Source organism: Agromyces sp. C10, from assembly GCF_023217995.1.
GTDB lineage: Bacteria > Actinomycetota > Actinomycetes > Actinomycetales > Microbacteriaceae > Agromyces > Agromyces indicus.
Map to the genome: position 1 here is coordinate 55529 of NZ_JALPSX010000007.1, position 56266 is coordinate 111794.

The window sequence follows — 56266 nt, forward strand, 5'->3', positions numbered from 1 at the left end:
AGTACACCGGGCACGACGCGATGCTCGCGGTGTCCCTGGCCGACGGCATGCGGCTGCGAGCGCGGGTGACCGCGTCGGGCCTCGTGCCGCGCGGCACCGAGGTGCGCCTCACGGTCGCCGGCGCGGTGCTCGCGTACCGGCCCGAGACCGCCTGACGCGAGGCGCCGATCCGTCAGGCGACGCCGGCCGCCCGTGCGAGGTCGGCGGCGCGGGCGATGCCGTCCGTCCACGGTTCGCCGTGGCCCGGCAGCACCGTCCCGGCCCCGCGGTCGTCTCGAGGCGGGCCAGCGACTCGAGCGCCTGCGTGCTGTCGGCCGTGGCGGCGCGGGCCACGGCGCGCGGACCGATCTCGCCGGTGTAGGGGTCGAGCGTCACGAGCGCGTCGCCGGAGAGCAGTACGCCGCGGTCCGGCAGGTGGAATCCGCAGTGCCCGTCGGTGTGCCCCGGCGACCAGACCGGCACCGGCCGGCCCGGCAGGTCGACGGGCGTGCCGTCCTGCAGCTCGCCCGAGGCATCCACCCCTCGAACGGTGAGGGCGCCGGCCAGCGCCATGCGGCCGAGGACGGGCACCGCGCGCGGGTGCGTCAGCGGGTAGCGGATTCGGGCCGCCTCGTGCGCGTAGCGGTACGGATGCCGCACCAGCCGCAGGTCGCCCGGGTGCGCCCAGATCGGGATGCCGCGTTCGGCGAACCGGCGGGCGACGCCGACGTGGTCGAAGTGGCCGTGCGTCAGCACGAGGCCGGCGATCTGCCCGGGCCGTCGCCCGAGCGCGCGCAGCGTGGCGAGCAGCGGACCCCAGGAGCCGGGCAGGCCGGCGTCGACGAGGGTCAGGCCGTCGTCGTCGACGATCAGGTAGCAGTTGACGTGCGCCCGTTCGATCAGGAAGACGCCGTCGGCGACCTCTCGGAGTCGGGCGTCGGGTCGTGCGGCGGTGGCGGACATGCGGCGAGTGTACGGACCGCCCTCCAGCGCGCCGACGGGCTTGACAGGCTCAGGCGTCCCTGCGCTGCCCGCGTCGGTTCTTCAGCCACCAGAGGCCGAGCAGCCAGGTGCCGAGCGCGGTGACGATCCAGACGATGAGCGTCGCGAGCACCCACGTGACCGCGCCGTCGACGCGGATGCCGCCCGGGAACAGCGAGGCGATGAGCAGCGCGACGAACGTGGAGACGAGCCCGATGCCGCCGAGGATCGCGGAGGCGTACTGGCGCGCCACGTTGAAGATGAACGGGGAGAGGATCGCCTGCGCGACCGTGAAGACGACCACGGCGACGATGAATCCGCCGGCCTCGACCCGGAAGTCCTCGAGGAGCCATGCGGCGAGCAGGATGCCGAGCGCGGCTGTGATCAGCGAGATCGCGAGCCCGATGAGGAAGCGCACCATGCTCGCAGGCTAGCGCCGCCGACCGCCGCGGGTCGTGAGCGCACGCGCAAGTCGGGCCGTGCTCCACGTGGAGCACGGCCCGACTCGGTCTTGGTGCGGCCGGCGGATCCCGCCAAGGTCGTTGTCCCGACCGCACCGGCTCGGGTTCGCGGCGGCGGGTGACGAGCCCCGCCGCCGCGAAGGACTAGGCGATGTCGGCGATCACCGCCTCGACCGCGCGGATGACCAGGGCGGCTGCGTCGGCGTCACCGCGGATCCGCTTGGGAGCCTGGGTGACGATGAACTGCAGCTTCTGGGTCGCCGTCGCCGTGTCGTCGGCGGCGAGGGCCGCGTCGACCTCGTCGAGGACGTTGCCGAACGAGTTCATCGCGCCCTTGGTGATGCGCTTGTCGCCGGCGAGCGACGCGAGCAGCGAGCGGATGTCGCCCGTCGAGGTCGTGAACACGAACTGGTCGAGGTCGATCCCGCCCGACGAGGTGACGACCACGCGGCCGGTGCCCTCGGGGATCGTCACGAGCGGCACGGACACGTCGGTCCAGCCGGTCGAGTCAACCGCGAAGGTGGCGAACGGCTCGGCGTCGGCGTCGGCCCAGCGCAGCTGCACCGTGCCGGCACCCTTGGCGCGGAGCTCCGCGCCGGTGATGCCGCCGAACTCGACCGGGTCGTAGGCGATCCACTCACCCGAGTCGAGGCCCGAGAGGTAGCGGAAGCCCTCCGCCGACTCGTCGTCGACGACAGTGACCTCGCCCTGGCGGGCGTCGCTGTGCTCCGCCTGCAGGGCGCGCGGGTTGAGCAGCACCACGTCGTCACCGGTCAGCGCCGGCGCCGTGTCGGTGCCCGCGTCGGTGTACGAGGCGCCGATCTGGCCGTAGATGTTCTCGGTCTCGCCGTGGCCGGCCTCGAGCGAGGTCTCGATCGTGGCGGTGCAGCCGGAGCCCGTGAACAGCGGGTGGGTGTGCGTGTTGTCGTGGCCGAGGCCGTAGCTCCACAGCACGCGGCTGCAGTCGATGTCCTCATCCGGGTCGGTGACCTTCACCTCGAAGGCGACCTCGTCGCCCCAGTCCACGAACGAGCCGTTGACGGGCGAGACGATCTCCACGATCGGGGCGGTGTTGCCCACCGTGATGGTGACCGAGGCGAGGCTCACGCGGCCTCCGGCGTCGGTGACGCGGACGCGCGCCTGGTACTGGCCGTCCTCCTCGTAGGTGTACGAGGCGGTCGCCTCACCCGCGGTGAACGTGCCCGAGTTCTCGAAGTCCCAGGCGTAGCTCAGCGCGAGCTCGTCGGGGTGCGAGGAGCCGGTGGCGTCGAACTCGACGGACAGCGGACCGTCGCCCGAGGTCACGGATGCCTCGATGACCGCGCGGGGGCCCTTGGTGCCCTCGACATAGTCGATCCGGTAGAGCCCGGCGTCCGGGTTCGCGCGGAAGAAGCCGTCGCCGTAGTTCAGGACGTAGAGCGCGCCGTCGGGGCCGAACTCGAGGTCCATGACGTTGTCCCACGCGCCGAGCGCGGCGCCGCCGAGGGCGCTGTTCGGCAGGAAGTCCTCGATCTTCGTGACCTCGCCGTCCGGGTCGTCCTGCGAGAAGACGAAGACGCGGTCGCGCGAGAACTCGCCCATGAAGGTCTTGCCGTCCCAGTAGGCCGGGAACTTCGTGTCGGACTCGTTCTCGGCGTCGTAGCGGTAGGTCGGGCCGCCCATGGGCGCCTGGCCTCCCGAGCCGAACTCGGGCCACGGCTGGTGCTCCGGGCGGTCGCCGTACCAGATCTGCGGCGCGGTCGCGGCGGGCAGCTGGTCGAGGCCGGTGTTGTAGCTGCTCGTGTTGATGAGCGTGCCCTCGCAGTCGAACCACTCGCCGGGGGTCGCGGTCTCGAAGTCCCAGTCGTTGTAGTTCGCGTTGGGACCGTGGCAGAACGGCCAGCCGCCGTTGATGGGCTTGGTCGTCGACTGCCACTCCACGTAGCCCATGGGGCCGCGCAGGTCGTTCGCGGTTCCCGCGTCGGGGCCGTAGTCGCCCCACATGACCGCGCCGGTCACCGGGTCGAAGTCCATGCGGAACGGGTTGCGCAGGCCCATGGCGAAGATCTCGGGGCGGGCGTCGGCCGTGCCCGGCGCGAACAGGTTGCCCTCGGGGATCGTGTAGCTGCCGTCCTCCTGGACCGAGATCCGGAGGATCTTGCCGCGGAGGTCGTTCGTGTTGCCGGCGCCGCGTCGGGCGTCGAACCCGGGGTTGTAGCCGGGACGGTCGTTGTTCGGCGCGTAGCCGTTGGCACCCGGGGTGCCCGCCGGGGTGTTGTCACCCGTGGCGAGGAGCAGGTTGCCGTCGTTGTCGAAGGCGACGTCGCCGGCGACGTGGCAGCACTGCCCGCGCTGGACCTCGACCTTGATGATGTCCTGCTGGGTCGACATGTCGAGGGCGTTCGCCTCGGCGTCCCACTTGAAGCGGCTGAGCTGGTTGTACCCGAGCCACTGGTCCCAGTACGAGGCGTCGGCGCCGGCGGGAAGCGTGTTGGGGGCGGATCCGGCCGGCGTGGTCGTCGGGTACGGCGCCTCCATCACGCGGGGCGCGTAGTAGAGGTAGACCCAGCCGTTCTCTTCGAAGTCGGGGTCGAGGGTGACCGTCTGCAGGCCGTCCTCGGAGTTGGCGTAGACGTCGATGGTGTTGACCGTCGTCGTCGTTCCCTGCGCCGGGTCGGTCAGCCGCAGCTGTCCGTTCCTGGTGGTGTGCAGGACCCGCGAGTCGGGCATCACGGCGAGGTCGATCGGCTCGCCCACGCCGTTCGTGGTGGCGAGCGTCACGCGCTCGTAGTTTGCCCACGTGGTGGCCGTGACCTCGTCTCCGTGGTCATGGCCGGGGTGAGCGGCGGCGGGCCCCGCGAAGGCGACGGATGCCGCGACCGCGGACCCGATCACCAGCGCCGCGAGGCGCGAACGTGCGATGTGCATGGATGTGCTCCAGTCGGATGGAAGGAGGTTCGGCGGGATCCATGTGGTACCGGGCCGCGCGGGGGGTTGGTCACCCGCGCGGCCCGGGGTCTCGCTCAGCCGCGCAGGGCGGCCAGGTTCTCGTACGACAGTGCAGCCAGCTGCAGCGACTGTCCGGGGTTGGCGCCGCCGCCGGGGGCGGTGTCCTGCTCCCACATCGGGTTGTGCGATCCCTTGGCGCCGACGCGACGGAAGAAGGTCGAGTAGTCGATGTCGCCCTCGCCGAACGGGGTCATGACGTAGCCGTTGGCCTGGGTCGTGTCCTTGCGGCCGTCCTTCGCGTGGAACAGCGGGAACCGCTTGGTCTGGGCCGCGACGACGGCGGCGGGATCGAAGATGCGCTGCACCGACGACCCGTCGGGTGCCGTGAACGTGTGGTGCTTGTACTGCGCCACGTGCGCCCAGTAGATGTCCATCTCGAGGAACACGTGCTTGGGATCGGTGTTCGCGAGGAACCACTCGAGGCGACGGATGCCGCTCGAACGCGTCGGGCGCCCCAGGGCGTCGAGCGGTCCGCTGTCGAGCAGGAAGCTGTACGCGATGTCGTGGTTGTGCGTGTACAGCTTCAGCCCGTGCGTCGCGGCGCGCTCACCGAGGAAGTTCCAGCGGTCGGCCGCGGCCTGCCAGTCGGCGAGGTAGGCGCTGCCCGTGGGGTCGCCGCCGGTGCCGATGTGGCCGAGGCCAAGGATGTTCGCGATCTCGCACGCCGCGTCGAAGGAGGCGAGCGTGGCGTCGGTGAGCGTCGACGGGATCGAGCCGTGGTTGCCCTCGGCCTCGAGCCCGTTGTCGTCGAGCCACTTCCGCAGCAGCTTCGCACCCTCCGGGTTGTTGACGTTGCCGCCCTCGGCGTTCGCATGCTGGTTGTACCCGGCGAACTCGATCTGCCGGTATCCGATGCGGGACAACTCTTCGAACACCTCGCGGAATCCCGAGGGCAGATCCGTCGTGCCGGGGTCGCGCGAGATGGCGTCGCGGACCGTGTAGAGAATGATGCCGCGCTTGCTCGCCGGCACGAGGACGCCGTTGGCGTTCCCGACCGGGTTCGCCGCAGCCGGCGACGCGTGGACGTGGCCGCCTGCGAGTCCCACGGCGGCTGCCGCGGCCATGCCCGTGGTCGCCGCCAGCAGCTGCCGGCGGGTCAGGCCGAGGCTGCGCCCGAGGACCCGGGCGTCGTGCTCGGCCTGTTCCGTCAGTTCATCCATGATGCTCCCTTGCACTGAACCGTTGTGGAAGACGGGCGGCGATGCCCTTCGAGTCACTCCCCGCACCGTTGCTCGTGAGTTGGCGTCCACGAACTTTCTCGGACGCTACGGCATTAATCCGTCGCAGGTCAAGCAAAAGAGTCGGTCAGATGCGCGGCTTTCAACTTTCTACGACAAAAGCCCCGGCGCCATGTGGACTCCGCCGAAGGGGCGCAGCGCGCTCCGCTCTTCCGTCGCGGCCCTCCGAAGAGCAGGATGAGCCCATGCGACATCACGCCCGGCGGCACGGCGCATGACCGCCGACGCGCCCGACGCGGACGGCCGGGAGGGCGGCCGCCCGAGTGCCGACGGCCGCGCCGCGCGCCGTGTCCAGGGCACCTACTACACGCTCACGCTCGGCAACACGCTCGCCGCCTCGTTCATCTGGGGCATCAACACACTGTTCCTCCTCGACGCGGGGCTCACCAACCTCGAGGCCTTCGCCGCGAACGCGTTCTTCAGCCTCGGGATGTTCGTGTTCGAGATCCCGACGGGCGTCGTCGCCGACACCCTCGGCCGGCGGGCGTCGTACCTGCTCGGCACGCTCACGCTCGCGGCCACCACCGCGCTGTACTGGATGCTCTGGGTGTGGCAGTCGCCGTTCTGGGCGTGGGCGGTCGTGTCGGTCCTGCTCGGCCTCGGCTTCACGTTCTTCTCCGGCGCCGTCGACGCCTGGCTCGTCGACGCCCTGACCGCGACCGGGTACTCGGGCAGTCTCGAGGCCGTCTTCGGCCGGGCCGTGATCGTCGGCAGCGTGGCGATGCTCGGCGGCTCGGTGCTCGGCGGCGTGATCGCGCAGCTGACCAACCTCGGCGTGCCGTTCCTCATCAGGGCCGGCATCCTCGTGGTGATGCTCGTCGTGGCCGCGGTGCTCATGCGCGACCTCGGCTTCACCCCCGAGCGCGGCGCCGGTCCGCTGAAGGCCACGCGCACCGTGCTGCGGGCGTCGATCACGCACGGACTCGGCAACCGTCCGGTCCGCTGGCTCATGCTCACCACCCCGTTCACGACGGGCGTGGGGTTCTACGCGTTCTACGCCCTCCAGCCGTACCTGCTCGAGCTGTGGGGCGACGAGGGCGCCTACTCGATCGCCGGTCTCGCGGCCGCCCTGCTCTCGGGTGCGGGCATCGTGGGCGGCCTGCTCGCGCCCGTCGTCCGGCGCCGCTTCCGCAAGCGGACCTCCGTGATCCTGCTGTCGACGATCACGAGCGCGGCGGTGCTCGTCGCGCTCGCCGTCTCGGCGAACTTCTGGGTCGCCGTGGTGCTCATCGCCGTCTGGGGCGTGTCGTCGTCCATCGACGACCCGGTGCACCGCGCGTACCTGAACGACATGATCCCGTCGAAGCAGCGGGCGACGGTCCTGTCGTTCGATTCGCTGCTCGGCAGCGCGGGAGGCGCGGCGATCCAGCCGGTCCTCGGTCGCACGGCCGACCTCGGCGGCTACGGCTTCTCCATGCTGTGGAGCGGCGTCATCCAGGCGCTCGCGGTGCCGTTCGTGCTGCTGAGCCGGGCGCAGCACGACCCGGCCGACACCGCCCGCGAGGTGACGTCGGCGCCGCAGCCCGGCGACGAGCCGACGACGGATGCCGCGCTGCCGCCCACCGTCGACTGACGCGCGGGGCCGCTGGCTCAGGCCGTGAGCGTGGTGACGCGTCCGTTGAGGTCGGATGCCGCGGCATCCGTCGACCACAGTGCGACGACCTCGTCGGCGAGGCGCCCTTCGAGGCCGGCGAGCGACTTCACGCGGAAGGTCACCGAGGCGGCGGGCGAGTCCGCCTTGCGGAACCCGTCGGCGAGCGAGCGCATCCACGACTCGCTCGCGGCCTTGATCGCGGTGTAGTTCGCGCCGCCCGCGGTGGGCTTCTCGACCGTGGTCGACGACACGATCGCGATGCGCCCGGCGTCGGAGTCGACCAGGTCGTCGAAGAACACGCGGCTGACGTGGCGCAGCGCCGTGAAGGAGCGCTCGAGGAACCGGTAGTCCTCCTCGGTCTGGCCGGCGATGCCGCCGCCGCCGCGCCATCCGCCCACGAGGTGCACGATGCCGTCGACGTCGCCCACCTTGGCGTGCACGCGCATGGCCGCCTCGAGGACGTCGTCGCCGTCGGTGAGGTCGGCGCGCTCGCCGACGACGCCCGGGATCTCGACCTCGAGCTCGTCGAGCCGGCCCTGGTGGCTGCCGATGGCCACCACGCGCGCCCCCGCGTCGGCGAGGGCGCGGGCCACCGCGCGTCCGGCGGCGCTCGTCGCGCCCGCGATCACCACGACCTTGTCCTGCAGCTCAGTCACGGTAGGGCATCCTCTCATGCGTCTCGGGGCGCGCGCTCCACGCGCCGATGGTCGAGTAGGCCGCTCGCGGCCGTATCGAGACCCGTCGTCTCGGTACGCGCGCTTCGCGTGCTACTCGACCACCGGCGTTGCAGCGATGTCGATACCGGTCAGGCGTCGTCGGCGGTGATGCCCACCGTCGACTCGATGACCGGCTTCATCTTCTTGTCGAGCGCCTCGTAGAACATCGAGAGCGGGAACTCGTCGTCCATCACGAGGTCGGTGTACCCCTTGGGCGGGCCCGCGAGCACCTCGCGGGGCAGGCCCTCGGCCCAGACCGACGCCGGGTTGGGCGTGAGCACCGAGCGGACCAGCTCGTACGCGGCGAGCCAGTGCGCCGTCTTCGGCCGGTCGATCGACTTCCAGTAGAGCTCGTCGATCGCGTCGCCGAGTTCGACGACGGCATCGGGCACCGCGTCCCAGTCGAAGCTCAGCGAGACGTCGGTCCACTCGAGCACGTGCTTCTGGTGCAGCCACGCGAACAGCAGCTGTCCGCCGAGTCCGTCGTAGTTGCGCACCCGCGAGCCGGTGATCGCGAACCGGAAGATCCGGTCGAAGATCACCGCGTACTGCACGAGCTTGGCGTGCTCGAGCATCTGGGCGTCGACCGCGTCGAGCTCGTCGCCGGCCTCGACCCGCTTGCGCAGGCTGCGCTCGATCTTCACCGACTCGCGGAACGCGGTCAGGTCGCAGCGCAGCTCCTCCAGCGAGTAGAGGAAGTACGGCATCCGCTGCTTGATCATGAACGGGTCGAACGGCAGGTCGCCGCGCATGTGGGTGCGGTCGTGGATGATGTCCCACATCACGAAGGTGCGCTCGGCGAGCTCCTGGTCGTCGAGCAGCGAGGCCGCGTCATCCGGCAGTTCGAGCTTCGTGATCTCGGAGGCCGCGCGCACGACCCGGCGGTAGCGGGCCGCCTCGCGGTCCTGGAAGATCGCGCCCCACGTGAACGGCGGGATCTCGCGCATCGCGACCGTCTCGGGGAAGAGCACGGCCGAGTTGGTGTCGTAGCCGGGGGTGAAGTCGACCAGCCGCAGGCTCACGAAGAGCTTGTTGCCGTAGTCGCCGGCCTCGAGGTGCGCGATGAACTCGGGCCAGATCGTCTCGACGACGAGCGCCTCGACGTGCCGGTCGGACGAACCGTTCTGGGTGTACATGGGGAACACGACGAGGTGGCGGATGCCGTCGACGCGGTGCAGCTGCGGCTGGAACTCGACGAGCGAGTCGAGGAAGTCCGGCACGCCGAGGCCCTCGGCCTGCCACTTCCGGAAATCGGCCTGCAGCGCCTCGAAGTAGGCGGCCTCGTGCGGGAATCGCGGCGCGAGCGCGGCGACCGACTCGACGATCGCGTCGACGAGGGCGGATGCCTCGGGCCGGTCGGACTCCTCGGGGACCGAGCCGTCCTTGACCTGCAGCGACTGGAGGCGCGTGGCGGACTCCTTGAGGCGCAGCCAGGCCGGGTCGGTCTCGACCCCGTCGGCGAGGGCGATGAGCTCGGGGGTGATCGCGATGCCGGTCTCGTCCTCGAGAACCTCGGGCTCGCCAACGATTGCAGACAGGGTGTTCTGTGACATCGGAACCTCCGTTCTCAGGGGATCGGGCCTCGCGGCGCAGGTGGTGGGGGCGTGATTCGCCCCGCTCGTCCAAGGCTACGTGCAGCCTCTCCGCGATTGATTGCGGGTGCGCGCGGGAATCTTGCGTCCGCGCAAGATTTCGCGCTCGCAAGCTGCGGCGCAGCGCAGTCGCCGGGACACGAGGCTCGCCGCGGACTGGGAAACCGGCTCGGGAGGTTAGCGTGGAGGCATGGGGGAGGCGGCCGTCTCGCGCACGCGCCGGCCCGCGCGTCGCGTCGGGACGGCCCTGTCGGCCGCCCTGCTGGCGACGGCACTCGCCTCGTGCACCGCGCTCGTGCCCGGGTCGCCGGTCGCGAGCGGCACGCCCGGGCCCCCGCCGACGGCCTCCGCTCCGCCGACGCCCACCGGTCCGCCGCCCGAGTCGCCGCGGCTCGTGCCCGGCCCGCCGCGCCTGTCGGCCGCCGACGCGCCGGGCCTCGTCGGCCGACTCGCGGCGACCACCGGTCCGGACCTCGCCGTCGCCGTCCGCTGGGCCGTGCCGCCGGGCGCCAGTGCCCTGGGCGACCGCCTCGACGAGCGCGTCGAGCAGCTGGCGCGCGACTTCGCCGCCGCCCACGGCGCCGGGTGGGTGCCCGCGGTCGACGTCCTGCCGGGCGGCGACACCGGCCCGTGCCGCGGCGCCAGCCTCGGCACCGCGGTCGGAGCGGTGCTCACGATCGACTGCGGCATCGTCACGGCGGCCGGCGCGCTGCTCGGTGAGCGGCTGACCGTGATCCGCCGCGAGCCCGGCGCTGCGGCATCCGTCGCCCGCGAGGTCTGGTACACAAATGCCGCCACCGGGGCCGTCCACGACGGGCCCGCGCTCTACGAGCCCGGGCGCGAACCCCGTGTGCTCGGACTCGTCGCCGAGGCGCTGCGCGCGGCCGGCCGCATCGGCATCGAGGATCCGTGGGCCGGTGTCGACCCGGCCGCGGCCCGGGGGCTGCTCGTCGACTCGGCGGTGACGCCGACCGGCATCGTGGTGACGCTCCCGCTCGCCGGGTCGGTCGTGCCGGTGTCGGTCCTCCTGCCCACCCGACTGCTGCAGCCGTTCCTCAGCGAGGCGGGCCGCAGCGCCACCGCGACGGCCGCCGCCGACGAGCCCTTCGCCGCGCCGGCGGCGCCGGCGGGCGGCGACCCGGTCGACTGCTCGTTCGTCGCGTGCGTCTCGATCACGTTCGACGACGGACCCACGGGCCTCACGCCCGGGCTGCTGGACGTGCTCGACCGGACCCGCGCGCCGGCCACGTTCTTCGTCCAGGGGTCGTCGGTGCAGCGCAACCCGGACACGGCCGCCCGCATCGTCGACAGCGGTCACGAGATCGCCAACCACACGTGGGGGCACCCCGACCTCACCAAGCTGAAGGACGACGCCGCCGTCCGCCGCGAGGTCGACCGCACGCAGGCGGCGATCCGCGAGGCCACGGGCGTGACCTCGCGCAGCATCCGCCCGCCCTACGGCGCTTCGGACCGCCGGGTGCGCGCCCTGGTGGCGCTGCCGTTCATCGTGTGGGACGTCGACACGAACGACTGGCGCGACCCGGGCGCCGACGTGATCGTGCAGCGGGCCGTCGGCGAGAGCCGGCGGGGCAGCCTCGTGCTCATGCACGACACGCACGAGCAGACGATCGAGGCGGTGCCGGGCGTCATCGCCGGGCTCCGGGCGCGCGGGTTCACGCTGGCGACGGTGTCGGCGCAGTTCGGCGGCGCGCTGCCCGCGTCGGGTCTCGTGAGCCACGGTCCTCGCTGAGTCGACCGCCCGCAGCAGTGGCCGCTCAGGCCGGCCCGGCTCGGTGCAGGCACGGATGCCGCGGGCCGCCATCCCTCAGCGGCATCCGTGCGGGCACCCGGGCAGTTCGCGGGCGAATCGGCGGGAGGGCACTGATCCCGCGATACCTGAGGATTCCTAACCTCTGTTTCATCCCCGCTCCAGAGAGTCGGGTCCCGTGAAGGAGAAGGAACCATGAACACCAACCGAACCGCCATCGTCGGCGGAACCGCCGCGCTGCTGCTGGTGCTGACCGGCTGCGCCGGGGTCGAAGGACAGTTCGACGACGGCGCCCGCGCCGAGTCCGCGCAGCAGCGGGTGTCGGCCTCGCAGTCGAAGCTCAGCCCCGACCAGGTCGCCCAGGCGATCGAGGCGTACGAGCGCCTCCGCGAGGTCAAGGAGGCGGAGTTCCGGTCGCAGGCCGCCGAGCGCGCCGCAGCCGACATGACCCGCAACGAGCGCATCCGCGAGGTCCGGCAGTCGGAGTCGACGCCGGTGCTCAGCGTGCAGGAGCGCATCCGCCAGGCGAAGCAGGCCGAGTCGCGGCCGCTCACGTCCTACGCCCAGACCGAGGTGCAGGAGCTGGTGCGCCAGTCGAAGCAGTCCGAGTCGGAGCCGGCGCCGCAAGGCCCGACGCCGATGACGCCGGAGCAGGTGCGCGAGTTCAAGGCATCGCAGGTGCAGTGAGCAGCGGGCACGACGACCTGGACATCCACCACGGGGCGCGGAGCCGGTGAGCGATCACCGGTCACGCGCCCCGAGTACGTGCGCACGGAACCGACGCGCCGCAGCGGCATGACGTTGGTCCGTCGATCCATGGCCCGGACACGACATGATGCAGGCATGGACGCCTCCGGTGCCGCACCCGAACCCGCACCCGAACCCGAACCCGATCCCGCACCCGCGACGGAGCCCGCAGCCGAGGCCGCGCCCGCCCGGCGACCCGATCGCACGCTGCTCGTGATCCTCGCCGTGATCGCCGCGCTGGTGATCGTGGCGCTCGTCGTCGTCTTCTCCCGCGGCGAGCCGGCGCGGCTCGACGAGTCCACCCCGGAGGGCGTGGTCCAGGCCTACGCTGCCGCGGTCATCGACGGCGACGAGGACGAGGCGATCCGGCACCTCGTCCCGGAGGTCGCCGACGACTGCGTGCCCATCGACGGCGCGCCGACGGACCGGATGCGCGTGACGCTGGTCTCGACCACCGAGCGCGACGAGTCGGCCGATGTCGAGGTGCTCATCTCGTGGTCGTACGACGAAGGGCCGTTCGGCGGGTCCGGCGTCGACGAGCGCGGCGACTTCGACCTGGTGCGCGTCGACGACGGATGGCGCATCGAGACGGCGCCGTGGCCGCTCACGATCTGCGACCCGGGGATGTGGCGAGGATGACCGCGCCCGCGCCCGGCGGTGCGCAGCGGACGGTGCGTCGACTCATCGTCTACGGGCTCCTGTTCGTCCTCGTCGTCATCACCGCCATCGGACTCGCAGGGCTGCTCGAGCGACTCATCGACGCCGGCACCCCGATCGCGGGCGGCGGCGCCTCCGACCTCGCCCTCTGGCTCGCCTTCACGCTCATCGGCGGACCGCTCGCCGCCGTGCTCTGGTGGGTGGTGTGGCGTCGTCTCGGCGACGAAGCCGAACGCGGCTCGCTCGCGTGGGGGCTCTACCTGACGGCGATGTACACCGTGTCGCTCGTGGTGGCGACCTCCGCACTGCTCGCGGCGGCGACCGCGGCGCTCGAGGGTCGCGCGCTGCCCACCGAGCTCGCGACCGGCCTCGTCTGGGCGGCGGTGTGGGGCTGGCATCGGTGGATGTCGCGGCATCCGGTCAAGCACCCGACGCGCCTGCGCACCGTGCCGTTCGTGATCGCGGCGGTCTACGGCCTGGTGCTGCTCGTCTCGGGAGCGATCGGCGCGCTGGGCACGCTCCTCGACGAGGCGATCCTCGGCGCCACCGCTCCGGCGCTCGCGGGCGCTCCCTGGTGGCGGAGCGTGGTGGACGCCCTCGTCACGGCCGCGGTCGGCGGCCTGATCTGGTGGTGGCACTGGGCACGCGACGGGGTTCGCGGGTTCCGCACGGGATTCGCGGCGGTCGCGCTGGTGGTCGTCGGCGTCCTCGGCGGCGCCGCGGTGACCCTCGCCGGCGTCGGGACGGCCCTGTGGGTGGCGCTCCGCCTCGCCCTCGACCACACCGAGACGGCGACGCGGATCCTGGAACCGCTGGGCGGTGCCCTCGCGGCGGCCGCGGTCGGCGCGCTGGTGTGGCGTTCGCACCAGCGGATCGCGGCGGTCCGCTCGGACGGCACGCGCCGCGCCGCGGGCCTCGTGCTGTCGGGCCTGGGACTGGCGGCGGCCGCGTCGGGCATCGGCGTCATCGTGAACGCCACGCTGGGCGCGTTCGTGAGTTCGCTCGTCGCCGCCGACACGCGAACCCTCCTGCTCGCGGGCATCGCCGCGCTGGTCGTCGGCGCGCCCGTGTGGTGGCTGGCCTGGCGACCGACGCGGCGTCCGGACGCCGAGGAGCTCGGTTCCCCGGGTCGACGCGTCTACCTCGTCGCCGTGTTCGGCATCAGCGCGGTCGTCGCACTCATCGCGCTGCTCGTCGTCGGCTTCCGGGTGTTCGAGTTCGTGCTCGATGCGACGACCGGCGCGAGCCTCCTCGACCGCGTCCGCGCACCGCTCGGCCTGCTCGTCGCGACCGCCCTCGTCTTCGCCTACCACTTCGCGGTCTGGCGTCGCGACCGGTCGGCGATCGCCGAGCAGGGGCTCGCGCCCGTGCGGCGCATCGCGCGCGTGGTGCTCGTGGCGACGGATGACGCGGCCGCGCTCGCCCCCGCGATCGAGGCGGCGACGGGCGCATCGGTCACGGTGTGGCGGCGCGAGCCGGTCGCAGGCGCGCCGTCCGCCGAGCTCCAGGTGCCAGATGCCGCAGCCATCGCCGCCGCGTTCGACGGCATCGCCGCCCGCCGCGTGCTCGTGCTCGCCGGTCCCGGCGGTCGGTTCGAGGTGGTGCCGTTGGTCGAGTGACGCGTCTGGCGTCAGGAGTAGTCGGCGGTCACGGTCCGTGCGCCGCCGTCGAGGCGCATCGTTCCGCCGTGCGGCACGATCCACTGCGGACGGGTGTGCCCGAAGGGCACGCCGACGCAGACGACCGCGTCGGGCGCGTAGCGGGCCACCTGTTCCACGATGGCGTCGCGTTGGGCCGCCCGATGGCGTGCGCGTTCCTCCGCGCTCGGAACGGGTGAGCCGATCGCGCTGGCCGGCGTGCGCGCGACGAGGACCCCGGCGACCGCCGCGAGGAGGCCGCGCTCGCCGAGTCCGCGCACCCATCGCCTGACCTGCTCCGTCGAGGGCAGTTCCTCGCTCGTCTCGAGCAGCAGGATGCCGCCCTCGAGGTCCTCCGTCTGCGGCATCCGCTCGGCGAGGGCGAGCTGGTCGATGACCTCGAGGCAGCCGCCCCACGTCGGGCCCTCGACGGCGCGGGCGGGACCGGCCCACGCCCACGGCTCGGTCGGTTCGTGGTCGCCGAACTCGGTGAGCGCACGCGGGTCGGCCCAGTCGATGCCGAAGTCCTGCGACGTGCCCGGTTCGGTCAACTCGATCACGCCGCCCTCGAGCAGCGCCGCGCGAAGCGAGATCCGGTGCACGTCGTCGACGCGCGGTCCCGGGCCGAGGTGCACCTGCGTCGACCCGCCGTAATAGCTCGGCACGCCGACGCTCCAGAGGAGGTTGTGCAGGCTGGTGTTGTCGCTGTACCCGAGGAACGGCTTCGGATTCGCCGCGACCACGTCGGCGTCGACGTGCGGGACCACGGTGACCTGGTCGTCCCCGCCGATCGTCGCGGTGATCGCCCGGATCGAGGCATCCGCGAAGGCCGCGGTGACGTCGGCGGCCCGCGCCTCCGCGCTCGCGCCCAGCTGCCGCGTCGTCGGGAACTCCACGGGGACGAGGCCCGTCGTCTCCGCGAGCCGCTCCATGGCCTGCTCGTGGACGCGCGCGGCCACCGCGGGCGCGGCGAACGCGGGGGAGAGCACGGCGATGCGGTCTCCGGGTCGGGCCTTCGGCACGTGCGGGAATCGGCGGGCGCTCATGCCTCGATCCAACCAGCCGGCGGCGGGTGGTTCACGCGGTGCGGCCGGTGTCGTTCTCGCCGAAGCGGTCGCCTGCGGCATCCGCTTCTCGAGCCTCGCTAGGCGGAGTCCCTCAGGGGCTCGAGCGCGGCGAGGATGAGGTCGAGGCCGAACGCGAACTCCTCCGTCGGGTCGTAGCCGGCGGCGACGAGGGCTGCGGCGGACTCGTTGAGGTGGGGGAACTGCTCCGGAGGGAGTTGGGGCAGGTAGACCCCCTCGGTCATCTCGGCGAGTTCGTGGGCGGTGTCGAACGGCAGCCCGGCTTCCTGCAGGGCGAAGCCGTACACGTAGCTGTCGAGCAACCAGTTGGCGTGGGTCGCCATCACGACCGAGAAGCCGGCCCGTCTCAGGCAGGCGGTGACCGCTTCGCGGTGGCGGAGGTTCGCGGGGCCGGGTGAGGTCCGCGACTCCATCAGGCCGATGGCCCACGGGTGTCGCGCGAGCACCTGACGGGCGGATGTCGCGCGGCGCCGGATCGCCGACTGCCAGTCGGTGCCGTCGGGCGGGAGTTCGATCTCCTGGAAGACGACGTCGATCATCGCGTCGAGCAGCTCGTCCTTGTTCGCCACGTAGTGGTACAGCGACATCGCGCCCGCGCCGAGCTCGCCGGCCAGCCGGCGCATGCTGAGCCCGCCGACGCCCTCGCGATCGGCGAGCCGGATCGCGCGCTCCACGACCCGCTGCGTGCTGAGCCCTGCGTCGGGCGGGACCGGGCGTTGTCTCTCCACGGGATCGGGTCTCCTCATTCAGGGGCGGACGCTTGACAATCGTACACTGTACGGCTCAGAGTACAGCGTACGACGTACGGTGTACGAAACGCCGTACCTGAAGTGAAAGGCAACCGATGACCATGCGCACGACCACCGCGAACCTGCTCGACAGCCCGCCCGTCCCCGTCCAGGCCAAACTGGCCGCCGCGTGGACCAGCTTCATGTTCCTGTACGTCTACGTGGACTACTACCACCTGTACAAGCCCGGTGCCGTCGACGACATCCTCGCCGGTGTCGTGTTCGAGTTCGACATCAGCCCGGCGTTGCTGACGGGCTTCCTCGCACTGATCGCGATTCCGGCCCTGATGGTGATGCTCTCGATGACGCTCCCGGCCCGGGTGAACCGCGGCGTGAACCTCGTCGTGGCCTCGCTGTACATCCCGGTCACGGTGTTCAACGCCGTCGGGGAATCGTGGGCGTGGGCCTCGTTCTACGGACTCTCCATCGGCCTCGAGTTGTTGCTGCTCGCGGCCATCCTCCGCTTCGCCTGGGCGTGGCCCCGGACCGTCGCCCCGGCCGAGCCGGCGACCAACGATCTGCGGCAGGGCGCCCGGAGCTAGATATCCGTCAGGGCGACGTTCGCCGGCGGCGGTGAAGGAGTGTCGAGATCAGTGGCCTTCTGGACCCATAGTCTGCGTGGATGACGACCCGACCCGAATGGAGCTCGGCCAGGGCCACGATCGTGCTCGCCGTGGGCGTTGCGCTCCTCGTGGTCGGCATCTGGGTTGCCACTCTCCTCACCCCGAGCCCTCGGCCGATGACGGTCGAGGCTGCAGCCGCGGAGGTGGCGGCTCGGCTCGACCGGATCGAAGGCACCCTCCCCGAAGCATCCGTGCTCGATCGTTCGGAGACGATTGCACGAGAAGCGTGCCCTCTCGAAGGGCGAGGGGAGCAGGCACGGGTTGTGCGGGTGATCGATGTGGACCCGGAGTTCGATCGGGTGACCTGGGCCAGGGCCCTGGCCCAGGAGTTCGCCGAGTCAGACGGGTGGGTGGTTCGCACGAAAGCGCTCGAAACTCGCGAGAACCTCGAGATCCGTGTCGTCGGGCGCGACCTGCTCGTGGTCGACATCATCGCGCGCGGCGACCCGGCCCAGGCACGCATCACCCTGCGCTCCCGGAGCGAATGCAGCAGCGCCAGCTGATCGGTGGTGATGGGTGTGGACCGATCCGTGGATGCGAAACGCGAACGCTGACCGGCCGAATTGGCCGGACGGGAACAGCTGCGGCTCAGTGTGGTCCGAGTTGTACGCCCGCGGTGTGAGCCGCTGCGATCGCCTCGCTGTGCGATCGCTCATTGGCGAACGAGTGATCGGCGTCGCCTCGCCAGAGCGCGAAGGGCGGGAACCGTTAGCCGGTCCGCTGGCGGGCGGTCCGGAGCGCGAGAAGCGCGTGGCGCATGAGAATCCGGGCGGTGCGACACCGGAGCGGGGCATCTGGCGGATTCTCATGCATGACGTCAAGGGCAGGGGCAGGGGTCGCCGTCGGAGATCCGCCGTCACCCCGGACCACCCGCCCGCGAACCTGGCCCGGCCAGGGTGCCCCATGCGAGACGCCGTGGAGCGGCGTGCGGGGCTCGCGCGCGGGCTCACGCTCAGCGGCGGAGGCTCACGCCCAGCGGCGGATCGCCCACCGTTCGAACAGTCCGACGATCGAGTCGGTGAGCTTGCCGAGCACGGCGAGCAAGATGATCGCAAGGAAGATCCGGTCGATGCGACCGTTCTGCCCCGAGTCGAGGAGCAGGAAGCCGAGGCCCATCGACGACGCGATGAGCTCCGCGGCGACGAGGAACAGCCACGCCTGCGCGAGCGCGAGGCGCAGGGCCGAGATGACGGATGGCACGACCGCCGGCAGCTGCACGGTCGCGAAGAGCGGCACTCCGCGCAGGCCGAACGCACGGCCGGCTTCGAGCAGGCGACGGTCGACATGCCGCAGGGCCGCGGAGACGATCGTGTACACGGGGAAGAACGCGCCGATCGCGATGAGGATGATCTTCGACTCCTCGCCGATCTTGAACCACAGGATCAGCAGCGGCACCCACGCGAGCGACGGAACGGCGCGCAGCGCGCCGAGGGTGGGGGCGAGGAGGATGTCGCCGAGCCGCGACAGCCCGACGATCGCGCCGACGAGAAGCCCCAGGGCCGCGCCGAACGCGAAGCCGAGGAACACGCGCTGCGTCGAGATCGCGACGTACTGGCCGAGGAGCCCACGCTCGGCGAGGTCGACGGCCGCTTGCCACACCATCGCGGGCGACGGCAGCATCGACACCGGCACGAGGCCCGTCGTCGAGACCACCTGCCACGTGGCGAGCAGGGCGATCGGCAGCAGCGCGCCGCCGACGACCACGAACCAGCGTCGGCCCGTCAGGGGGCGCCGTTCGCGAGGTGCGCCGGCGGGCACGGCGACGGATGCCGCGGGGCGCGGCGTGGATCGAGCGATGGTGCGGCTCGCGGCATCCGTCGTCATGGTGTGCTCCCGGAGGGGTTACTTCGCGAAGCGCGCCGGGTCGGCGTTCGTCGCGAACTCGTCGTGGATGAGGGTCTCGAGGGCCTCGTCGACCTGCTGCTGCGACGCGACGTCGCCGAGCTCGACGAACACCGGGCCGATCTTCTCGAGCACCGACACCTGGGCGTCGCCCGGCACGTTGTCGATGTCGAGGTTCGCGCGCTCCTCGATGACCTTGGTGGCCACCGCGAGGTCGAGGCCGGCGACCTCGGCAAGGATCTCCGCGGTCTCCTCCGGGTTCTCCTCGGCCCACTCGCGGGCCCGCTCGTACGCGTCGACGACGAGCTGGGCGACCTCGGGCTTCTCCTCGATGAACGACTCGGTCGCGTTGAGGAAGCCGTAGCTGTTGAAGTCGACGTTGCGGTAGATCAGGCTCGCGCCCGCCTCCTCGGCGCCGGCCATGATGGGGTCGAGACCCGCCCACGCGTCGACCGACCCGTTCTGCAGGGCGGCCCAGCCGTCGGCGTGCTGGAGGTTCTCGACGGTGACGTCGTCGGCCGAGAGCCCGGCCTCCTCGAGCGACTGCAGCAGGAAGAAGTAGGGGTCGGTGCCCTTCGTCGCCGCGACGGTCTTGCCCTCGAGCTCCTCGACCGACTCCAGCTCGCTGCCGGGGCCGGCGACGATCGCCGCCCACTCGGGCTGCGAGTAGATGTCGATGACCTTGATGGGGGAGCCGTTCGAGCGTGCGAGCAGCGCCGCCGAGCCGGCCGTCGAGCCGACGTCGATCGCGCCGGCACGGAGCGCCTCGTTGGCCTTGTTCGACCCGGCCGACTGCACCCAGGTGACCTCGAGGCCCTCGTCCTCGAGCCAGCCCTGCTCCTTGATGATGAGGCTCAGCGGGTTGTAGGTGGCGAAGTCGATGTTGAGGGTCTGACCCTCGACCGATGCCGCGTCGGCGGCGGCGGCGGGCTCGGCGGCCTGGTTCTCGCCGGCCACGCAGCCCGACAGCAGCAGGGCGGAGGCGGCGGCGCCCGCGACGAGCGCGGTGCGGAGGACGGTGGTGCGGGACATGGGACTCCTTCGGTGCGGGTTCGGTTCGCTGCGGCGCCCCGGGTGCTGTGTCGGGTGCCGCAGCTGGTCAGTACGGGTAGTGGGGGATGGTCGTGGTGGCCTGGATGCCGCGGGCGGTGCCGTGCCGGTCGATGCCGAGGCCGTCGAGCAGTCGGCCCCGAAGCTCGGCAAGTTCGGCCGATCCGCGGTCGCGCGGGCGGTGGCCGGGAACGACGACGGTCTGGCGGATGCCGGCACCCGGCGTCTCCCCGTCGGTGCCGAGCAGCACGATGCGGTCGGCGAGCTGCAGGGCCTCGTCGACGTCGTGCGTGACGAGGAGCACGGTGGTCGGTTCGGCGCGGTGCACGTCGAGCAGGAGGTCCTGCATCTTCAGGCGCGTGAGCGCGTCGAGCGCGCCGAACGGCTCGTCGAGCAGGAGCACCTCGGGGTTGCGGGCGAGGGCGCGGGCGAGCGAGGCGCGCTGCGCCATCCCGCCGGAGACCTCGTGCGGCCGGTGCCCGGCGAAGTCCGCGAGCCCCACGAGCTCGAGCAGGCGCGCCACGTGCTCGCGCCCCTCGCGACGGTCGCCGCCGCGCGGCAGGCCCAACGCGACGTTCCGCTCGATGCTCCGCCACGGCAGCAGCCGCGGCTCCTGGAAGCCGACCGCGCACCGCACGTCGTACGGTGCGACCGGCGCCTCGCCGATGGCCACCTCACCCGACGTGGGGCGATCGAGGCCACCGGCGATCCGCAGCAGGGTGGACTTGCCGCATCCGCTCGGCCCCAGGATCGCGACGATCTCACCCGCCGCCACCTCGAGGTCGATGCCGCGGAGCACCTCGCGCTCGCCGCCGTCGGGCGCCGCGAACGCGCGCCCCAGCCCGCGGAACGCGACCGGCGCGGCCGTCTCGCGCGCGGCGACGGCGGCCGGCGCGGCGGGGGCGATGGTCGACATGCGGACTCCGATGGGTGCGGGACGGGTACGGTCCGCTCGACGCTACCCAGCCGCTCCGCCCGCGTCAGGCGCGCCCGAAGCACGGCGTAACCTCAGCCGCAACACGGCGTCACACACGCGCCGCCGGTGGTCGAGTGGCACCGGCGAGGCCGGAGCGTACCGAGACCGACGGCCGGGCGCCGGCCCGCGGCATCCGCTCGTCAGAGGCGCTTCGCCATGTGGATCGACGCCGGCAGGAACCCGAGCGTGCGGTACAGCGCGAGCGCACCCTCGTTGTAGGCGAAGACGTTGAGCATGAGCGACGTCGCACCGTGCGCACGGGCGACCTCCTCGCCGGCGATCATCGCGCGCCGGGCGACGCCCCGCCGCCGGAACGGCTCGTGCACCATGAGGTCCCACACCCACCACACGGTGCCCTCGTCACCCCACGGACCGATCCACAGCCACCCGGCCTCCTCGTCGCCGAGCCGCACCGTGTGCAGCAGCTGGCCCTCGACGCGTCGACCACCGGGGAAGAACCGCTCCTCCGACGCCCGCCGCGCGGCGGCCGCCTGCCCGGGGGTGTCGCCCGCCTCGATCCGCGCCTGCTCGTAATGCGCCATCGCGACCGGCAGCCACGCCGCCACCTGCGCATCGGACATCGGCACCAGGCTCACCCGCGGTTCGCTCATGCATCCGATCCTGCCCGCCATGGGCGCGACGCGAAAGGTCCGCGCGGCGCACGCGGCTAGCATGCGGGCATGACCACGCCGACGGATGCCACGGCGCCCACCGCCGACGACGTGCGCGCCGCGCTCGCCGAGGCCGCCGACCCGGCCCGCGCCGCGTCATCCGCCCGCTTCTTCAAGACCGGACCGGGGGAGTACGGCGAGGGCGACCGCTTCATCGGCGTCACCGTGCCGGCCACGCGCGCCGTGGCCAAGCGGTTCGCGACGCTGCCGCTCGACGGCGTCGCCGAGCTGCTCGCCGACCCCGAGCACGAGCACCGGCTGTGCGCCCTCGTGATCGTCGTCGCCCGGTTCGATCGGGCGAGCGCCGCCCGCACGCGGGACGACGGCGAACGCGCCCGCCTCGCCCGGTTCTACCTCGCCGCGGTGCGCGCGGGCCGGGTCGGCAACTGGGACCTCGTCGACGTGTCGGCCGACCGCATCCTCGGCGAGTTCGTGCGCGACCCCGGGGCGACGGATGCCGCGGCTCGCGCCGGGCTCGACCTCGGCCTGCTCGACGAACTCGCCGCGAGCGGCGACCTGTGGGAGCGGCGCGTCGCGATCATGTCGACGTTCGCGTTCCTGAAGCACGGCGACGCGGCGCCCACCCTGCGGCTGGCGGAGCTGCTGCTCGACGATCCGCACGACCTCATCCACAAGGCCACCGGATGGATGCTGCGCGAGTCCGGCCGCCGGGTGGGCCGCGAGGCGCTCACCGGCTTCCTCGACGGGCACGCCCCGCGGATGCCGCGCACCATGCTGTCGTACGCGACCGAGCACCTGGACCCGGTCGAGCGGGCGCGCTACCGCGCGATGCGCTGATCGCGGCTGCCGACGGCCGTCCGGCCGGGTGCCGCCTTGCGAGAATGGTTTGCATGGCGAGAACCGCGCGGGGCGCGCACATCCTGATCACCGGAGCCGCGGGCGGGATGGGCCGCATGTACGCACAGCGAGCGGTCGCCGAGGGGGCGGCATCCGTCGTGCTCTGGGATCGCGATGCGCCGGGGCTTGCGCGCACCGCCGACGAGCTCGGCGCGGCGGCTCGGGGTCGCACGCAGGTGCGCTCGTACGCGGTCGACGTGTCGGAGCTCGGGGCGATCGCGAAGGCCGCCCACAAGGTGCGCCGCGAGGTGGGCGACCCGGACGTGCTCGTCAACAACGCCGGCATCGTCCGCGGCAACCGCTACTTCTGGGAGAGCCACGCGGGCGACGACGTGCGCCCCACGATGCTCGTCAACGCACTCGCGCCCATGTACGTGACGCACGAGTTCCTGCCCGGCATGATCCGCTCGGACCGGCCCGCGCGCATCGTCAACATCGGCAGCGCCGCGGGCACGCTCGCGAACCCCCGCATGGCCGTGTACGCCGCCTCCAAGGCCGCCCTCAACGGGTGGAGCGACTCGCTGCGCCTCGAACTGCAGCAGGCGGGGCACCGGCACATCACCGTGACGACCGTCACGCCGTCGTACATCTCGACCGGCATGTTCCACGGCGCCCGCGGGCCGCTGCTCGCGCCGATCCTCGAACCGGAGTACGTGGTCGACCGGGTGTGGCGGGCCATGCTCGACGGGCGACCGCTCGTGGAGCTGCCGCGGAGCGTGCGGCTCTCGCGGGCGCTGCGCGGGCTGCTGCCCACCCGCGTGTTCGACCGTGTGGTCGGCGACGGCTTCGGCGTCTACCGGTCGATGGAGGAGTTCCGCGGCCGCGGCTGACCCGCCCGGTCAGTCCTTGTTCTTGCCCTTGTTCTTGCCCTTGCCCTTGTTCTTGCCCTCATCGCTCTTGCCGGGGCCGGAACCCCCGTCGTCGTCATCGTCGTCGTCGTCATCGTCGCCCCCGCCGGGCGCCGGGTCGGCCGGTGCGGGTTCGGGCGCCGGCTCCGGGGGGATCGCCGCGATCGCGGCCTCGAGATCGGCGCGCACGAGCGCGATCGCGTCGCGGATGCGCTGCTCGCGGTCCGCGTCCAGCTCGCCGGCGGCTGCGGCCTGCTCGAGTTCGGCCTCGAGCGACTCGAGCGCGGCCAGCGCGTTCGCGTACTCCCCGCGCGACGAGGTGTCGGCGATGGTGACGACCTGGTTGCGGAACGCCGCGGCCTGCCCGGCGCTCAGGTCGGGGCCCTCGGCGGCGCAACCGGCGAGTCCGACGACGACGGCGACGGATGCCGCGGCCAGCGCCGAACGGATCTTCATGCTCATGGCGTGACCGCCTCCTCGAGTTGCCTCAGGTGCTCGCCCAACTCGCCGGGCACACTCGGCAGCGGCGTGGCGGGCGGGGTGGGCTCGGCGTCGGACGCCAGGCCGCCCAGCAGGGTGGGGATCAGCACGGCGAGCAGGAGGAGGACGGCCGCGACGGCCGCGACCGGGACGAACCAGGCCGGTCGCCGCTCCCACCGTTCGCGCACGGCCGACCCGCGTTCCCGTTCGCGGCTCGCCTCGGCGATCGGTTCCGCGGGGCGCGTGAGCACGCGCGTCGCGGCGGTCGCGTCGTCGCGGTCGTCCGAGCCGGCCGGGGTGGCCGCCGTCTCACCCGGGGCGGCCGCCGCTCCGGCGCCCGCCGCGACCGGCGCCGTCGGTGCGCCGCCGACCCGGGTCGCGGGCAGCACGCGCGTGTCGCCGAGCGACCCGGGCGGGTGCGTGAGCGCCGTCGCCGCGGTCGCCGCCGACGCGTCGCCGCCAGGCGAGCCGTCGGAACGCACGCTGATGTCGAGGGTCTGCGCCGCGAGCGCGACGTCGAGCGCCGTGGGCCGGTCGGCGGCGGCGCGGGCCGTCATCGCGGTGAGCAGGTCGACCCAGTCGGGGCCGAGCGTCGAGGGGACCTCGGGGTTGCGCACGAGACGTGCGCTCGCCGACTCGAGGGCGGGCCCCGGGAACGCCTGCACCCCGGTCAGCGCCTCGAGCATCACCAGACCGAGCGAGTAGATGTCGGCCGCGCTGCCGAGCGCCTCGCCGCGGACCTGTTCCGGACTGAGGTAGCCGGGCGTGCCGATGATGCGGCCGGTCGCGGTGAGGCGCGACTCGTCGAGCAGCCGCGCGATGCCGAAATCGGCGAGCTTGGCGTTCCAGCGCCGCGTCGGCAGGTGCGCGGGGGCGAGGAGCACGTTGGCCGGCTTCACGTCGCGGTGCACGATGCCGCGCGAGTGGATGACGTGGAGGCCCTCCGCGAGATCGGCGAGCATCCGTGCCGTCTCCTCCCGGGCGATCGGGCCGGAGCGCAGGATCTCGCGCAGGTCCCGGCCCTCGACGAGCTCCATCACCAGGAACTCCCGATGGGTCACGGGATCCTTCGCGGCGTCGTAGAGGGTCACCAGCGACGGATGCGTCAGGCTCGCCAGCAGCGCCGTCTCCGACTTGCGCCGATCGGCGTCGTCGATGCCCTCCGTCGACGGCGAGAACACCTTGACCGCCACGCGCCGGCCGAGCGCGAGGTCGTCGGCGCGGTAGACCGCGGCCATGCCGCCGCGGCCGATGAGCCCGTCGATGCGGTATCGGTCATCGAGGACGGCGTCGAGCAGCGGATCCGCCGTGCCGGCGGCCGACGGCACCGGCTCGGGGAGGTGTTCGGTGGGGGAATCCATCAACAGGAAGGGTAGCCCCGATGGCTGGGAGCGCTACGGGGTTGCGTTCACCCGAAGATCATCGGAACGTCCTCGTCCTCCTCGGCGAGGTCGAGGTCGACGAGCACGGGCACGTGGTCGCTGGGGCCGTCGCCCTTGCGTTCGTTGCGGTGGATCGAGGCATCCGTCACCGCATCGGCGAACGCGCGGGAACCGAGGATGAAGTCGATGCGCATGCCCTCGTTGCGCGGGAACTTGAGCTGCTTGTAGTCCCAGTACGTGTAGCCCGTCGGCACGATGGGGCGGACGACGTCGACCACCCCGGCCTGCTCGAGCGCCGCGAACGCGGCCCGCTCGGCCGGCGACACGTGGGTGGTCAGGCCCTCGACGACGACCGGATCGCCGTTGTCGTCGTCGGTCGGCGCGATGTTGAAGTCGCCCATGAGCGCGAACGGGCGCTCGGGGTGCGCCGCGGTCTCGGCCCGGGTGTGCTCGGCGAGTGCCGCGAGCCAGTCGAGCTTGTAGACGTAGTGCGGGTCGCCGAGCGACCGGCCGTTCGGCACGTACAGGCTCCAGAGGCGGACCCCGTCGACCGAGGCGCCGATCGCTCGCGCCTCCTTCGGCAGGTCGGGACCCTCCTGGCCCTTCAGGAAGCCCGGCATGCCGGGGAACTCGATCGCGACGTCGTCGATGGGTCGGCGGCTCGCGATCGCGACGCCGTTCCACTGGTTCAGGCCGTGGATCGCGAGCTCGTACCCCGCCGCCTCGAACGCCTCGTGCGGGAACTGCTCGCGCGTGCACTTGATCTCCTGCATCGCGAGCACGTCCACGTCCTCCCGCACCATCCAGTCGACGACGCGGCCGTAGCGGGTGCGGATCGAGTTGACGTTCCAGGTGGCGATGCGCATGGGTTCCAGCCTAGGGTCGCGCGCCGACGGCCCGTGCCGGCGGGAACGACGACGGGCGCGCCTCTCCGTGGAGGCGCGCCCGTCGCGATCAGGTGCGGACCGGCTCGATCAGCAGGCCCGGAACGGCTGCCAGTTGCCGTAGTACAGCGGCTGGTAGTAGCCCATGACGAACGCCTCGGAGACGCCCAGGTAGTCGATCAGGCCCCGGGTCTCCGCGGTCGTGCACGTGTCGGGCGTGATGAACAGCGGCGCGCCGACCCAGCCGGCCAGCGGCGCGGCCGCGAGCGCGTCGGGGAAGTTCGATCCGCTCGCGAGGAACGCGTAGATCGCCCAGCTCCCGTCCCAGACCGCGGTCGCGATGGCGTCCGCCGTCGCGTAGCGGGTCGCTCCGCCGAAGCGCTCGAGCCACTCCACGGAGGCGATCGACCAGATGCCCGACTCGATCCCCTTCGACACGGCACCGGTACCGCCCGCGATGCCGACGGACGCCGCGCCGAGGTTCGTGATGGCCGTCCGCGACGCGGCGTCCAGCGAGGTCGCGGTGCCGGGCAGGATCAGCACGGGGATGTCGGCGGCCGCAGCGGCGCCGCTCGCCGAGAGCGCGTCGGGGAAGTTCAGGCCCGAGGCCACCCAGACGGCGTCGGAGGTTCCGAAGGCGCCCGCGACGATCTTGCGGGAGGTGTCGTAGCGGTCGGTGCCCGCATAGCGCTGGAAGCTCGGGGCGAGCGTGCGCAGCGTCTTCTCCACGTTCGCCGACACCGCGCCGGTGCCGCCGGCGACGTAGATCTTCGCCGGCTTCAGCCGCTCCAGCTCGTCGAGTACGACCGTCGGGATCCCGGTGCCGGGCACGAGCAGGAGCGGCCCACCGCAGTGTGCGGCGGCCGGACCGGCGCTCAGGGCGTCGGGGAACGCGAGGCCGTTCGCGATCCACACGCACGCCACGCCCTCGTCGAACGCGGACTGCGAGGCGGCGACCGAGGTGGCGTAGCGGTCGGCTCCCGCGATGCGGTCCTTGAGGAGCGGCTCGAGCTCCTCGTTGATGCCGGTGCGCGCCTGGCCGTCGGCGACGATGACGTGCTCGGCCCATGCGACCACCTGGGCGTCGCGGTAGAACTCGGGCAGGCCCTTCGGCGTCGCGCCGGTGTCGTAGGCGAGGAGCAGGTACTCCCCGGCGGGAAGGCCGCTCAGGGTGTACGCGCCGTTCGCAGCGGTCGTGGCGGTCGCGACGAACTCGTAGTCGTCGATCCCGGCGTCGTACCGGTGCGCGTCGATCGCGCCCGTGCTGAGCGGATACCCGCCGACCCCGGCCGACCAGTACGTCAGGACGCCGCTGATGCTCGCGGTGCCGTTCGCCTCGGTGGTCGTGGCCTGGGCCGCCCGGAGACCGGCCGCGCCGGCGGTCGGGGAGGACTCGAGGAACGCGAGCGGCGAATCCGCGGCCACCTTGGCGCGGAGGCCCTCGGGAATCGCCGACGAGTCATCGGCGGTCGAGTCGGCGGACGCCGCATCGACGAGGGGAGGAGCGGTCAGGTCGGCGGTCTCATCGGCGTGGGCCGGCGCGATGCCGGTTCCGAGGAGGGCCAGGGCGGCGACGAGCACGGCGGCGCGACGCATCCCGGCCATGGGCGCAGGGGCCATGGAGGGTCCGTTCGGGTCAGGGTTGGAGGGCGATCCGGACGGACCGCCAGCCAATGTTAGGGGTCGCGAGCCGCAGCACCGGAGTCCCCGAACGGGGGACGCGCGCGATCGGCGCGAGCGTGAGCGGAAGGCGCGTCAGCGCTGCTTCGGCTCACGCTTGCCGATGCGCGGCACCACGATCCAGAAGACGAGGAGCAGCACGAGCGAGACGCCGCCCGCGATCCAGCCGGCCTCCTGGTTCACGGCCACGTCGAAGATGAGCATCGCGACGCCCGCGGCCACGAGCGAGACCACGACGAGCAGCGCGAGCAGCAGCACGTTGGCGATGCGCACGACCCTTTCCTTCTGCTTCTGGCCGCTGAGTTCCCGGTGCAGGATCACGGGCGCGAGCCCGAGCATGGTCGCCGTCGTCGCGAGGACCACGAGCACCAGGTAGAGCGTGACCTCGTGCCGCTGCAGGTCGGCGAACTTGGGCTGGAAGGCGACCGCGAGCAGGAAGCCCGTGATCAGCTGGGTGCCCGTCATCACGACGCGCAGCTCCTGCAGGATGTCGTTCCACTTCCGGTCGAGGCGCTGCCCGGGCGTCTCGTTGCGCAGCTCCCGCGGATCGCCCTGCTGCGTCAGCCCATCGGCCCCGAAATCAGTCGTCATGAAGCGGATGCTACTGCCGCGGCATCCGCTCGGCACAGGCCCTTGTGCTCGGTACGTCAGCCCGAGATCGGGCGCACGCCCGACGAGCTGATCGACGCGCCGATCCAGAACGCCGCGATCATGAGCACGAGGCCGACGAGCGGCACCCAGAACGCGATGCGGCGCAGCACGAGCAGCACGATCGATCCGACGAGCGCGAGGAACCCGACGAGGACGACGCCGCCGACCGCGGTGAACGCGCCCGTGGTCATCACGTCGTAGTCGCACGTCGACGACGCGCCGCAGGAATCGCCGCCGAACGCGAGCAGCAGGAACGCGAAGAACCCGAGGAGCAGGCCGCCGCCGGTCAGCAGCACCAGCAGGACGATCGTCAGCACGAGGTCCCACACGATCACCGGGCGCCGCCCGGACGCGGTCGTCGCGACCACTGGTCCACCTCCCGCGGCGCTCGCCGGCGGAGCGCCTCGTGCGCAGTCTGACAGCGCCCGCCGCCTGCTGCCAAGATGTGGGGAGGGCCGACGGGAGGGATGCACGTGCGGTACAGCATCGAAGGCGTCGAGGGGTTGCCCGAGATCACGGAGGGCGACGACCTCGCGGCGCTCATCGTCGGCGCGCTGCCCGAGCCGCTCGCCGACGGCGACATCCTCGTGGTGACCTCGAAGATCGTCTCGAAGGCCGAGGGTCGCGTGGTGCACGCGGACGACCGCGAGCAGGCGATCACCGACGAGACCGTGCGCGTCGTGGCGACCCGACGCACGGGCGACTCGGTCACCCGCATCGTCGAGAACCGCCTCGGCGTCGTGGGTGCGGCGGCCGGGGTCGACGCGTCGAACGCCCCCGAGGGCACGGTGCTGCTGCTGCCGGTCGACCCCGACGCGTCCGCTCGCGCGCTCGCCACCGGCATCCGCGCCCTGACCGGCGCCCGCGTCGGCGTGCTGCTGTCCGACACGCTCGGCCGGGCGTGGCGCGAGGGCCAGACCGACATCGCGATCGGCGCGGCCGGCGTGCACGTCTTCGACGACCTCAGGGGGCAGACGGATGCCACGGGCAAGCCGCTCGCCGTCACGATGCCGTGCGTCGCCGACGAGCTCGCGGGCGCGGCCGAGCTCGTCAAGGGCAAGGCCGCCGGCGTGCCGGTCGCCGTCGTCCGCGGACTGGGACGCCTCGTCGGCGACCTCGACCTGCCGGGCGCCCGGACGATCGTGCGGCCCGCCGACCGCGACCTGTTCCGGCAGGGTGCCGACGAGGCGTACGACGAGGGCTACCGGGCCGGGTTCGACGAGGCCCAGGCCGAGGGGCCGCTGCGCGGCGGCTGAGCGGATCCCGCCGATCGGGTGTCCGCGCCTCGCAGTCGGGGCAGGATGGAGGGGTGCCAGTCCGAATCGGCTACGCCGCGATGCTCGAGCAGTTCGCTCCGTCCGAGGCGATCGCGTACGCCGAGCTCGCGGAGCGGCACGGCTTCAGCGGAGTCATGGCGACCGACCACTTCCAGCCGTGGCTGCCGCAGCAGGGGCAGTCGGGACACGTGTGGAGCGTGCTCGGTGCGGTGGGCGCGCGCACGACCGGCGACTTCGGCCCCGGCGTGACGACGCCGACCTTCCGCACGCACCCGGCGGTCGTCGCCCAGGCGAGCGCGACCCTCGCGTCGATGTACCCCGGCCGGCACTGGCTCGGCATCGGGTCTGGCGAGGCGCTCAACGAGCACGTCGTCGGCGAGTACTGGCCCGAGGCGCACGAGCGCATCGCGCGCATGTTCGAGGCGGTCGAGGTGATCCGCAAGCTCTTCACCGCATCGATCGCGGGCCGCGAGGTCCGGCACCACGGGCCGCACTTCCGGCTCGAGACGACGCGGCTCTGGACGATGCCCGAGGTCGCCCCGCCCATCCTCGTCGCGACGGCCGGGCCGGTCACCGCCCGCCGTGCGGGCAAGGTCGCCGACGGGCTCATCACGACGGGTGCGCCGTACGACCGGCTCGCGGCCCTCGTCGCGCGCTTCGCCGAGGGGGCCCGCGAGTCCGGACGCGACGCGAGCACGCTGCCCCGCGTGCTGCAGCTGCACGTGTCGTGGGCGCCGACCGACGAGGAGGCGATGCGCAACGCGCTGACCGAGTGGCCGATCGGCGGCATGCGCTTCTCGCGCAGCGACATCCGCTCGCCCTTCGAGTTCGAGCAGCTCGCCCGCACGGTGCGACCCGAGGACTTCGAGGGGCGCATGCTCGTGTCGGCCGACCCCGACCTGCACCGGGCCCACATCCAGCGTCACCTCGACCTCGGCTTCGACCGCATCTACCTGCACAACGTCGGCCGCAACCAGGCCGAGTTCCTCGAGGTGTTCGGTCGCGACGTGCTCCCGGGGCTGCGCGCGTGAGCGGCATCGGGCGAGCGGATGCCGCGGGCTGGACCGTCGTCGTGCCCGTGAAGTCGCTGAGCGGGGCGAAGACCCGGCTCGCGCCCGAGCTCTCGCCGGCGGAGCGCGCGGCGCTCGCCCGCGCGTTCGCGCTCGACACAGTCGACGCGGCCGCCGCCGCCGAGCGCGTGGCCCGTGTCGTCGTCGTGTCCGACGAGCCCGCGATCGAGCTCGCCCTGCGCGAGACCGCCGGCGTCGACGTGGTCCCGGAGGTGGGGCCGCGCGGCCTGTCCGCCACGATCGCGCACGGCGTCGCCGTCGCCCGCGCCGGCCTGCCGGGATCTCGTGCGGAGGACGGGGCATCCGTCGGCGTCGAAGACCCCGTCTCTGCGCGAGACGCGCGCGGTGTGGCGGTGCTGCTGGGCGACCTGCCGGCGATGCGCAGCCGCGACCTGGATGCGGCGCTGGAGGTCGCGGAGCGGCATCCGCTCGCCTTCGTGCCCGACGCCGAGGGCACCGGCACGACCCTCGCGACCGCCCGCGCCGGCCAGCCGCTCGTCGCCCACTTCGGCGCCGAGTCCGCCGCCCGGCACGCCGCCGCCGGATTCGTCGACCTCGTCGCCGTTCATCCCGGCGCCGTCGCACCAGGGCTCCGCCGCGACGTCGACACGGCCGCCGAGCTCGCCGAGGCCGTCGCGCTCGGCACCGGCCCGCGCACCGCGTCGGTCGTGCGCACCCTCTCCGACCTCGCCGGGGCGTCCGCGCCGCGGCATCCGTTCGACCCGCAGGCCACGCCGGCCCGCGCAGACAGGAAGGCAGCATCGTGACCCTGACCCTCGGATACAAGGCCAGCGCCGAGCAGTTCGACCCGCGCGAGCTCGTCGAGATCGCCGTCGCCGCCGAGGCGCACGGCATGGAGTCGGTGTGGACGAGCGACCACTTCCAGCCGTGGCGGCACACGGGCGGGCACGCGCCGTTCTCGCTCACCTGGATGGCCGCGGTCGGCGAGCGGACCTCGACCGTGAAGATCGGCACGAGCGTGATGACGCCGACGTTCCGGTACAACCCCGCCGTGCTCGCGCAGGCGTTCGCGTCGCTCGGCGTCATGTACCCGGACCGCGTCATCGCCGGCTTCGGCACGGGCGAGGCGCTCAACGAGATCGCGACCGGGTTCCGCGGCGCGGGCGAACAGGACTGGCCGGAGTTCCGTGAGCGGTTCGCGCGCCTGCGCGAGTCGGTGCGGCTCATGCGCGCGCTGTGGAACGGCGAGCGCGTGAACTTCGAGGGCGAGTACTACTCGACGCACGACGCCTCCATCTACGACAAGCCCGAGGGCGGGGTGCCCGTCTACATCGCGGCGGGCGGGCCGACCGTGGCCAAGTACGCCGGGCGCGCGGGCGACGGCTTCATCTGCACGTCGGGCAAGGGCGCCGAGCTCTACGTCGACCAGCTCATCCCCGCCGTCAAGGAGGGCGCCGAGGCCGGCAAGCGCGACTACGACGCGATCGACCGGATGATCGAGATCAAGCTCTCGTACGAGGAGGACGAGGACGACGCGCTCGAGAACTGCCGGTTCTGGTCGCCGCTGTCGCTGTCGAAGGAGCAGAAGCACGACATCACCGACCCCGTCGAGATGGAGCAGGCGGCCGACGCGCTCCCGATCGAGGAGATCGCGGGCCGCTGGATCGTCGGCACCGACCCCGATCGGGTCGTCGAGGAGATCGGGCAGTACCTCGACTGGGGCTTCAACCACCTCGTCTTCCACGCGCCCGGACACGACCAGCGACGGTTCCTCGAGCTGTTCGAGCGCGACCTCGCGCCGCGCCTGCGCGCCCGCGCGGGCGCGTGAGCCCGGCGGGCGCCTGACCCCGGCGACCGCCTGACCCCGGCGGGCGCCTGACCGCGGCGCCCGCCGGGGCGCGCGGTCAGGGCGCCGGCTTCAGCACCAGCCCGGTCCCGCCGCCGCGACGCTCGGGCTCGGCGGCCGCGGTCATGAGCCCGTCGGCGTCGACCTCGATCGCCGCCGCAGCGCCGATCTCGGCGGCCGACGTGCCCGCCGCCCCGACGAGCGTGAGCTGCTTCCCGTACGGCGCGAGCGCCGCCTGGCACGCCGCGATGAAGTCGGCCTCCGCGAGCGTCGCCGCCGTGTTGCGCTGCGTCGCGCGCGGTGCCGCGACGGCCTCGGGCATGGTCATGCCGAGGTCGATGCGGTTCACGAGGATCTGCGCGACGGTCGTGATGATCGTCGACCCGCCGGGCGTGCCCACGACGTAGCGCACCTCGCCGTCCTCGAGCACGATCGTCGGCGACATCGACGAACGCGGGCGCTTGCCCGGCTCGGCGATGTTCGGGTCGGTCGGGTTCGGCACGAAGCTGAAGTCGGTCAGCTCGTTGTTGAGCAGGAACCCGCGCCCGGGCACGGTCATGCCCGAACCGCCGGTCTGCTCGATGGTGAGCGTGTACGCGACCGCGTTGCCCCAGCGGTCGACGACCGAGAGGTGGGTCGTCGAGACGCCCTGGTCGACGGATGCCGCAGCCGCGGCGGTCTCGCAGCCGGTCGCCCCGAGGTCGCCGGGCGCGACGGGCTTGGGTGCGGCCTGCTCGGGGTCGATGGCGCACGCGCGCGAGTCCGCGAACTCCTGGCTGAGCAGCGTCTCGGTCGGCACGTCGACGAACGCCGGGTCGCCGACGTATGCGTTGCGGTCGGCGAAGGCGTGCGCCGTGGCCTCGAGGAACAGGTGCAGCGCCTGCCCCGTGTCATCCGCCGACAGGTCGAAGTTCTCGAGGATGTTGAGCGTCTCGCCGACGGTGGTGCCGCCCGACGACGAGGGCGCCATGCCGTAGACGTCGAGGCCGCGGTAGTCGACGTGCGTCGGGTCCTGGAACAGCACCTCGTACTCGGCGAGGTCGTCGGCGGTCATGAACCCGGGGTACGCCGGGAGGGTCGCGCCGTCGGTGGTCACGGGATCCTGCACGACGGCGGCGATCTCGTCGGCGATGGGTCCGTCGTAGAAGACCTCGGTGCCCCGGAGCGAGATCTGCCGCAGCGTCGTCGCGAGGTCGGGGTTGCGGAACGTCGAGCCGACCTTCGGCGCGTCGCCGCCGGGCAGGAACAGCTCGGCCGTGTCGGGGAACTGCGCGAACCGGGCCGCGTTGTCGAGCGCCTGCCGGCGGAACGTCTCGTCGACCTCGAAGCCGCGCGTGGCCAGCAGGATCGCGGGCTTCAGCACGTCGCGCAGGGACCGGGTGCCGTACTCGTCGAGCGCCGCCTCCCACGTCGCGAGCGTGCCGGGTACGCCGACCGACAGGCCCGACGACACGGCCGAGGCGAACGGGTAGGGCGACCCGGTCGCCGGGTCGATGAACGCGTCGCTCGCCATCGCCGCGGGCGCCGTCTCCCGTCCGTCGATCGTGGTCACCTCGCCGGTCTCGGCGTCGAAGTGCACGAAGTACCCGCCGCCTCCGATGCCCGCGCTGTACGGCTCGGTCACGCCGAGCGCCGCAGCGGTGGCGACGGCCGCGTCGGCTGCGTTTCCGCCCTTGCGCAGCACCTCGAGCCCGACGCGGCTGGCCTCGGCGTCGACGGATGACACGGCCCCGCCGGTTCCCGTCGAGGTCGCCGGCGACGGCGGTGCCGGGCGCCCCGCGGCGACGGCTGTGGATGTGGGTGCCGCGGTGGCCGGCGTGGCGGCGATCGCGCCGCCCAGCGAGACGGCCGCCGCGACGGCGAGGGCGGAACCGCGGATCGCGGTCCTGCGGTGGACGAGCTCGACCATGAGACATACCCCCCGAACTGGTGACAACAGTGGTCCGCACCCTAGACCTGTCCGAGGTCGGCGGCAACCGATGTCGGACCGGATCCTGTGGGTTCACCGCGCTCCGGCCGCGGCGGCCTCGGGCGGGCGTAGCCTGATGGCATGAGCCCACGCGCCACCGGGCCGAACCGCGCCCGCGTCCTCGTTCCGGCCATCGGCGTGCCGATCGCGATCGCCGCGGCCGTCCTCGTGCCCATGCAGGCGACCGCCGCCGTCGACCTGCCCGACAAGACCGTCGAGGAACTGCTCGAGTTCGCCGAGGCGAGCGACGTCGAGTCGCTCTCGGGCACGATCGAGCAGCGCTCCGAGCTCGGCCTGCCCGACCTCGGCGCGCTGACCGGCGGGGCCAGCGGGGGCAGCGAGGGTGACGAGACGGATGCCGCGGCATCCGCTGCGCTCGAGGAGCTCATCACGCTCGCCACCGGCAGCTTCGACGCGAAGGTGTACCTCGACGACGACCGGGCGCGGCTGCAGGTGCTCGACCGGATGGCCGAGCGGAACGTCTACCTCGGGCCGGACGAGGCGTGGTTCGTCGACTCCGAGACGCAGACCGCCACGCGGCTGACCGTGCCCGCCGACGCCGACCTCGAGGGGATCGAGGCCGACCTGCGGGCGAACGCCGACGAGGCGAAGGCGAAGGCCGAGGCGGAGCTTCCGGAGGGTGCGGAGCTGCCGACCCCGCAGCAGATGCTCGACCGGGCGCTCGAACGGCTCGACGAGACGACCGAGGTGTCGGTCGGCACCGACGGCCGGGTCGCCGGGCGCGACGCGTACGAGCTCGTGCTCGAGCCGCGCACCGACGGGACGCTCGTCGGCGAGATCCGCGTGGCCATCGACGGCGAGAACGGTGCGGCGCTCGCGGCATCCGTCACCGCCCGCGGGGCGAGCGAACCGGCGTTCTCGACCGGGTTCACCGACGTCTCGTTCGCCGCGCCCGACGCTGCGGTGTTCGCCTTCGAACCCGCCGACGGGTTCACCGTCACCGAGCAGGAACTGCCCATCCCCTCTGCGGAGGAGTGGGCGCAGTGGCAGGCCGACGCCGAGGCGCGCGCCGAGGGCGACGACGGGGTCGCCCCCGACCGGCACGGCGACCGGCCCGTCGTGCACGGCGAGGGCTGGGCGACCGTGGTCGAGATGGACGCCGAGGGCGGGCTCGCCGAGGCATCCGCGGCACTGGAGGCCCTGACCACCCCGGTCGACGGCGGTCGCGCGCTGCAGACGTCGCTGCTGTCGGTGCTCCTCACCGACGACGGCCGCGTGCTCGCCGGGTCGGTGCCCGTCGACGCGCTCGTCGAGTACGCCGCGTCGGGCCGCTGACGGGGCGCCGGTGACCGAGCTCGCGATCGAGACGCACGGGCTCACCAAGCGCTTCCGCGCGCAGACCGCCGTCGACGGCATCGACCTCGCGGTGCCGCGCGGGTCGGTGTTCGGCTTCCTGGGCCCGAACGGATCGGGCAAGACCACGACGATCCGGATGCTGCTCGGTCTCGTCGGTGCCACCGCGGGGCAGGCGCGCGTCCTCGGCGGCGACATGCCGCGCGCGCTGCACGACGTGCTGCCGCGCGTGGGCGCGCTCGTCGAGGGGCCCGCGTTCGCGCCCTTCCTTTCGGGCGCGGCGAACCTCCGCCGCTTCGACGCCGCCGACCGGCACGCCCCGCCCGCGACCCGGGCGGACCGCGTGGCCGCGGCGCTCGACCGCGTCGGCCTCGCGCACGCTGCGCGCAAGAAGGCCGGCGCCTACTCCCTCGGCATGAAGCAGCGACTGGGGCTCGCGAACGCGCTGCTCATGCCGCGCGACCTGCTCGTGCTCGACGAACCCACCAACGGCCTCGACCCGCAGGGCACGCGCGAGGTGCGCTCCCTGATCCGCTCGTTCGCGGCCGACGGCACGACGGTGTTCGTCTCGAGCCACCTGCTCGCCGAGGTCGAGCAGCTCTGCACGCACGTCGGCGTCATGAGCGCCGGTCGGCTCGTGGCGCAGGGCACGCTCGAGGAGTTCCGGCGGTCCGGCGAGTCGCGCGTCGAGGTCGTCACGCCCGACCGCGGGCCGGCTCGCGCGACGCTCGAGCGGCTGGGCCTGGCGACGGATGCCACGGGGCCGGCGCACGACTCCGACGCCGCGGCATCCGACGCGCTCGTCACGGCCCGGTTCACCGCTGACGACGGGATCGATGCCGGCGCCCCGCCGGCCGACGCGATCGTCGCCGCGCTCGTCGCCGACGGCGTGCGCGTGCGCGGGTTCGCCGTGCGGCGCACCAGCCTCGAGCAGCGCTTCGTCGAACTCACGGGGGAGGGCTTCGATGTCGTCGCCTGAGCCGGATCTCGATACGGGCGCTGCGCGCCCTGCTCTGTCACCGACCGTGGAGCGAGCAGGCCGCGAAACGCCCGTATCGGGACCGCGACCCGCTCCGGGATCGAGACCCGCGCTCGGCCTCGCACTGCTCGGCTCCGAACTGGTGACCCTCTTCCGGCGCTGGCGCACCTGGGCCATGCTCGCCGCGCTCGCGCTCATCCCGATCCTCATCGGCATGGCCATCCGACTCGCCGGGCCCGCCGGCCCCGGGCGCGGACCGGCGTTCCTCGACCAGATCGCCGGGAACGGCCTGTTCGTCGGCGTGACCGCGCTCGTCGTCGCGACGCCGCTGTTCCTGCCGCTCACCGTCTCCGTCGTCGCGGGCGACACCATCGCCGGCGAGGCGAGCCTCGGCACCCTCCGCTACCTCGTGATCGCCCCGGCCGGCCGCATCCGCCTGCTCGTCGTCAAGTACCTCGTCGCCGCAGCCTTCTGCGTCGCCGCGGCGCTGACCGTGGTGGTGGTCGGCACGCTCGTCGGCTGGGCGCTGTTCCCGATCGGGCCGGTCACGCTGCTCTCTGGCGGGCAGATCTCGGTCGGCGAGGGGCTGCTGCGCTTCCTCGCGATCGGCGGGTTCGTCGCCGTGTCGATGCTGGGCCTGTCGGCGATCGGGCTGTTCGCCTCGACGCTGACCGTCGTGCCGGTCGGTGCGATGGCGGCGACGGCGATCCTCGCGGTGACCGCGCAGATCGTCGGCGCCATCCCGCAGCTCGAGTGGCTGCACCCGTTCCTGTTCACCGACCGCTGGTTCGACTTCGCCGACCTGTTGCGCTCGCCGCCGTCGTGGGAGTCGTTCGCCGACAACGCCCTCCTGCAGGGCGCCTACGCGGTGGTGTTCGGCGGCCTCGCCGCGTGGCGCTTCGCGACGCGCGACATCCTCTCGTAGCCGGCGCGATCACTCGTCGACGGGGGCCGCGGTGCGCTCGGCGAGGATCCCCGAACCGTGCGGGGCCGCGAGGCGGTCGGTCACCGAGAACCACGGCGTCGCCCGGATCGCCGCCTCCACACCATCGAGGTGCCCCGCATCGGCGAGCGGCACCGGGCCGATGCCGTAGGCGATGAGCAGGCGACCGCCCGGCCGGACGGCGGCGGCCAGCGCCCGCAGCTCGGCGACCGCGGCCGAGGTCCAGAACACGTTGACGTTGACGCCGAACGCGGCGTCGAACGGGCCGAGCGATGCGTCCAGCGCGGCCAGGGGGGCCAGTACCACCTCGACGGACGCCGCGGCGTCGGCGACGCGCTCGCGGATGCGCGCCACGGCGGTCGCCGACCGGTCGATCGCCACGACGGGTGGCCGCCCCGTGGCATCCGTCGCCGCCAGGCGCTCGAGCAGCAGCCCGACCGACGCGCCCGTGCCCGAACCGATGTCGAGCACGCGTTCGCCGGGCTGCGGCGCGAGCACGTCGACGGCCCAGCGCACGCGCTCGGGGACGGATGCCGCGTCGGTGCCCACGCGCGCCTACCCGTAGATCCGCTCGGCGTACGAGGGGCCGTAGTACTCGTCGAGCTCCTCGAGCGCGGCCGCGGGCTGCTCGATCGCCTTCGCGATGAGCGCGCGGCGGCGCACGGCCTCCGGATGCCACGTCTCGGGCTCCCACGTGCGCGAGCGCAGGAACGCCTTCGAGCAGTGGAAGAACACCTCCTCGACGTCGACGACGAGCGCCAGCTCCGGCCGGTGGCGCCGCACGACCAGGTCGTCGAGGAAGGGCGCATCGCGCACGATCGTCGCGCGCCCGTTGATGCGCAGCGTGTCGCCGCGGCCCGGCACGACGAACAGCAGCCCCACGTGCGGATTGCGCAGGATGTTGCGGAACCCGTCGACGCGCCGATTGCCGGGCCGCTCGGGCAGCACGATCGTGGTGTCGTCGAGCACGAGCGCGAATCCGGCCGGGTCGCCCTTCGGCGACACGTCGAGGCGGCCGGCATCGTCGCTCGTCGCGACGAACGCGAGCGGTGCCGCGGCGAGGAACTCCCGGTCCACCTCGTGCAGGCGATCGCGCGTCTTCTCCGCGACGCGCGGCAGCGGCGTGCCGACGATCGCCTCCAGCTCGTCGACGGTGGTCACCGGGATGCCGCGCTCGCTCATGGCCCCATCCTGCACCCGGGCTCGGCTCGAGCACAGACCGGCGGTGAGCGGATACCGCGACGCGAGCGGATGCCGCGGCTAGGACGCCGCGGGGCGGCGCTCGCCGAAGCTCGGCGGCAGCTTGCAGAGGTCGTAGAAGTACCGCTTCGGGGAATCCTCGTCGGTCACGTCGACGTCGACGTTCACGCCCGAGTGCGGCAGTTCGTCGCCCGAGAGCGTCCACACGGTGAAGTGCCAGATGCCGCGGACGGCGTCGTTCAGGAGCCGCCGTCCGTCGACGACCAGCACCGCGTCGTCGTCCGCACCGGGCAGCGTGCCCGCGCGGAACGGTTCGACCGTGTCGCTGCGGAGCGTCGCCTCGTCGACGTCGCCGAGCGAGACCCGCACCGCGTGCTGGCCGCGCTCGCCGAGGATCACCGCGAGGTCGTCCGCGAACCGGACGGCGGGCCCGTCCGAACCGCCCTCGACCGCGACCAGGCGCCGCCCGCGCCACGAGTTGTGGAGGAACTCCTCCGCCACCGATTCGATGAGGACACGTCGGTTGTCGCTCAGCCCGCTCATCGCCTCAGGCTACGCCCGCACGAGCCGACACTCACCCCCGCGCGCGACCTAGCCGGTGGTCGAGTCGAACACCGCCCGAAGCTGCGTGATCACGGTCGGCGTGACGGCGGAGGTGCTGCCGACTGCCACCACCCTCGAGACGCGGTTGCGCACGACCTCCTCGGTGACGCCGGCGGTGAGGGCGGAGTCGACCAGGACGAGCACCCCGCCGGTCGCCGCGACCGCGGGCGCCGCGGCCAGCGCATCGGGGAAGTCGAGGCCCGTGGCGAGGTAGGCCGTCGTCGCCTCCGAGACCCCGCGCAGGTCGCGGGTGACGGCCCGCGAGGTCTCGTACCGGTCGGGCCCGCCGAGTCGGACCGCCTCGGGGGCGAGCGTGCGCAGCTCGGCGAAGACCTTGTCGCTGACCACCGAGGCGCTGCCGACGACGACGATCCGCGCAGGCTTGAGGCGCTGCAGCTCGGCGCGCGTGGCGGGCTGCAGCGCGTCGCCCTTGTTGAGCAGCACCGGCCCGCCGAGCGCCGCGCCGGCGGAGCCGGCGGCGAGCGCGTCGGGGTAGTTCAGGCCCGTCGCCACATAGGCGACCGGAACGCCGGGTTCGAACGCGCCCGCGGACAGCAGCGCGGCGGTCTCGTACCGATCGGCGCCGCCGCGGCGCTCGATCGCGGCGCCGGTCAGGGCGGCGATCTCGTCGGCGACGCGATCGGTCACCACGGCCGCCGAGCCGGCGATGACGACCTTCGAAGGCGCCAGCCGCGCGAGCTCGTCCTTCACCTGCTGCGGGATGCGATCGGTCTCGACGAGCAGGATCGGCCCCTCGCCGCGGGTGACCGGCGTCGCGCTGAGCGCATCCGGGAAGTCGCGTCCCGTGGCGATCACCACTTCGCCGCCGGTCGCGTCGAAGTGGCGCCGCGACACCAGGACCGCGGTCTCGTAGCGGTCGCGACCGGCATCGCGTGCGAACTCGGCGGAGAGCTCGAAGTCGCTGGCCCGGGCGAGGATGTTGCCCATCACCGCCCGGATGTGCGGATTGTCGTATCCGGGGACGCCGCCGAGCGCCTGGTTGATGCGCCAGGTCCCCGCGGCGAACACGTGGGCACCCGACGGTGCCCGGTAGATCCACGACTCGGCGTAGCCGGAATGCCCGTGGACGTCGACGAAGGGCGACCGGGCGAGCATCGTCCTCGAGGCGGCGTTCGGTCCCGGCCAGTTCGACATGTACCGGTCGACCTCCCCGCCGACGAGGTTCGCGAGCTTGGCGCCCTGGGTGAGGCCGGTGCCGCGGTAGGCCCAGTGCGTCGGATTCTGCACCACCCAGGCGGCATCCGATCGGACCTCGCCGTGGGGATTGTCGTACTGGACCCCGAGAAGCCGTTGCTCGGCCCGTCCCGTGTCCCGGAAGAGGATGGTCTCGTCCGCGAGGGTGGTGACGGGGTCGAGCGACGCGCTCTTGTAGCAGACGAGGACGCGTCGGTCCGCCCCCGAGGCGGAGGGCTCGTAACGGACCTGCCAGAAGACGTCGTTGCCGCCGAGGAAGGCGAGGTCGACCCCGGCATCCCGCGCCTGCTCGGCCGCCGTGTACATCCGACCGCTCCAGTACTCGTCGTGGCCGACGGCGATCATGGCGGTCTGGCCGGTCGGGATGGTCGGGTCGCGGTCGAGGTCGACGTTGGTGATGTACTTGACCGGCCAGCCTCTCGCCTCGAGGTACCCGGCGGTCCAGACGGCTTCGAGCACCTTGGGGCTCGCCCCCGCGCGCTCGTACGGCCGGTCGAAGCTCACCTTGACGGCGCGCGTGCTTCCGGCGAGCGTGTTCGCGCCCGCCGAGTTGAACTCGTAGAGGCTCTTCCCCGCACCGTTCGGGTAGTTGTTGTAGGCCTGCAGGGTGTTGACGGGCAGCATCGCGACGATCGCGCCCTGCTGTGCGTCGTCGCGGATGACGAAGTGCGCCCAGTTCTGGTAGACGCCCTTCGTGAGGACGACCAGGTAGATCCCGGTCCGCCACTCCGGTGTCGTCTGGAAGGTCACCGTGGTCGACCACGGGCAGGTGAGCATGCCGGTGCGCGAATCGGTCTGGCACGCGGGCTGCTTGATGCCGGGCGCGGTCCCGCTCGTGATCAGCCGTCCGTTGAGACCCTGGTACCAGCCCATGCGGTAGACGGCGTAGTCGAAGTCGCCCGCGCTCGAGACGCTGACCTTGAGGTCGATCGGCTCACCCACGTTCACGCTCGTCGCCGACATGTACCCCTTGATGTGGCTGGAGGTGTCCGGTCCGACCTGCTTGCCGCTCGCGGGGATCCGCCAGGCCGAGCTGCCGGGCTTGCGGTTCTCGAGGACGACCGGGTTCGTGGTGTCCGGCACCGCGGTGGCGGCGAGCGCTGCCGGCGAGGCCGCGGCCGCGGGTGCGGGAGGGGACACCGCGGGAGCGGCCTGGACGGTGCCCATGGCGACGAGCACGGTCGCTGCCGCGGCCGTGAGCACGCGTGCGATGCGGAACGGCATGATCCCTCGCCCCCTCCCGGGTCGAGCGACACCACGACGACGATCGCTGGCCACGGTTTCTCGCAGGCTAGGAGCCGTCGGCGCGAGGCGGTAGCCCGCATAGTGGTGGCAAGCGCCGTCCCGCCCGGAACCGCGCCCCGCCTACGGTGCGAACCCCTCCGCCCCGTGCGCGCCCGCGATGACGGATGACGCGGACGCGCTCGCGGTGCCCGTTGCGGCGCCGGCGGCCTCGGCCTCCGCCCGCTCGGCGAAGGCGATGAGCGGCCGACCGGTCGACGGATGCCGCAGCACGTGCGCCTCGACGCCCCAGACCGCGCGGATCAGTTCGGGCGTGAGCACCATTGCAGGCGGCCCAGCCGCGGCGACGACGCCGTTCGCGAGGACCACCACGTGGTCGGCGTACGACGCCGCGAGCGACAGGTCGTGCAGCGCGGCGAGCACGCTGAGCCCGTCGTCGGCGAGGCGACGCAGCAGGCCGAGGGTTGCGAGCTGGGCGCGGATGTCGAGGTGGTTCGTCGGTTCGTCGAGCAGCAGGAGCTCGGGCTCCTGCGCGAGCGCCCGGGCGAGGTTCACGCGCTGGCGCTCGCCGCCCGAGAGCTCGTCGTAGCGGCGCTCGGCGAACTCGGCGGCGCCCGCGGCGAGCATCGAGCGCGCGACGATCTCGCGGTCGCGCGACGTGTCGCCGCCCCACGCCGACTGGTGCGGGATCCGTCCGAGCCCGACGACGTGGTCCGCCCGCAGGCCCGTGGGTGCCTGGACGTCCTGCTCGACGAGCGCGATCCGGCGGGCGCGCTCACGGCGGCGCAGCGAGACGAGGTCGTCGCCGTCGAGGGTGAGCGCCGCGACATCCGCTGCCTCGACGCCCGCGACCAGGTGGAGCAGCGTCGACTTGCCGGCGCCGTTCGGGCCGAGGAGCGCCCCGACCGCGCCGCGGGGAACGGTGATGTCCACGCCGTCGACGACGAGCCGCGAGCCGCGCGCGAACGAGACCCGGGACGCCTCGAGGCCCGCTCCGGGCCGCAGCGCGCTCACGGGGTCCTCCGGGCGCGCAGCATGAGCGCCGCGAAGACGGGCCCGCCGACGAGGGCCGTGAGGATGCCGACCGGCAGTTCGCGCGGGTCGAAGAGCGTGCGGGCGCCCGTGTCGACCCAGATCAGGAACACCGCGCCGGCCAGCGCCGACAGCGGCAGCAGCGCGCGGTGACGCGAGCCGACCACGAGTCGCACCGCGTGCGGCAGGATCAGCCCGACGAAGCCGATCGCGCCGCTCACCGCGACGAGCGCACCCGTGAGCAGCGCCGTCGCGACGAGCAGCAGCGCCCGCGTGCGGGGCACGTGCACGCCCAGGGCGGATGCCGCGGTGTCGCCGAACGCGAAGGCGTCGAGCGTGCGCCCCGTCGTCAGCAGCGGCACGCCCACGAGGAGCAGCGCGCCGCCGGCCAGGGCGACGGCGGGCCAGTCGGCGCCGGACAGCGACCCGAGCAGCCAGTTGAGGATCTCGCGGTAGCTGTCGTTCGTGGCGCTCCAGAAGATGACGAGGCTCGTGATCGCGCCGAACACCGCCGAGACCGCGAGACCGGCGAGCACGGTGGTCGTCGGGCTGAGCCCTCCCGCGGCCCGGGCGAGACCGAGCGTCGCCGCGAGGGCCGCGAGCGCCCCGGCGAACGCCGCGACCGGCAGCGCCACGGCCAGACCGAGCACGAGCACCACCACCGCGCCGACCGACGCGCCCGACGAGAGTCCGAGCAGGTACGGGTCGGCGAGCGGGTTGCGGGTCAGCGCCTGCATGACGACGCCGCAGATCGCGAGGCCCGCGCCGACCGCGGCGGCGGTGAGCACGCGCGGCATCCGGAGCTCCCAGACGATGCCGTCGCGCAGCGGCGACAGCGTCGCCTCGCCGAGTCCGAGGTGCGCGGCGATCGAGGCGAGCACGTCGGCCGGTGCGAGCCCGGCGGGGCCGATGGTCACGGCGAGCACGACGGATGCCGCGAGCAACCCGATGAGCGCGAGGCCCGCGCCGATCGCACGCGCGGGCCCGCCGCGCCGCGCGGCGCCCGCGGGTCGACGGGACGCCGCGCCCGCGGCATCCGTCGACCTGCTCGCCTGCACCGTCATCAGAGCGCCCCGAGCTGCTCCACGATCGCGGCGACGGCGTCGACGTTCCGCACGCCGGCCTCGGTGGCGGGGAAGTCGACGATCACGTACCGGCCCTGCTGCACGGCCGGCATCGCGGCGGTCGCCGGGTTGCCCTCGAGCTTGGCGATCTTCGACTCGGCGGTGTTCCAGGCCGCGTCGACGAGCACGATCACGTCGGGGTCCGCGTCGACGACGGCCTCCCACGACAGCGAGGTCCACGAGTCGCGCACGTCGGCGACCACGTTCTCGAGCCCGGCGGCCTCCATGATCATCTGCGGGGCACCGGTGCCCGCGCCCACGAACGGCTGGTCGTCGCCCGACGAGTACCAGAGCGCGGTGAGCCCGGCGTCGCTCGGTTCGATGGCGTCGAGTGCGGCGCGCTGCTCCGCGACGAGGTCGGCCGCGGCATCCGTCACGCCGAAGATCTCGCCGGCCTGCTCGAACCCGGCGAAGACGCCGTCGAAGGTGAGCGGATCGGGCCGGTAGCCCTCGCCCCGGCACGCGGCGGGCGCGACGTAGGTGCGCACGCCGAGCTGCTCGAGCGTGGCCCGGTCGCCCGCGCCTTCGGCGGTGAGGTTCGACTCCCATCCGGCGAACACGAGGTCGGGCTCGGCGGCGAGCGTCGCCTCCTGCGACGGCACCCGGTCGGAGAGCGTCTCGATGCCCTCCGCGGCGTCGACGTACTCCTCCGGCACGGGTCCGTCGGTGAACGCGGCGCCGACGATGCGGTCCTCCAGGCCGAGCGCGAGCAGCAGCTCGAGCGTCGACGACTTGATGGTCACGACCCGCTCGGGGGCCTGCTCGAACGTCACCTCGGTGCCGCAGTTGTCGATGGTGAGCGGGTAGCCGGATGCGGCGGCATCCGTGGTGCCCTGCGAGTCGGTGCCGGCGTCGGCGGTGGCGGCGCACCCGGCGAGCAGGGCGACGGATGCCGCGGCGGCGACGATCGCGCCGGAACGACGGACGGCGCGGCGGGCGGGGCGGGGCGATGCGGGCATGGAACCTCCGGGATGGCGTGCGTGTTCGGGATCCCGACAGACGTCGGCGAATCGCGGCCCAATCCCGGGCCGACCCCACCGGTCAAGCCCGACCGGCGGTCCGGACCAGTCTATGCCGATGGCGGCGACGACGGGGAGAGCGGCGGCGAGGCCGGCACGTGGGCGCCCTCCCCGATGCCGTCGAGCACCTCCCGCAGCGCCTCGGTCGATCGGTGCCGGGGTTCCCACCCGAGTTCGGTCCGCGCCCGCTCGGTCGACATGACCGGCACGGTGACCGCGAGGTCCAGCCAGCCGGGGTCGGTCGCGTGGATGCCGAGGGCCCAGCTCGCCCACACCGCGCTCCGGGCGACCTCGAACGGCACCGGCACGACGGCACGGGCGCCCAGCACGCGCCGGAGCGCCTCGGGGTCGAGCACGGGCTCGGCGGCGATGTTGAACGCCCCGCCGGCGCGCTGCTCGACGATGCGCGTGATCGCGTCGCCGAGGTCGTCGGCGTGCACCGCCTGGCCGACGGCGCGACGGGGGATCGGCAGGACGGGCAGGCGGATGCGGCCGAGCCACCGACTCGGGCGGTGCCGGCCGATGAAGAGGCGCGCGAGCTCGGCCGCGGCATCCCGCTGGAACACGAACCCGGGTCGCACACGGGTGAGGCGCACCTGCGGGTGGTTCCGCTCGAGGGCGTCGAGCATCCGCTCGGTCGCCGCCTTGTGCCGGCTGTAGTGCGACGTGTGCACGCCGCCGGTCGGCCAGCGCTCGTCGACCCGGGTCGCCTTCGGGCCGGGACTGTACGAGGCGACCGAGGTCACGACGACGAGGTGCGGCACGCCCGAGTCGACCGCCGCGGCGATCGCGTGCCGATGCCCGTCGACGTTGGTCGCCCGCATGACGCGCTCGCGCCGGTTCGGCTGCAGCAGCCAGGCGAGGTGCACGACCGCGTCGGCGCCGGCGAAGAGCCGGGCGAGCCGCCCGCGCGAGCGCGGGTCCGAGACATCCGCCTCCTGCCACTGGACGCCCGCGTACGGCGCCGTGCCGGCGTTCGGTCGCCGGCGCGCGATGCCGACGAGCTCGTGCTCCTGCTCCGACTCCTGCAGCCGCCGCAGCAGGCCCGTTCCCACGTTGCCGGTCGCCCCGACGATGACGATGCGCATGCGTCCGCCTCCGATCTCCGGGCGACGCTACGGGTCGCGGCGCTCGCCCGCGCGGGGTTGACGCGGATCAGCGGCCGGTGCGCACGCGTTCGGCGAGGTCGAGCGCGTCGCCGGCGAGTGCGGCCGACGTGTCGAGGTCGCGCATCCAGAGGGGCACGGATGCCGCGGCGATGCCCTCGCCCTCGAGCGCGGGCACCGCGGCCGCATCGGTCTCGTCGACGAGCCACCCGTCGAGCAGGCCCGTCGCCGCGGGGTCGACGTCGGCGGCGCGACGTGCGCCGTAGTGCCGGGCGACGGCCGCGGCATCCGTCTCGACGCCAATGGCCGACAGGCACGCGTCGGCCATGCCGCGCACCACGCGCCCGCCGATGACGGGGGAGACGCCGACGACGGGCGCCGCGGTCGCGGCGACCGCCTCGCGGATGCCCGGGACGGCGAGGATCGTGCCGATCGACACCACCGGGTTCGACGGGGCGAGCAGCACGACGTCGGCGTCGGCGATGGCCGCCTCGACGCCCGGTGCGGGTCGTGCGGCGGCGATGCCGTGCTGCGTGAAGCCGAGGGCGGGGATCGCGGCGCGGTGCCGGGTCCACCACTCCTGGAAGTGGAGCTCGTCGCGCCCGTCGGCGTCGGGCGACGCGGGGTCGATGCGCACGTGCGTGTCGACCTCGGCGTCGGTCGCCGGCAGGAGCCGGACGCCGAGCGCCCACCGCCGCTGCAGCCGGTCGGCCACCTCGGAGGGCGTGAGCCCGTCGCGCAGCCAGGACGTGCGGGCCAGGTGCGTGCCGAGGTCGAGGTCGCCGAGCGTGAACCACGGCCAGCCGACGCCCCACTCGCGCAACTCGGCCGCGACGCGCTCGGTCTCGCCCGCGCGACCCCAGCCGCGCTCGACGTCGTTCACGCCCGCGAGGGCGTACAGGAGGGAGTCGAAGTCGGGCATGAGTCGAACGCCCGCGAGCCAGAGGTCGTCGCCGGTGTTCGCGACGACGGTGAGCTCGGCGGCGGTCGCCGGCGTGCCGTCGGCGGCGGGTGTCGCGCCGGTCCCGGCCGGCCACCGTCGCGCGCACTCCTCGCGCAGCCCGCGCACGAACCGGGCACCTCCGACCCCGCCCGCGAGCACCGTGATCCGCATCGCTCCACGCTATCGCCCGCGCCCCGGCCGTCTCCCGGATCAGGCGTCGCGCACGAGCACGAGCGAACCCCACGCCCGCCCCGAGCGCACGTCGTCGACCGCCTCGGGCGCCCGGTCGAACGCGTACGGCGTCGCCGTCGCCCGCAGTCCGAGCGTGCCCGCGAGCCGCAGGAACTCGTCGCCGTCGGCCCGGGTGTTCGCGGTGACGCTGCGCAGGTCGCGCTCCAGGAACAGGTGCTCCGCGTAGGTCATGGCCGGGACGTCGCTCAGGTGGATGCCGGCGACGACGACCGTGCCGCCGCGCGTCGTCGCTCGCAGCGCGAGGGGCACGAGGTCGCCCGCGGGCGCGAACACGATCGCCGCGTCGAGCGGCTCGGGCGGGTCCGCTCGCTCGTCGCCCACGAACGCCGCGCCGAGGTCGCGTGCGAGCTCGCGGTTCGCCTCGCCACGGGTCATCGCCGCGACCCTCGCCCCCGCCGCCATCGCGAGCCGGGCGGTCAGGTGGGCGCTCGAGCCGAAGCCGTAGATGCCGAGCAGCCCGCCCGGCGGGAGGTTCGCGCGCCGCAGCGCCCGGTAGCCGATGATGCCCGCGCAGAGCAACGGGGCGATCGCCACCGGGTCGGCGTCGGCCGGCAGCGGGTAGGCGAACGCCTCGGAGACCGTGGCGTACTCGGCGTATCCGCCGTCGGCGTCCCAGCCGGTGAACGTCGCCGCCGGGCACAGGTTCTCGCGGCCCGAGCGGCACCACCGGCACGAGCCGCACGTCGAGCGGAGCCAGGCGATGCCGACGAGGTCGCCCTGCCGCACCCGCTGCACGCGCGGCCCGACGCCCACGACGCGGCCCACCACCTGGTGGCCGGGGACCACGGGGGAGCGGTGGGGCGCCAGCTCGCCGTCGATCACGTGCAGGTCGGTGCGGCACACCCCGCACGCGACCACCTCGACGACGAGCTCGTCGCCCGCCGGTTCGGGATCCGGCAGGGGCGACGCGGTCAGCGTGCCGTCGCCCGCCGTGATCCAGCCGTCCACCGCGATCCTCCCGCCGTGCCGTCGTCTTCCCAGTCTGACGAGGCTGCGCCCGGCACCGAGGGACCTCCGACCCCTGCCCGCGACATCCGTCGACGCCACCATGGAAGGGTGTTCCGCGATCGGACCGATGCGGGGGCGCGACTGCTCGCCCGACTGGACCGGTTCCGCGGCGAGGACGCCGTGGTGCTGGGCCTCCCGCGCGGCGGCGTGCCGGTCGCGGCCGAGGTCGCCCGCGGCCTGGGCCTGCCGCTCGACGTGATCGTGGTGCGCAAGCTCGGCCTGCCGCACGAGCCGGAGGTCGCCATGGGCGCGATCGGCGAGGGCGGCGCGCGCCTCGTCGATGCCGAGCTGCTCGGACAGGCCGGCGTGTCGATCGCCCAGCTGTCCGCGGTGGAGCGCCGCGAGCGCGCCACGCTCGAACGACGCGTGCGCCTGCTCCGCCGCGGCGCCGACCCGATCCCGCTCGAGGGTCGCACGGCGATCGTGGTCGACGACGGCCTCGCGACCGGGTCCACCGCCGAGGTGGCGTGCCGGGTGGCGCGAACCCTGGGTGCCCGGCGCGTGGTGCTCGCCGTCCCGGTGGGGCCGACGGATGCCGCGGCGCGGGTGCCGTCGGCCGACGAGGTCGTGTGCGTCGAGACCCCCGCGTCGTTCCACGCCGTCGGGGAGCGCTACGAGGACTTCTCGCCGACGAGCGACGAGGAGGTCGCGGCGCTGCTCGACGCCGCCCGCCGAAGGACGGGTCGGACGGCGTAGCGTTGCGGCATGCCCGACTACGGCCAGCCCCTCGAGTTCGGCACCTTCATCACGCCCTCGGCACTCGACCCGCAGCGCACCGTCGCGCTCACCGTCGCCGCCGAGGAGGCCGGATACGAGTTCGCCACGTTCCAGGACCATCCGTACCAGCGGAGGTTCCTCGACACCTGGACCCTGATGAGCTGGGTCGGGGCGCGCACGAGCCGCATCCGCATCTCGGCGAACGTGCACAACCTGCTGCTGCGTCCGCCGGCCGTGCTCGCGCGCGCCGCGGCATCCCTCGACCTGCTCACCGGCGGCCGCGTGGTGCTCGCGCTCGGCGCGGGCGGCTTCGCGCAGGCCGCCGAGGCGATGGGCGCACCGGCCCGCACGCCGGCCGAGTCGGGTGACGCGCTCGCCGAGGCGATCGCGGTCATCCGCGAACTGCACGACACGGATGCCGCGGGCGGGGTCTTCCTCGACCACCGCTTCCATCCCATCCGCGGGGCGAAGCGCGGCCCGGCGCCAGTGCAGCGACCGATGCCGATCTGGCTGGGCGTGCTGAAGCCCAAGGGCCTCCGGCTCGTGGGACGCGCGGCCGACGGGTGGTTGCCCTCGCTCGGCCGACTCGAGGACGGCACCGCGTCGCTCGACGCCGGGCACGAGATCATCGACCGGGCGGCCACGGCCGCGGGGCGGGACCCCCGCGGCATCCGTCGACTGCTGAACATCGGGCCGCGCGAGGCGCGACCCGACGTCATCGCCGACCTCGCCACCCGCCACGGCGTCTCGACGTTCATCGTGACCGGCGACGACGAGGCGTTCGTCGCCGACGTCGCCGCCCGGGTCGCGCCCGAGGCCCGGGCGCTCGTCGCCGACCGCCGCGCCGCCGCACCGGGGGTCGAGTAGCCGCCGAAGGCCGCGTATCGAGACTCCGGGACCTCCGACCTCTGGCGCTCGCGGCGCGACCGCGCGACGATGGATCCACGGATCCGCAGCGGCGCGGGAGGCCCCATGAACGACGCATCGACTCCGACCCACCGGACCATCGCCCTCGTGGGCGCGGCCGGATCGGGCAAGACCACCCTCGCCGAGGCGCTGCTGCATCGCGCCGGCGCCATCCCGAGGGCGGGCAGCGTCGAGAACGGCACGACCGTCTGCGACCACGAGCCCGAGGAGATCGCCCGCCACACGAGCCTCGGGCTCTCGCTCGCCTGCTTCGACTGGACCGGCCCCGACGGCACGGCGTACGCGGTGACGCTCGCCGACACCCCCGGGCATCCCGACTTCGTGGGCGGCGTCGACGCGGCGCTCTCGATCGCGGATGTCGCGGTCGTCGTCGTGAGCGCGGTCGACGGGGTCACCGGCGGCACGCGGTCCGTGTGGGCCGCCGCCGAGGCCGCGCGCGTGCCGCGCGTGGTGGTCGTGACGCAGGAGGACAAGGCTCGCGCCGACTTCCGCCGCGTGCTCGCGGAACTCCGCGACGCGTTCGGCGACCACCTGTGGGCACTCGAGCTGCCGCTCGGCGAGGAGGCCGGGTTCCGCGCGATCGCCGACGTGCTCAGCGAACAGGTGCATGTCTACGACGACTCGGGCCACCACCACGACGAGCCGCTGCCGCCCGAGGCGGCGGACGAGGAGCACCGGATGCACGTCGAGGTGACCGAGGACATCGTGTCGCACGACGACGCGCAGCTCGAGGCGTACCTCGAGGGTCAGGAGCCCTCGGTCGCCGAACTCGAGCGCACCTTCGCCCGCGAGGTCGCGGCCGGCGAGGCCGTGCCCGTCCTCGTGTGCTCGGGCGTCACCGAAGCGGGGGTGGACCGCGTCGCGGATCTCGTCTGCGAACTCACGCCCGCCGCCACCGATCGCGACGGGCGCATCCGTGTCGGGGAGGGCACGGGCGGCGCCGAGGTGAAGGTGGCGCCGAACCCGGCGGGCGAGACCGTCGTCCACGTGTTCCGCACGGTCGCCGACCCGTTCGTCGGCCAGGTGTCGATGCTCAAGGTGCTCTCGGGCACGCTCCGCACGGGCGACAAGCTGCGCAACGCCACGACCGGCGCCGACGAGCGCATCCACGGGCTGTTCCGGCTGCGCGGCAACGAGCACCTCACCGCGGGCACGCTCGCCGCGGGCGAGGTCGGCGCGGTCGCGAAGCTCACCGGGTCGCCGTCGGGTTCGCTGCTGTGGTCGCGGCCCACCGGCACGGCGCGCCCGGCGATGCTGCCCGACCGGCCGCCGGTCTACGCGGTGAGCCTCGACCCGGCCTCCCAGTCCGACGACGAGAAGATGTCGGGCGCGCTCTCACGGCTCGTCGCGGAGGATCCGACCCTCGTGGTCGACCGTGCCGGCGACCAGACCGTGCTGCGCGGCCTCGGCGACACCCACCTCGCCGTCGCCGTCGAGCGGCTCGCCCGCGTCTTCGGGGTGCACGTGAACACCGGGCCCGCGCCCGTCGCGTACCGGGAGACGATCGCCGGCTCGGCGCAGGTCGAGGGCAAGCTCAAGAAGCAGTCGGGCGGGCACGGGCAGTTCGCCGTCGTGCAACTGCGCGTCTCGCCCCTGCCGCCCGGAAGCGGGTTCGAGTTCGTCGACTCGGTCACGGGCGGCGCGGTGCCGCGCCAGTACATCGGCGCCGTCGAGAAGGGCGCCCGTGACGCGCTCGCCGCGGGCGGACCGCAGGGGCACCCGGTGGTCGACGTGCGCGTCGAACTGTACGACGGCAAGTCGCACTCGGTCGACTCGTCCGAGATGGCGTTCCGCACCGCGGCATCCATCGGCGTCAAGGCGGCGCTCGCCGAGGCGGGCACCGTGCTGCTCGAGCCCGTGTCGGCGGTGACGGTGACCGTGCCGAACGACCTGCAGGGCGCGGTGCTCACCGACCTGTCGGGCCGTCGGGGACGCGTGCACGCGACCGAGGCGGCCGACGGCGGACGGGCCCGCGTCGTCGCGCACGTGCCCGAGGCCGAGCTCGCGCGCTACGTGCTCGACCTGCGCTCGATCACCGCCGGCCAGGCCGAGCTCACGATGTCCCCCGACCACTACGCCAAGGCCCCGAACCACTCCCGCGCCTGACCCGCGCCCCGCGCGGCTCGCCTGCCTCGCCCGGGACGGGGCGATCCTCAGTAGCCGCCGGCCGCGAGGTGGCGGGCCGCGCTCGCGAGCGCGTCGGCGACGGATGCCGCATCCTCGCGCACCACGCCCACGGTGACCCGCACGAACTCGCCCTCGGGGCCGCGGCGCGCCCCCGCCACCACGGCCCCGCCCGCCGACGCGGCGAGGAACGGCGTCCCGCCCGCGACCCGGATGCCGGCCGCCGCCAGCTGCACGAGCGTCGACCGCTCCGACAGCACGGGCATCCACAGGTTGATCCCGTCGGCGTGCGCGACCGGCACCCCGCGCGAGCGCAGCGCGTCGCCGAGCGCGCGCTGGCGGGTGTAGTACGCGCGCCGGGCCTCCGCGACGGCGTCGATCGCGGCGCCATCCGTCAGCAGGTCGAGCAGGATCGACTGCAGCAGCCGCGAGGTCCAGCCCGGGCCGAGCATGCGCCGGGCCATGATGCGGCCGACGAGGTCGCGCGGCCCGCCGACCGCGGCGATGCGCAGGTCGGGGCCGTGCGACTTGGCGAAGCTGCGCACGTGCACGACGCGGTCGGGCAGGTGCGTGCCGAGGGTCACGTCGCCCTCGGTCGAGATGAGTCCCGAGTGGTCGTCCTCGATGACGACGAGGTCGTCCACGCCCTCGGCCGAGCGGATGACGCGCGCGAGCGCCTCCACGCGCTCCGGCGTCATCGACGCGCCCGTGGGGTTCTGCGCGCGCGGCTGCAGAAGCACCGCGCTCGGTCGGCGCCGCAGCGCCGCCGCGAGTCCGTCGGGCGACATCCCGTGCTCGTCGATCGCGACGGGGACGGCCTCGGCGCCGAGCAGGTCGAGCAGGTCGAGGAACGGCGGGAACCCGGGATGCTCGACGACGACGCGGTCGCCGAAGCGCACCACCTGGTCGAGGGTGCGCGAGATCGCGTCGAGCGCGCCGTCGACGACCACGAGGGCCTCGGCGTCGCTCGGCCACGACCGGCGCAGCACCGCGGCGAGCGCGGGGAGCACGGGCTCGTCCTGGTAGCTGCCGACGTCGGCGCGGGCCGAGATGCGCGAGATCGCCGCGCCGAGCGGCGGCAGCAGGAGCGGGTCGGGCGTGCCGCGCGACAGGTCCAGCCGCACCGGGTCGTCGGGTGCGGCCATGCCGCGCATGCGCGTGGCGGGTCCCTCGGCGGCGCCGCGACGCACGAAGCTGCCCGCACGACCCCGTGACTCGATCAGACCGGCGCGCGCGAGGGCCTGCCAGGCCTGGCTCACCGTGGCCGGGCTCACCCCCAGTTCGGAGGCCAGCTCGCGGACGGTGGGCAGGCGGGCGCCGCCGGCGAGTTCGCCGCTGTTGACCAGTCGTGCCAGGTCTCCCGCGATGCCGCGCGGGGTCGTGTCGTCGAAGGGCGCGAGCGAGCGCAGCTCGGTGACATCCATGCGAAGAGCAGATCCCACCATTGCCTCCTCACGCAGCAGGGGACAGGATGTTTAACCACCGCGTCACAGACTGAAACACAAGGGAAATGTTCACGCCGAAGAATAACAGAACGGGTCGCAAGCCCCGTTCGGCACCCGTCGCCGGCCCGCAGCCGACGACGGTCCTCGGCACCATTGCTCGGCGTCGCGGCACGCAAGGCAGGCACTAGTCCCACGGCCTGTCCAGCGGGCGGCAACGGCGCCGACCGACTCAGGAGGCAACATGACGATCGTTCGAGCGGCCATCACCCAGACGACCTGGACGGGCGACAAGGAGTCGATGCTCGACAAGCACGAGCAGTTCGCCCGGCAGGCCAAGGAGCAGGGCGCCCAGGTGATCTGCTTCCAGGAGCTGTTCTACGGTCCGTACTTCGGCATCACGGAAGACGTGAAGTACTACGACTACGCCGAGCCGGCCGACGGGCCGATCGTGCAGCGCTTCGCGAAGCTCGCCAAGGAGCTCGGCATGGTCATGATCCTCCCCATCTACGAGGAGGAGCAGCCCGGCGTGTACTACAACACCGCGGTGGTCGTCGACGCCGACGGCGAGATCCTCGGCAAGTACCGCAAGCACCACATCCCGAACCTCGAGAAGTTCTGGGAGAAGTTCTACTTCCGCCCCGGCAACCTCGGCTACCCGGTGTTCAACACCGCCGTCGGCCCCGTGGGCGTCTACATCTGCTACGACCGGCACTTCCCCGAGGGATGGCGCGAGCTGGGCCTGAACGGCGCGCAGATCGTCTTCAACCCCAACGCCACCAAGCCCGCGCTCTCCAACCGCCTCTGGGAGATCGAGCAGCCCGCCGCCGCGGCCGCCAACGGCTACTTCGTCGCCGCACCCAACCGCGTCGGCAAGGAGGACAACGAGTACGGCGACCTCGCGGTGACGTTCTACGGCAAGAGCCAGTTCGTCGACCCGCGCGGCAACCTCGTCGGCGACTACGGCTCCGAGGAGCACGAGGAGGTCGTCATCCGCGACCTCGACCTCGACCTCATCCGCGAGGTGCGCAACACGTGGCAGTTCTACCGCGACCGCCGCCCCGACTCCTACGAGGCCATCCCGAAGCCGTAACCCGACCGAGTCGGTGATCGAGTAGCGAGCGAAGCGAGCGTACCGAGATCGCGTCACCGGGTCTCGATACGGCCGCAGGCGGCCTACTCGACCACCGGGAACAAGGAGAAGCAATGACGACCACCCTCATCTCCGGCGGCACCGTGGTGAGCGCGACCGGGCGCGTCGAGGCCGACGTGCTCGTCGACGGCGAGCGCATCGTCGCCGTGCTGCAGCCCGGCAGCGAGCTCATGGGCACGGATGTCGCGGCATCCGTCGACCGGGTCATCGACGCCACCGGCAAGTACGTGATCCCCGGCGGCATCGACGCGCACACGCACATGCAACTGCCGTTCGGCGGCACCGAGGCATCCGACACCTTCGAATCGGGCACGCGGGCCGCCGCGCACGGCGGCACCACCTCGATCATCGACTTCGCGGTGCAGACCTACGGCCAGCGCATCGAGGACGGCCTCGCCGCCTGGCACGAGAAGGCCGGCGGCAACTGCGCGATCGACTACGGGTTCCACCAGATCGTCGGCGACGTGAACGAGGCGTCGCTCGCGGCCATGCGGAAGCTGCCGGACGAAGGCATCACGAGCTTCAAGATGTTCATGGCCTACCCCGGCGTCTTCTACTCGGATGACGCGCAGATCCTCCGGGCGATGCAGGTGTCGCGCGACACGGGCCTGCTCACGATGATGCACGCCGAGAACGGGCCGGCGATCGACGTACTCGCCCAGCAGCTCATCGACGAGGGCAAGACCGACCCGTACTACCACGGCATCGCTCGCGCCTGGGAGATGGAGGAGGAGGCGACCCACCGCGCGATCATGCTCGCGAAGCTGACGGGCGCACCGCTCTACGTGGTGCACGTGTCGGCGAAGCAGGCGGTCGAGCAGCTGGCCTGGGCGCGCGACCGCGGCCAGAACGTCTACGGCGAGACCTGCCCGCAGTACCTCTACCTGTCGCTGGAGGACCAGCTCGGCGCGAAGAGCGACGAGTGGGGCGCGTTCGAGGGCGCGAAGTGGGTGTGCTCCACGCCGCTCCGCAGCCGCGCCGAGGGCCATCAGGACTCGATGTGGCAGGCGCTGCGCACGAACGACCTGCAGATGGTCTCGACCGACCACTGTCCGTTCTGCATGAAGGACCAGAAGGAGCTCGGCCTGGGCGACTTCCGCAAGATCCCCAACGGCATCGGCTCGATCGAGCACCGCATGGACCTCATGTACCAGGGTGTCGTCACGGGCGAGATCACGCTCGAGCGCTGGGTGGAGCTCACGAGCACGACCCCGGCGCGCATGTTCGGGCTGTACGGCACGAAGGGCGTCATCCAGCCCGGCGCCGACGCCGACATCGTCGTGTACGACCCGAACGGCCACACGTCGATCGGCCTCGAGAAGACCCACCACATGAACATGGACTACTCCGCATGGGAGGGCTACGAGATCGACGGCAAGGTCGACACGGTCATGAGCCGCGGCAAGGTCGTCGTCGAGGACGACACGTACGTCGGCGCCAAGGGCGACGGGCGCTTCCTCAAGCGCGGCCTCAGCCAGTACCTCATCTAAGGAGCACGGATGGAATTCGGAGCGGTCCTGCAGACCAACCCCCCGGCATCGCGCACGATCCAGCTCGCGAAGCTCGCCGAGGTGCACGGCTTCAGCCACGTGTGGACGTTCGACTCGCACATCCTCTGGCAGGA

General features: G+C 73.1%; 53 protein-coding genes (2 of these 53 cut by a window edge). 23 read left to right on the top strand and 30 right to left on the bottom strand.

Translation table 11 applies throughout. From position 1 onward, the window contains the following. Positions 1 to 155: the 3' end of an ABC transporter ATP-binding protein gene (locus M1L56_RS09390; RefSeq protein WP_248599019.1), read on the top strand. It extends 982 nt beyond the left edge of the window; the window shows 155 of its 1137 coding nt (coding positions 983-1137); its start codon lies off the left edge, out of view; it ends in the stop codon at positions 153 to 155. On the opposite strand, the gene M1L56_RS09395 is transcribed toward M1L56_RS09390, so the two are convergent. From M1L56_RS09395 to M1L56_RS09410, 4 genes are all read right to left on the bottom strand, one after another. Next, the gene (locus tag M1L56_RS09395) at positions 109 to 942 is read right to left on the bottom strand and encodes an MBL fold metallo-hydrolase (protein WP_308198843.1); all 834 of its coding nucleotides are present in this window, start codon (positions 940 to 942) and stop codon (positions 109 to 111) included. The two genes, M1L56_RS09390 and M1L56_RS09395, sit on opposite strands and share 47 nt — an antisense overlap. A 49-nt stretch (positions 943 to 991) precedes the next feature. Then, on the bottom strand, positions 992 to 1381 hold the full coding sequence (locus M1L56_RS09400; protein ID WP_248599020.1) for a phage holin family protein: 390 nt from the start codon (positions 1379 to 1381) through the stop codon (positions 992 to 994). Between the two features lie 184 nt (positions 1382 to 1565). Beyond that, entirely contained in the window at positions 1566 to 4328 is a 2763-nt protein-coding gene (locus tag M1L56_RS09405) for a PQQ-dependent sugar dehydrogenase (protein ID WP_248599021.1), read from the bottom strand. A 95-nt stretch (positions 4329 to 4423) separates the two neighbouring features. Continuing rightward, positions 4424 to 5569: a sugar phosphate isomerase/epimerase gene (locus M1L56_RS09410; protein ID WP_248599022.1), complete on the bottom strand. Its 1146-nt coding sequence runs from the start codon at positions 5567 to 5569 to the stop codon at positions 4424 to 4426. Positions 5570 to 5861: 292 nt separating this feature from the next. On the opposite strand from M1L56_RS09410, the gene M1L56_RS09415 reads away from it, so the two are divergent. Further along, positions 5862 to 7220: an MFS transporter gene (locus tag M1L56_RS09415; protein ID WP_248599023.1), complete on the top strand. Its 1359-nt coding sequence runs from the start codon at positions 5862 to 5864 to the stop codon at positions 7218 to 7220. A gap of 17 nt (positions 7221 to 7237) precedes the next feature. Here M1L56_RS09415 and M1L56_RS09420 read toward each other — a convergent pair whose 3' ends face one another. After that, positions 7238 to 7897: an SDR family NAD(P)-dependent oxidoreductase gene (locus tag M1L56_RS09420; RefSeq protein WP_248599024.1), complete on the bottom strand. Its 660-nt coding sequence runs from the start codon at positions 7895 to 7897 to the stop codon at positions 7238 to 7240. A 149-nt stretch (positions 7898 to 8046) separates the two neighbouring features. Next, entirely contained in the window at positions 8047 to 9510 is a 1464-nt protein-coding gene (locus tag M1L56_RS09425) for a DUF6421 family protein (protein WP_248599025.1), read from the bottom strand. A 229-nt stretch (positions 9511 to 9739) separates the two neighbouring features. Between M1L56_RS09425 and M1L56_RS09430 the strand changes: the two genes are divergently transcribed. From M1L56_RS09430 to M1L56_RS09445, 4 genes are all read left to right on the top strand, one after another. After that, entirely contained in the window at positions 9740 to 11299 is a 1560-nt protein-coding gene (locus M1L56_RS09430; protein WP_248599026.1) for a polysaccharide deacetylase family protein, read from the top strand. Between the two features lie 213 nt (positions 11300 to 11512). After that, complete coding sequence (locus tag M1L56_RS09435; protein ID WP_248599027.1) at positions 11513 to 12004, top strand: hypothetical protein; 492 nt, start codon at positions 11513 to 11515, stop codon at positions 12002 to 12004. A 156-nt stretch (positions 12005 to 12160) separates the two neighbouring features. Then, positions 12161 to 12703, top strand: a complete 543-nt coding sequence (locus M1L56_RS09440; RefSeq protein ID WP_248599028.1) for a hypothetical protein — start codon at positions 12161 to 12163, stop codon at positions 12701 to 12703. Further along, positions 12700 to 14340: a DUF5671 domain-containing protein gene (locus M1L56_RS09445; protein ID WP_248599029.1), complete on the top strand. Its 1641-nt coding sequence runs from the start codon at positions 12700 to 12702 to the stop codon at positions 14338 to 14340. Before M1L56_RS09440 ends, M1L56_RS09445 begins: the two co-directional genes overlap by 4 nt. 11 nt (positions 14341 to 14351) lie before the next feature. On the opposite strand, the gene M1L56_RS09450 is transcribed toward M1L56_RS09445, so the two are convergent. After that, the gene (locus M1L56_RS09450; protein ID WP_248599030.1) at positions 14352 to 15404 is read right to left on the bottom strand and encodes a S66 peptidase family protein; all 1053 of its coding nucleotides are present in this window, start codon (positions 15402 to 15404) and stop codon (positions 14352 to 14354) included. Positions 15405 to 15502: 98 nt separating this feature from the next. Beyond that, positions 15503 to 16171 (bottom strand): TetR/AcrR family transcriptional regulator, encoded by a 669-nt coding sequence (locus M1L56_RS09455; protein WP_248599031.1) that lies wholly within the window; start codon positions 16169 to 16171, stop codon positions 15503 to 15505. A gap of 116 nt (positions 16172 to 16287) precedes the next feature. Here M1L56_RS09455 and M1L56_RS09460 point away from each other — a divergent pair, with 116 nt between their 5' ends. Together M1L56_RS09460 and M1L56_RS09465 are read left to right on the top strand one after the other, a co-directional pair. Continuing rightward, a complete protein-coding gene (locus M1L56_RS09460; protein ID WP_248599032.1) occupies positions 16288 to 16773 on the top strand; it encodes a DUF6326 family protein in 486 nt (161 codons plus the stop codon). A gap of 80 nt (positions 16774 to 16853) precedes the next feature. After that, a complete protein-coding gene (locus tag M1L56_RS09465; RefSeq protein WP_248599033.1) occupies positions 16854 to 17357 on the top strand; it encodes a hypothetical protein in 504 nt (167 codons plus the stop codon). 463 nt (positions 17358 to 17820) lie between these two features. On the opposite strand, the gene M1L56_RS09470 is transcribed toward M1L56_RS09465, so the two are convergent. The 4 genes from M1L56_RS09470 to M1L56_RS09485 all read right to left on the bottom strand — a co-directional run bounded on the left by M1L56_RS09470 (position 17821) and on the right by M1L56_RS09485 (position 21333). After that, the gene (locus M1L56_RS09470; RefSeq protein ID WP_248599034.1) at positions 17821 to 18678 is read right to left on the bottom strand and encodes an ABC transporter permease; all 858 of its coding nucleotides are present in this window, start codon (positions 18676 to 18678) and stop codon (positions 17821 to 17823) included. A gap of 18 nt (positions 18679 to 18696) precedes the next feature. Next, positions 18697 to 19728, bottom strand: coding sequence for an aliphatic sulfonate ABC transporter substrate-binding protein (locus M1L56_RS09475; protein ID WP_248599035.1), 1032 nt, complete (start codon positions 19726 to 19728; stop codon positions 18697 to 18699). A 67-nt stretch (positions 19729 to 19795) separates the two neighbouring features. Then, positions 19796 to 20662 carry an ABC transporter ATP-binding protein gene (locus tag M1L56_RS09480; protein WP_067949335.1) on the bottom strand — a complete coding sequence of 289 codons (867 nt, stop codon included), beginning with the start codon at positions 20660 to 20662 and terminating at the stop codon, positions 19796 to 19798. 200 nt (positions 20663 to 20862) lie between these two features. Continuing rightward, positions 20863 to 21333, bottom strand: a complete 471-nt coding sequence (locus tag M1L56_RS09485; RefSeq protein ID WP_248599036.1) for an N-acetyltransferase — start codon at positions 21331 to 21333, stop codon at positions 20863 to 20865. Between the two features lie 69 nt (positions 21334 to 21402). On the opposite strand from M1L56_RS09485, the gene M1L56_RS09490 reads away from it, so the two are divergent. After that, positions 21403 to 22191, top strand: a complete 789-nt coding sequence (locus M1L56_RS09490; RefSeq protein ID WP_248599037.1) for a DNA alkylation repair protein — start codon at positions 21403 to 21405, stop codon at positions 22189 to 22191. Positions 22192 to 22244: 53 nt separating this feature from the next. Then, positions 22245 to 23081, top strand: coding sequence for an SDR family oxidoreductase (locus M1L56_RS09495; RefSeq protein WP_248599038.1), 837 nt, complete (start codon positions 22245 to 22247; stop codon positions 23079 to 23081). A 9-nt stretch (positions 23082 to 23090) separates the two neighbouring features. Here M1L56_RS09495 and M1L56_RS09500 read toward each other — a convergent pair whose 3' ends face one another. The 6 genes from M1L56_RS09500 to M1L56_RS09525 form a co-directional block, all read right to left on the bottom strand. Beyond that, positions 23091 to 23561 carry a hypothetical protein gene (locus tag M1L56_RS09500; RefSeq protein WP_248599039.1) on the bottom strand — a complete coding sequence of 157 codons (471 nt, stop codon included), beginning with the start codon at positions 23559 to 23561 and terminating at the stop codon, positions 23091 to 23093. Beyond that, entirely contained in the window at positions 23558 to 24940 is a 1383-nt protein-coding gene (locus M1L56_RS09505) for a serine/threonine-protein kinase (RefSeq protein WP_248599040.1), read from the bottom strand. The genes M1L56_RS09500 and M1L56_RS09505 overlap by 4 nt, the downstream gene beginning before the upstream one ends. Positions 24941 to 24987: 47 nt before the next feature. Further along, positions 24988 to 25827: an exodeoxyribonuclease III gene (locus tag M1L56_RS09510; RefSeq protein WP_248599041.1), complete on the bottom strand. Its 840-nt coding sequence runs from the start codon at positions 25825 to 25827 to the stop codon at positions 24988 to 24990. Between the two features lie 108 nt (positions 25828 to 25935). Then, the gene (locus M1L56_RS09515) at positions 25936 to 27465 is read right to left on the bottom strand and encodes a cell wall-binding repeat-containing protein (protein WP_248599042.1); all 1530 of its coding nucleotides are present in this window, start codon (positions 27463 to 27465) and stop codon (positions 25936 to 25938) included. Between the two features lie 135 nt (positions 27466 to 27600). Then, positions 27601 to 28116 (bottom strand): DUF6328 family protein, encoded by a 516-nt coding sequence (locus M1L56_RS09520; protein WP_067948469.1) that lies wholly within the window; start codon positions 28114 to 28116, stop codon positions 27601 to 27603. Between the two features lie 56 nt (positions 28117 to 28172). Further along, positions 28173 to 28544 carry a hypothetical protein gene (locus tag M1L56_RS09525; protein WP_248599043.1) on the bottom strand — a complete coding sequence of 124 codons (372 nt, stop codon included), beginning with the start codon at positions 28542 to 28544 and terminating at the stop codon, positions 28173 to 28175. 99 nt (positions 28545 to 28643) lie between these two features. Between M1L56_RS09525 and cofE the strand changes: the two genes are divergently transcribed. Genes cofE through fgd form a run of 4 tightly spaced genes read left to right on the top strand, consistent with a single transcriptional unit; the run spans position 28644 to position 32312 of the window. Beyond that, positions 28644 to 29432 (top strand): coenzyme F420-0:L-glutamate ligase, encoded by a 789-nt coding sequence (gene cofE, locus M1L56_RS09530; protein ID WP_374256404.1) that lies wholly within the window; start codon positions 28644 to 28646, stop codon positions 29430 to 29432. A gap of 53 nt (positions 29433 to 29485) precedes the next feature. Further along, positions 29486 to 30484, top strand: coding sequence for a TIGR03557 family F420-dependent LLM class oxidoreductase (locus tag M1L56_RS09535; protein ID WP_308198844.1), 999 nt, complete (start codon positions 29486 to 29488; stop codon positions 30482 to 30484). Further along, on the top strand, positions 30481 to 31290 hold the full coding sequence (locus tag M1L56_RS09540) for an NTP transferase domain-containing protein (protein WP_248599045.1): 810 nt from the start codon (positions 30481 to 30483) through the stop codon (positions 31288 to 31290). Before M1L56_RS09535 ends, M1L56_RS09540 begins: the two co-directional genes overlap by 4 nt. Further along, complete coding sequence (gene fgd, locus M1L56_RS09545) at positions 31287 to 32312, top strand: glucose-6-phosphate dehydrogenase (coenzyme-F420) (RefSeq protein ID WP_248599046.1); 1026 nt, start codon at positions 31287 to 31289, stop codon at positions 32310 to 32312. The genes M1L56_RS09540 and fgd overlap by 4 nt, the downstream gene beginning before the upstream one ends. A 76-nt stretch (positions 32313 to 32388) precedes the next feature. Here fgd and ggt read toward each other — a convergent pair whose 3' ends face one another. Further along, the gene (gene ggt / locus M1L56_RS09550; RefSeq protein WP_248599047.1) at positions 32389 to 34239 is read right to left on the bottom strand and encodes a gamma-glutamyltransferase; all 1851 of its coding nucleotides are present in this window, start codon (positions 34237 to 34239) and stop codon (positions 32389 to 32391) included. 141 nt (positions 34240 to 34380) lie between these two features. Between ggt and M1L56_RS09555 the strand changes: the two genes are divergently transcribed. Genes M1L56_RS09555 through M1L56_RS09565 form a run of 3 tightly spaced genes read left to right on the top strand, consistent with a single transcriptional unit; the run spans position 34381 to position 37517 of the window. Further along, positions 34381 to 35595, top strand: a complete 1215-nt coding sequence (locus M1L56_RS09555; RefSeq protein ID WP_248599048.1) for a DUF2092 domain-containing protein — start codon at positions 34381 to 34383, stop codon at positions 35593 to 35595. Between the two features lie 10 nt (positions 35596 to 35605). After that, complete coding sequence (locus M1L56_RS09560) at positions 35606 to 36592, top strand: ABC transporter ATP-binding protein (protein ID WP_248599049.1); 987 nt, start codon at positions 35606 to 35608, stop codon at positions 36590 to 36592. Further along, positions 36579 to 37517, top strand: a complete 939-nt coding sequence (locus tag M1L56_RS09565; protein WP_374256409.1) for an ABC transporter permease — start codon at positions 36579 to 36581, stop codon at positions 37515 to 37517. The genes M1L56_RS09560 and M1L56_RS09565 overlap by 14 nt, the downstream gene beginning before the upstream one ends. Before the next feature lie 9 nt (positions 37518 to 37526). Here the strand turns inward: M1L56_RS09565 and M1L56_RS09570 are convergent, their stop codons facing one another. From M1L56_RS09570 to M1L56_RS09615, 10 genes are all read right to left on the bottom strand, one after another. Continuing rightward, positions 37527 to 38084, bottom strand: coding sequence for a class I SAM-dependent methyltransferase (locus M1L56_RS09570; protein ID WP_248599050.1), 558 nt, complete (start codon positions 38082 to 38084; stop codon positions 37527 to 37529). Between the two features lie 6 nt (positions 38085 to 38090). Beyond that, positions 38091 to 38717 (bottom strand): MSMEG_1061 family FMN-dependent PPOX-type flavoprotein, encoded by a 627-nt coding sequence (locus tag M1L56_RS09575; RefSeq protein ID WP_248599051.1) that lies wholly within the window; start codon positions 38715 to 38717, stop codon positions 38091 to 38093. Positions 38718 to 38795: 78 nt separating this feature from the next. After that, positions 38796 to 39278, bottom strand: coding sequence for a hypothetical protein (locus M1L56_RS09580; protein WP_248599052.1), 483 nt, complete (start codon positions 39276 to 39278; stop codon positions 38796 to 38798). A gap of 48 nt (positions 39279 to 39326) precedes the next feature. Then, positions 39327 to 41777, bottom strand: coding sequence for a cell wall-binding repeat-containing protein (locus tag M1L56_RS09585; protein WP_248599053.1), 2451 nt, complete (start codon positions 41775 to 41777; stop codon positions 39327 to 39329). Positions 41778 to 41918: 141 nt separating this feature from the next. Continuing rightward, complete coding sequence (locus M1L56_RS09590; RefSeq protein ID WP_248599054.1) at positions 41919 to 42809, bottom strand: ABC transporter ATP-binding protein; 891 nt, start codon at positions 42807 to 42809, stop codon at positions 41919 to 41921. Further along, positions 42806 to 43891 (bottom strand): putative F420-0 ABC transporter permease subunit, encoded by a 1086-nt coding sequence (locus tag M1L56_RS09595; RefSeq protein WP_248599055.1) that lies wholly within the window; start codon positions 43889 to 43891, stop codon positions 42806 to 42808. The genes M1L56_RS09590 and M1L56_RS09595 overlap by 4 nt, the downstream gene beginning before the upstream one ends. Beyond that, a complete protein-coding gene (locus tag M1L56_RS09600; protein ID WP_248599056.1) occupies positions 43891 to 44910 on the bottom strand; it encodes a putative F420-0 ABC transporter substrate-binding protein in 1020 nt (339 codons plus the stop codon). The genes M1L56_RS09595 and M1L56_RS09600 overlap by 1 nt, the downstream gene beginning before the upstream one ends. Positions 44911 to 45020: 110 nt before the next feature. Then, entirely contained in the window at positions 45021 to 46058 is a 1038-nt protein-coding gene (locus M1L56_RS09605) for an NAD-dependent epimerase/dehydratase family protein (protein WP_248599057.1), read from the bottom strand. Between the two features lie 67 nt (positions 46059 to 46125). After that, positions 46126 to 47190 carry a 2-phospho-L-lactate transferase gene (cofD, locus tag M1L56_RS09610; RefSeq protein WP_248599058.1) on the bottom strand — a complete coding sequence of 355 codons (1065 nt, stop codon included), beginning with the start codon at positions 47188 to 47190 and terminating at the stop codon, positions 46126 to 46128. A 39-nt stretch (positions 47191 to 47229) separates the two neighbouring features. Next, entirely contained in the window at positions 47230 to 48219 is a 990-nt protein-coding gene (locus M1L56_RS09615; protein WP_248599059.1) for a zinc-binding alcohol dehydrogenase family protein, read from the bottom strand. A gap of 108 nt (positions 48220 to 48327) precedes the next feature. Here M1L56_RS09615 and M1L56_RS09620 point away from each other — a divergent pair, with 108 nt between their 5' ends. The 3 genes from M1L56_RS09620 (at position 48328) to M1L56_RS09630 (ending at position 52029) form a co-directional block, all read left to right on the top strand. Further along, positions 48328 to 48975 carry a phosphoribosyltransferase family protein gene (locus tag M1L56_RS09620; protein ID WP_248599060.1) on the top strand — a complete coding sequence of 216 codons (648 nt, stop codon included), beginning with the start codon at positions 48328 to 48330 and terminating at the stop codon, positions 48973 to 48975. Between the two features lie 9 nt (positions 48976 to 48984). After that, positions 48985 to 49863 (top strand): LLM class flavin-dependent oxidoreductase, encoded by an 879-nt coding sequence (locus M1L56_RS09625; protein WP_248599061.1) that lies wholly within the window; start codon positions 48985 to 48987, stop codon positions 49861 to 49863. A gap of 105 nt (positions 49864 to 49968) precedes the next feature. Further along, positions 49969 to 52029, top strand: a complete 2061-nt coding sequence (locus M1L56_RS09630) for an elongation factor G (protein ID WP_248599062.1) — start codon at positions 49969 to 49971, stop codon at positions 52027 to 52029. 47 nt (positions 52030 to 52076) lie between these two features. Here the strand turns inward: M1L56_RS09630 and M1L56_RS09635 are convergent, their stop codons facing one another. After that, on the bottom strand, positions 52077 to 53471 hold the full coding sequence (locus tag M1L56_RS09635; RefSeq protein ID WP_082847138.1) for an aminotransferase class I/II-fold pyridoxal phosphate-dependent enzyme: 1395 nt from the start codon (positions 53469 to 53471) through the stop codon (positions 52077 to 52079). Positions 53472 to 53733: 262 nt separating this feature from the next. On the opposite strand from M1L56_RS09635, the gene M1L56_RS09640 reads away from it, so the two are divergent. From M1L56_RS09640 to M1L56_RS09650, 3 genes are all read left to right on the top strand, one after another. Then, complete coding sequence (locus M1L56_RS09640; protein WP_067948429.1) at positions 53734 to 54582, top strand: nitrilase-related carbon-nitrogen hydrolase; 849 nt, start codon at positions 53734 to 53736, stop codon at positions 54580 to 54582. Between the two features lie 113 nt (positions 54583 to 54695). Continuing rightward, positions 54696 to 56132 (top strand): dihydropyrimidinase, encoded by a 1437-nt coding sequence (hydA, locus tag M1L56_RS09645; RefSeq protein ID WP_248599063.1) that lies wholly within the window; start codon positions 54696 to 54698, stop codon positions 56130 to 56132. Between the two features lie 9 nt (positions 56133 to 56141). Further along, on the top strand, positions 56142 to 56266 hold the 5' end (the start) of the coding sequence (locus M1L56_RS09650) for a TIGR03842 family LLM class F420-dependent oxidoreductase (protein WP_248599064.1). It continues 892 nt past the right edge of the window; the window shows 125 of its 1017 coding nt (coding positions 1-125); it begins with the start codon at positions 56142 to 56144; its stop codon lies beyond the right edge, outside the window.

Excerpts from the sequence above, each read along its gene's own strand:
- M1L56_RS09580 (WP_248599052.1), bottom strand. The coding sequence starts at position 39,278 with ATGAGCGGGCTGAGCGACAACCGACGTGTCCTCATCGAATCGGTGGCG.
- M1L56_RS09640 (WP_067948429.1), top strand. The coding sequence starts at position 53,734 with ATGACGATCGTTCGAGCGGCCATCACCCAGACGACCTGGACGGGCGAC.
- M1L56_RS09395 (WP_308198843.1), bottom strand. The coding sequence starts at position 942 with ATGTCCGCCACCGCCGCACGACCCGACGCCCGACTCCGAGAGGTCGCC.
- M1L56_RS09400 (WP_248599020.1), bottom strand. The coding sequence starts at position 1,381 with ATGGTGCGCTTCCTCATCGGGCTCGCGATCTCGCTGATCACAGCCGCG.
- M1L56_RS09585 (WP_248599053.1), bottom strand. The coding sequence starts at position 41,777 with ATGCCGTTCCGCATCGCACGCGTGCTCACGGCCGCGGCAGCGACCGTG.
- ggt (WP_248599047.1), bottom strand. The coding sequence starts at position 34,239 with ATGGTCGAGCTCGTCCACCGCAGGACCGCGATCCGCGGTTCCGCCCTC.
- M1L56_RS09445 (WP_248599029.1), top strand. The coding sequence starts at position 12,700 with ATGACCGCGCCCGCGCCCGGCGGTGCGCAGCGGACGGTGCGTCGACTC.
- hydA (WP_248599063.1), top strand. The coding sequence starts at position 54,696 with ATGACGACCACCCTCATCTCCGGCGGCACCGTGGTGAGCGCGACCGGG.
- M1L56_RS09515 (WP_248599042.1), bottom strand. The coding sequence starts at position 27,465 with ATGGCCCCTGCGCCCATGGCCGGGATGCGTCGCGCCGCCGTGCTCGTC.
- M1L56_RS09435 (WP_248599027.1), top strand. The coding sequence starts at position 11,513 with ATGAACACCAACCGAACCGCCATCGTCGGCGGAACCGCCGCGCTGCTG.
- M1L56_RS09510 (WP_248599041.1), bottom strand. The coding sequence starts at position 25,827 with ATGCGCATCGCCACCTGGAACGTCAACTCGATCCGCACCCGCTACGGC.
- M1L56_RS09600 (WP_248599056.1), bottom strand. The coding sequence starts at position 44,910 with ATGCCCGCATCGCCCCGCCCCGCCCGCCGCGCCGTCCGTCGTTCCGGC.
- M1L56_RS09490 (WP_248599037.1), top strand. The coding sequence starts at position 21,403 with ATGACCACGCCGACGGATGCCACGGCGCCCACCGCCGACGACGTGCGC.
- M1L56_RS09440 (WP_248599028.1), top strand. The coding sequence starts at position 12,161 with ATGGACGCCTCCGGTGCCGCACCCGAACCCGCACCCGAACCCGAACCC.
- cofD (WP_248599058.1), bottom strand. The coding sequence starts at position 47,190 with ATGCGGATCACGGTGCTCGCGGGCGGGGTCGGAGGTGCCCGGTTCGTG.
- M1L56_RS09505 (WP_248599040.1), bottom strand. The coding sequence starts at position 24,940 with ATGGATTCCCCCACCGAACACCTCCCCGAGCCGGTGCCGTCGGCCGCC.
- M1L56_RS09450 (WP_248599030.1), bottom strand. The coding sequence starts at position 15,404 with ATGAGCGCCCGCCGATTCCCGCACGTGCCGAAGGCCCGACCCGGAGAC.
- M1L56_RS09425 (WP_248599025.1), bottom strand. The coding sequence starts at position 9,510 with ATGTCACAGAACACCCTGTCTGCAATCGTTGGCGAGCCCGAGGTTCTC.
- cofE (WP_374256404.1), top strand. The coding sequence starts at position 28,644 with ATGCACGTGCGGTACAGCATCGAAGGCGTCGAGGGGTTGCCCGAGATC.
- M1L56_RS09465 (WP_248599033.1), top strand. The coding sequence starts at position 16,854 with ATGACGACCCGACCCGAATGGAGCTCGGCCAGGGCCACGATCGTGCTC.
- M1L56_RS09635 (WP_082847138.1), bottom strand. The coding sequence starts at position 53,471 with ATGGATGTCACCGAGCTGCGCTCGCTCGCGCCCTTCGACGACACGACC.
- M1L56_RS09470 (WP_248599034.1), bottom strand. The coding sequence starts at position 18,678 with ATGACGACGGATGCCGCGAGCCGCACCATCGCTCGATCCACGCCGCGC.
- M1L56_RS09485 (WP_248599036.1), bottom strand. The coding sequence starts at position 21,333 with ATGAGCGAACCGCGGGTGAGCCTGGTGCCGATGTCCGATGCGCAGGTG.
- M1L56_RS09405 (WP_248599021.1), bottom strand. The coding sequence starts at position 4,328 with ATGCACATCGCACGTTCGCGCCTCGCGGCGCTGGTGATCGGGTCCGCG.
- M1L56_RS09605 (WP_248599057.1), bottom strand. The coding sequence starts at position 46,058 with ATGCGCATCGTCATCGTCGGGGCGACCGGCAACGTGGGAACGGGCCTG.
- M1L56_RS09575 (WP_248599051.1), bottom strand. The coding sequence starts at position 38,717 with ATGAGCGAGCGCGGCATCCCGGTGACCACCGTCGACGAGCTGGAGGCG.
- M1L56_RS09480 (WP_067949335.1), bottom strand. The coding sequence starts at position 20,662 with ATGTCGACCATCGCCCCCGCCGCGCCGGCCGCCGTCGCCGCGCGCGAG.
- M1L56_RS09565 (WP_374256409.1), top strand. The coding sequence starts at position 36,579 with ATGTCGTCGCCTGAGCCGGATCTCGATACGGGCGCTGCGCGCCCTGCT.
- M1L56_RS09460 (WP_248599032.1), top strand. The coding sequence starts at position 16,288 with ATGACCATGCGCACGACCACCGCGAACCTGCTCGACAGCCCGCCCGTC.
- M1L56_RS09625 (WP_248599061.1), top strand. The coding sequence starts at position 48,985 with ATGCCCGACTACGGCCAGCCCCTCGAGTTCGGCACCTTCATCACGCCC.
- M1L56_RS09430 (WP_248599026.1), top strand. The coding sequence starts at position 9,740 with ATGGGGGAGGCGGCCGTCTCGCGCACGCGCCGGCCCGCGCGTCGCGTC.
- M1L56_RS09410 (WP_248599022.1), bottom strand. The coding sequence starts at position 5,569 with ATGGATGAACTGACGGAACAGGCCGAGCACGACGCCCGGGTCCTCGGG.
- M1L56_RS09595 (WP_248599055.1), bottom strand. The coding sequence starts at position 43,891 with ATGACGGTGCAGGCGAGCAGGTCGACGGATGCCGCGGGCGCGGCGTCC.
- M1L56_RS09555 (WP_248599048.1), top strand. The coding sequence starts at position 34,381 with ATGAGCCCACGCGCCACCGGGCCGAACCGCGCCCGCGTCCTCGTTCCG.
- M1L56_RS09475 (WP_248599035.1), bottom strand. The coding sequence starts at position 19,728 with ATGTCCCGCACCACCGTCCTCCGCACCGCGCTCGTCGCGGGCGCCGCC.
- M1L56_RS09500 (WP_248599039.1), bottom strand. The coding sequence starts at position 23,561 with ATGAGCATGAAGATCCGTTCGGCGCTGGCCGCGGCATCCGTCGCCGTC.
- M1L56_RS09520 (WP_067948469.1), bottom strand. The coding sequence starts at position 28,116 with ATGACGACTGATTTCGGGGCCGATGGGCTGACGCAGCAGGGCGATCCG.
- M1L56_RS09630 (WP_248599062.1), top strand. The coding sequence starts at position 49,969 with ATGAACGACGCATCGACTCCGACCCACCGGACCATCGCCCTCGTGGGC.
- M1L56_RS09495 (WP_248599038.1), top strand. The coding sequence starts at position 22,245 with ATGGCGAGAACCGCGCGGGGCGCGCACATCCTGATCACCGGAGCCGCG.
- M1L56_RS09415 (WP_248599023.1), top strand. The coding sequence starts at position 5,862 with ATGACCGCCGACGCGCCCGACGCGGACGGCCGGGAGGGCGGCCGCCCG.